Raw genomic sequence first — 55,304 nt, forward strand, 5'->3', positions numbered from 1 at the left:
CGCCTGCACGCAAGGCGGCGGCATGGAAGGCGACGACACTCTGCCTCGTCGGCGCGGCAAAGCAGAAATGCAGACCGGACTTCTCGTCCGATGGCACTGGCCGCTCCGCGTCGTTCACCCACAGCGCGACGGCTTGCGCACCATAACCCAGTGAGCCTGGCGACTGGCTGAGGCAGGAATAACCGAGCGGCTTTAGCGCGGCATCGTAGAAGGGCTTCGAAACGTTGGTGTCGCGGACGCCGATCGAGACATGGCCAAGCATGCTTTTGGTCACCTTTTTGCAATATGTTGCGTCATCAGTCGTGGGCGACGCGGCGCGCCAGGAACTCGACTTCGAGACGCCATGTCTTGCCATCGTCGTGCGAACGCTCGCCGAGCCAGCGGAAGCTGTCTTTGGTGATGCGCGAAAAGCTCCAGCGGACCGAGGAACCAGTGCCGTCGGCGCCGACCTGCACAATCGTGTCGCCTTCGGCGCGACCAAGCTGGCGGCTGTAGTATTGGTTGCGCGGGTCGCTCCAGAAGATGTGCCAGGCATCCGAGCCGGGATCATAGGCCCGCAGCGTTGTGCCATAGAAAGTCCATTTGCCGAGAGAAGGCGAGGGGCCGGCATCCCGCGCGGGCAGGATCCATACATCCTGGATCGCCCTGCCTTCCAGGACCCAGCCGAAATGCACCTCGCCGCGTCCGGTGAGAACCGTGCCGTCCTCGAGATGGCGCGTGGCATCGAATGTCCAGGCGCCGACGAAGCGGCCGTAGAGATCAAGCTTGTCAGCCAGACCGGGGTTGGGGCCGTCGCTGTGGAGCGCTTCGGCAAAGGAGGATGTACCGATCATACTTGCTGCCTTCGTTGTGTCAGGAGGCTGCAAGCGATAGGCCCCGGCAGGGTGTCGCGCTTGGGAAAAATTGCTATCTTTCAAGCCATGACGACGAGCGAACAAAACCTGGCATCGGGGCAGGGCTGGCATGTGTCCGACGTGCTGTGCACGGCCGGCGCCGGCGACCGCCCGTTCGAGGAGGCGCACGACACCTTCTGCGTTGCCGCTGTCACCAGCGGCACCTTCCGCTACCGCACCAGGCAAGGCGCCGCCATGCTGGCGCCGGGCGCAATCCTGCTCGGCAATGTCGGCGCCTGCTATGAATGCGGGCATGAGCATGGCGCCGGCGACCGTTGCCTGTCCTTCCACTTCGCTCCGGCCTATCTCGACCGCATCGCCAGCGACGTGCCCGGCGCGAGCAAGCTCGCCTTCGGCGTGCCGCATATGCCGCCCTTGCCGGCGCTCGCATCGCTGCTGGCCGAGGCGGAAGCGGCGCGCGAGATGGTCGACATCGACGCCTTTGAAGAGCTTGGCCTGCGAATTGCCGGCGCAGCACTGGCAGTTGCCGGCGCAGCACTGCCCGTCGCCAGCGATGCGGTGCCTGGCGTTCGACCGCCGAGCCGCCGCGACCAGAAACGGGTTGCCGAGGCGGTGCGGCAGATCGAGCTCAATGCCGACAGGCCGGTCTCGCTTTCCGAGCTTGCCTGCGCGACGGCGACCAGCCCGTATCATTTCCTGCGCACCTTCCGGCAGGTCGCCGGCATGACGCCCTATCAGTTTCTGCTGAGAACCCGGCTGCACCGCGCGGCGGTGCGGCTGCGCATGTCAGGCGATGCCATCTCGGCAATCGCCTTCGAGGCCGGTTTCAACGATTTGTCGACGTTCAACCGCCGTTTCCGGCGCGTCATGGGTGAGACGCCTGGCCACTATCGCGCCCGGCGGGTGGCTACCCGCTAATGCGTCCGCCTGCCTCCTGATACGTTCTTGGCTTGGAAAACGGTCCATCGCAGGCTTTTGCCCTGGCGGCGGCGAAATGCGTTATGGCCAAATCGTCGCAATCAGCTTTATCCATTTGAAATTACCACTGAAATCGTCATTGGAAAAGCACCACGAATATTGGAGTTTCGGCCGTGCTTCCTATATAAGCGGTCAGTGATTCCTGATTAGATTGTGATCCGATTTGACCGACCAAAAACCCCCGCGCGGCGCCGACGGCGGCCCTACCGGCATCGAGCCCATCTCCATCATCGAGGAGATGCAGAGCTCCTACCTCTCTTATGCCATGAGCGTGATCGTCAGCCGTGCGCTGCCCGATGTGCGCGACGGCCTGAAGCCGGTGCACCGCCGCATTCTCTATGCGGCGCATGAGAGCGGCTACCACTGGAACCGCAAATATGTGAAATCGGCCCGCCCGGTCGCGGACGTGATGGGTAAATACCATCCGCATGGCGACGCCTCGATCTACGACGCCTTGGTGCGCATGGCGCAGGACTGGTCTCTGCGCGTGCCGCTGATCGACGGGCAGGGTAATTTCGGCTCCATCGACGGCGATCCGCCGGCGGCGATGCGCTACACCGAATCGCGGCTGACCAAGGTCGCACATGAGCTGCTGGAGGACATCGACAAGGAAACCGTCGATTTCCAGGAGACTTATGACGCCTCCGACACCGAGCCGAAGGTGCTGCCGGCGCGCTTCCCCAACCTTCTGGTCAACGGTTCCGGGGGCATTGCCGTCGGCATGGCCACCAACATTCCGCCGCATAATCTGGCCGAGATCTGCAACGGCGCGATCGCCATCATCGACAATCCGGCAATCGACTTGCCGGCGCTGATGGAGATCATTCCGGGTCCCGATTTCCCGACCGGCGGCATTGTGCTCGGCCGTTCCGGCATCTACAGCGCCTATGCGACTGGCCGTGGCTCCATCGTCATGCGCGGCAAGGTCAATGTCGAACAGCGCGGAAACGACCGTGAATCGATCATCATCACGGAAGTCCCGTACCAGGTGAACAAGGCCTCGATGATCGAGAAAATGGCCGAGCTGGTGCGCGACAAGCGCATCGAAGGCATTTCCGACATTCGCGACGAAAGCGACCGCCAGGGCTACCGCGTCGTCATCGAGCTGAAGCGCGACGCTGTCGCCGACGTCATTCTCAACCAGCTTTACCGCTTCACGCCGCTGCAGACCTCCTTCGGCGCCAATATGGTGGCGCTGAACGGCGGCAAGCCGGAAGTGATGAACCTGACCGACATGCTGAAGGCGTTTGTCAGCTTCCGCGAAGAGGTGATTAGCCGGCGCACGAAATTCCTGCTGCGCAAGGCGCGCGACCGCGCCCACGTGCTGGTCGGCCTCGCCATCGCCGTCGCCAACATCGACGAAGTGATCAAGCTGATCCGCACCGCGCCCGATCCGCAGACGGCGCGCGAGCAGTTGATGGAGCGGCGCTGGCCCTCCGGGGACGTGGAGTCATTGATTCTGCTGATCGACGATCCGCGCCATCGCATCAATGAGGATGGCACCTACAACCTCTCCGAGGAACAGGCGCGCGCAATCCTCGAACTGCGCCTGCAGCGCCTGACCGCGCTCGGCCGTGACGAAATCGCCGACGAGCTGAACACCATCGGCGACGAGATCAAGGATTACCTCGATATTCTGTCGTCCCGCGCCCGCATCCAGCAGATCGTCAAGGACGAGCTTGCCGCCGTGCGCGACGAGTTCGGCACGCCGCGCCGCACCGAGCTCACCGACGGCGGCGCCGACATGGAAGACGAGGACCTGATCCAGCGCGAGGACATGGTCGTCACCGTCAGCCATTCCGGCTACATCAAGCGCGTGCCGCTGTCGCTCTACCGGGCGCAACGCCGCGGCGGCAAGGGCCGCTCCGGTATGTCGACCAAGGAAGAGGATTTCGTCACCCGGCTGTTTGTGGCCAACACGCATACGCCGGTGCTGTTCTTCTCCTCGCGCGGCATCGTCTACAAGGAAAAGGTCTGGCGGCTGCCAATCGGCAATCCGCAGTCGCGCGGCAAGGCGCTGATCAACATGCTGCCGCTGGAGCAGGGCGAGCGCATCACCACCATCATGCCGCTGCCCGAGGACGAGACCAGCTGGGGCGAACTCGACGTCATGTTCGCCACCACGCGCGGCACCGTTCGCCGCAACAAGCTGTCCGAATTCGTCCAGGTCAACCGCAATGGCAAGATCGCCATGAAGCTGGAGGAGGAGGGCGACGAGATTCTCGGCGTCGAGACCTGCACAGACAATGACGATGTGCTTTTGACCGCCAGCTCCGGCCAGTGCATCCGCTTCCGCGTTGGCGATGTGCGCGTCTTCCAGAGCCGCAATTCGGTCGGCGTGCGCGGCATAAGCATGGCCGAGACCGACCGCATCATCTCCATGTCGGTGATCGAGCATGTCGATGCTTCACCGGCGGAACGCTCCGCCTACCTCAAGCGGGCAGCACTGGAGCGGCGGCTTGCCGCCGAGGTGACCGGCGAGGAAGAAGAGATTGCACTCACCAATGAGGAGATTGGCGAGGAGACCGAGCTTTCCGACAGCCGTTACGAAGAGCTCAAGGCGCATGAGCAGTATGTGCTGACGGTGACCGAATATGGCTACGGCAAGCGCTCGTCATCCTACGATTTCCGCCTGACCGGACGCGGCGGCAAAGGCATCCGAGCCACCGACGTGTCGAAGGTGGCCGAGATCGGCCAGCTGGTGGCGACTTTCCCGGTCGGCAATGACGACCAGATCATGTTGGTTTCGGATGGCGGCACGGTCATCCGGGTGCCGGTCAACGGTATCCGTTTCGCCAGCCGCGCCACCAAGGGCGTGACCATCTTCAACACCGCCGAAGGCGAGAAGGTCGTTTCGGTCGAACGGATTTCGGAGCCGCAGGCCGACGAGGATGTCGAAGAGGGTGTCATTGAGGCCGGCGCCGGAGATGCCGTACCGGACAGCACCGAATAGGTTTGAGCAACAACGCCGGCCCGATGGGCCGGCGCAAACAAGAAACTAGCAATAAATCAGGGGCGACGGTGGGGCCAGCGAGCGCCGAAACCTTCGAACCGCTTTGTGCGGACACGGACGCGCTCTGCCTCGCTATGCAATCCGAATGCGGTGGCGATCAGCATGGCGACGGTCATTGCGGTGGCGAGCATGTAGATCAGCATGTGCGTGTTCTCCTGCGCCTATCCAACGGTTAGATCGGGTTTTGGTTTCATCTTCCGAAGTGCAAACTAGCGAACGCGGCGTGAAGTCTTCGTGATCAAGGCATTCATCTGTCGTTCATGTCTGCGAAAAGGTTCACGCAGATGTTCCCAATCGCATTTGCCTTCCGCCCAATGCCCCGCTAGAAGCACCTCCCATGACCGATCGCATCGCCCTTTATGCCGGCTCCTTCGACCCGCTGACCAACGGCCATCTCGATGTGCTGAAGGCATCGCTGGCTGTCGCCGACACGGTATATGCGGCGATCGGCACCCATCCCGGCAAGACGCCGCTGTTTTCCTTCGACGAACGGGTGAAGCTAATCGAGGCCGCGACGAACGCCGAATTCGGCCGCGACGGAGCCCGCATTAGGGTTGTCGCCTTTGACGGGCTGGTCATCGACGCGGCCCGCAAGCATGGCGCCTCGATCATGATCCGAGGCCTGCGCGACGGCACCGATCTCGATTACGAGATGCAGATGGCTGGCATGAACGAGACCATGGCGCCGGAACTGCAGACGGTTTTTCTGCCCGCCAGCCCATCGGTACGCACCATTACCGCCACACTTGTGCGCCAGATAGCCTCGATGGGCGGAGACATCCGTCCCTTCGTACCGGCCGCCGTTGCCGGTGCGCTCACCGCCAAATTCGCGAAATAGTGCATGTCGCCCCAAAGTGGATGCCGGTTTTTGGGGCAACGACATGCACCCTAACAAAGACCTTCGGAGATCCCTTATGCAGCTGAAAAAGCTCGCCTCGTTCCTCGTCGTGCTTGCCGGTCTCGTGACCTCATCCGTTTCGGCCTTCGCCGCCGAACCGGAAAACACCATGGTCATCACCTTGAAGAACGGCGACGTCACCATCGCGCTACGCCCCGACCTGGCACCCAAGCATGTCGCGCAGATCAAGAAGCTGGTGCGTGAAGGCGCTTATAACGATGTCGCATTCCACCGGGTCATCAACGGCTTTATGGCGCAGACCGGCGACGTCAAGTTCGGCAACATGAAGAAGGGGTTCAGCCCCGAGGCCGTCGGCACCGGCGGTTCAGACCTGCCCGACCTGCCGGCCGAATTCTCGCAAAGCGAACATTTCAAGCGCGGCACGCTCGGCATGGCCCGCTCGCAGGACCCGAACTCCGCCAATTCGCAGTTCTTCATCATGTTCGCGCCGGCGCCGAACCTCGATGGCCAGTACACCATCGTTGGCAGTGTCGTCAGCGGCATGGAGATGGTGGACAAGATCAAGAAGGGCGACGAGGCCGACAACGGCACGGTCAGCGAGCCCGACCGCATGATCAAGGTACGCATCGCCGCCGACAAGTAAACCAATCAAATCAATCTGTTTTCTGAGATAAAGGATATACGACATGGCTGAGATCAAGGACCGCGAGAACGCGCTCATCCTGGAAACGACCAAGGGCAAGGTCGTCATCGAACTGTTCCCCGATTTGGCTCCCGGCCACGTCGCCCGCATCAAGGAACTGGCCCGCGAAGGCGCCTATGACGGCGTGGTCTTCCACCGCGTCATCGAAGGCTTCATGGCGCAGACCGGCGACGTGAAGTTCGGCAATTCGTCGAAGCCGACCTTCGCGCCTTCGCGTGCGGGCATGGGCGGCTCGGAAAAGCCGGACCTGAAGGCTGAGTTCTCCAACGCCAACCATGGTCGCGGCACCTGCTCGATGGCCCGTTCGCAGAACCCGAACTCGGCCAATTCGCAGTTCTTCATCTGCTTCGACGATGCCGCTTTCCTCAACCGCCAGTACACGGTCTGGGGCCAGGTCATCGAAGGCATGGACAATGTCGACAAGATCAAGCGCGGTGAGCCGGTGGTCGATCCCGACAAGATCGTGTCGCTGAAGGTCGCGGCCGACGTCAAGTAAGGACAAACGAAGATGATGGGCGTGGTCTGGTCGCTGCTCGGCATCCTGTCAGGCGCCTTCATCGCCGTCCAGGCGCCGATCAACTCGCAGCTGGCGCGCGGCCTGGGGCTCCCGGTCGCGGCTGCTGCGTTTTCGTTCCTGTCGGGCGCGATCGTGCTTGGTATCATCTCCATTGCCGTTGTGCGGCTGCAGGACATCTCGCTCGACTGGAAGGCGCCGGCGCCTTGGCTGTTCATCGCCGGCGGCATGCTCGGCGGTTTCTATGTTACCCTGTCAACCATTCTTACGCCGCGCATTGGTGCAGCCGCGTTGATGGCGTTCCTGGTTGCCGGCCAGTTGCTGGCCGGCATGCTGATCGATCGCGTCGGCTTTCTCGGCGTGGCGGCGCGCGAGATTTCGCTCGGCCGCATCGCCGGCGCGGTGCTGCTGTTGGCCGGAGCGCTGCTCGTCCGGCTCTACTGATGCGCGTCGACCTCTTCGACTTCGACCTGCCTGAGGAGCGCATCGCGCTTCGCCCGGCCGAGCCGCGCGACAGCGCCAGAATGCTGGTGGTCAGGCCGGGCGAGGGTCTTTCGGATCGCACGGTTGGCGACCTTCCGTCCTTGCTCAGGGCTGGCGATGTTCTGGTCTTCAACGACACCAAGGTCATTCCTGCCCAGTTAAGAGGCATCAGGCGGCGCGGCGAAGCGCAGGCGCAGGTGGACGCCACGCTGCATATGCGCATGGCGCCGGACCGCTGGCTGGCCTTCATGCGGCCTGGCAAGCGCATCGCCGCCGGCGACCGCATCCATTTCGGCCATGACGGCAATTCCTGTTTTCTCGGCCAACTCGACGCCACGGTGATCGAGAAGGGCGAGGCGGGCGAGGTGCTGCTCGGCTTCGACCTCTCCGGCCCGTTTCTCGACGAAGCGCTGCGCGCCGTCGGCCACATCCCGCTGCCGCCCTATATCGCCTCCAAGCGCAACGACGACGCGCGCGACCTGACGGATTACCAGACCATCTATGCCAAGGAGGAGGGCGCAGTCGCTGCCCCCACCGCAGGCCTGCATTTCACGCCGGAGCTGTTTGCCGCGCTCGACGCCAAAGGCATCGAACGCCGCTTCGTCACCTTGCATGTCGGCGCCGGCACCTTCCTGCCGGTCAAGGCGGACGATACCGCTGACCACAAGATGCATGCCGAGACCGGCTCGGTCAGCGAAGCAACAGCCGACGCTCTGAATGGCGCCAAGGCGCGGGGCGGGCGCATCATCGCTGTCGGCACGACCTCGCTGCGCCTGCTGGAGAGCGCGGCACGGCCTGATGGCTCGCTGACCGCCTGGTCCGGCCCGACCGACATCTTCATCACGCCGGGCTATCGGTTCAAGACCGCCGACCTGCTGATGACCAATTTCCATCTGCCGCGTTCGACGCTGTTCATGCTGGTTACGGCCTTCAGCGGCCTCGATACAATGCGCGCGGCCTATGCGCATGCCATCGGGAACGATTACAGATTCTACTCCTACGGAGACGCAAGCCTGCTTTATCGAGCGGAGATGAGCGATGGACGATGACCTGCAAGCTTTTGATCGCGAGAGCCTGATCGCCGAAGTGAAGAAATTGCGTGCCGGCATTCGCCAGCATCGCGATGCCACCGGCCACGATTTGCTGGCATCACCCCAACCTGTGGGATCTGCTGCCGGAAAGGACCGATCCATCGATTGCCGTGCCGCCCTGGCCGAGATTTATGCGCGGCTGCATCCACTACCGGCAGTCGCTCGACAGGCAGGCGCCAGGCGCGCCTGTCCATGACAAGGAATTCAATGGCTGAGACATTCACCTTCAAGATCCTCGCCACTGACGGCAAGGCGCGGCGCGGTTCCATCACCATGCCGCGCGGCGAAATCCGCACGCCGGCCTTCATGCCGGTCGGCACCGGCGGCACGGTCAAGGCCATGTATATGGACCAGGTGCGCGGCGTCGGCGCCGACATCATCCTGGGCAACACCTATCATCTGATGCTGCGGCCCGGCGCCGAGCGCGTGGCGCGGCTTGGTGGCTTGCATGAATTCGCCCGCTGGCCGCAGCCGATCCTGACCGACAGTGGCGGTTTTCAGGTCATGTCGCTGTCGAAGCTCAGAAAATTGACCGAGAAGGGCGTCACCTTTCGCTCGCACATTGACGGCGCTGCCTACGAGATGTCGCCGGAGCGCTCGATCGAGATCCAGGGCCTGCTCGATTCCGACATCCAGATGCAGCTCGACGAATGCACAGCGCTGCCGGCCGACCTCAAGCAGATCGAGCGCGCGATGGAGCTGTCGCTGCGCTGGGCCGAGCGCTGCAAGACAGCGTTCGGCGACCAGCCCGGCAAGGCCATGTTCGGCATCGTCCAGGGTGGCGACAACGCAGCACTCAGGGTGCGCTCGGCGCAGGCGCTGAGCGCGATGGAGCTGAAGGGCTATGCCGTCGGCGGCCTGGCCGTCGGCGAGCCGCAAGCGGTGATGCTGGATATGCTGGAGATCACCTGTCCGGAATTGCCTGACAACAAGCCTCGATATCTCATGGGCGTCGGCACGCCGGACGACATCGTGAAATCGGTGGCGCGCGGCATCGACATGTTCGACTGCGTGATGCCGACCCGCGCCGGCCGCCATGGCCTGGCCTATACCAGGCGCGGCAAGGTCAATCTCAGGAATGCCCGCCATGCGGACGATCCGCGGCCGCTGGACGAGGAGAGTGACTGCCCGGCGGCACGCGACTATTCACGCGCCTATCTGCATCATCTCGTGCGCTCGCAGGAGGCGCTGGGCGCGATGCTTCTGACCTGGAACAACCTGTCTTACTATCAGAAGCTGATGCAGGACATTCGCGCCGCGATCGAGGCAAAGGCCTTCGAGGCGCACACATCAGACATTTCAGAGGGATGGGCGAGGGGCGATATTCCGGTGCTATAAGCACATCTAGGTGCTGAGCGAATTCGCTGCGCGCAAGCTGCAGCCGGTGATTTGAAAGCTGCCGTCGGGCTGCTGTTCCAGCGTGTAGACCGCCTCATAGTCCTTGCCGTCGGGCCCAACGATCAGCACTTGCTGGATTAGCGAAGTTGGCCCCATCTGCTCGACCTTGCCGAAGGAATAGCTCTGCGGCTGGCGCACCGGCGGATAGCCGTTGGTCACCATGTTCATGAAGGTGTCGACGGTCGGAAAGATGCGCTTCACATTTGGAGCGGCGAAACTGTACGCCTTGGCGCCATCATTGGCGATGAGCGCCTTCAACTGACCATCGATGACGGCCTGGCCGGCCTTGACTTCGGCGTCGCCGGCAAGGGCTGCCGACACGAACAACGCGAACAGCAATGAAACAACTGCGAATGCGGTGCGGCGCATGGCCTGTCTCCATTGTCCCCCAACAAAACCTGTCCCGGGACGCATCATACCATACGGTTTGCGGAGCCTCACGGTTTCAGCAACCGCAATATTCGCCACGCAAGTGCCACATGATCATGCTTAAGCCTCCTTTAACGCGGGGCGCGCATCGTAGGGACGGGTGGGGACCCGTTCGCGCAACCAGGGGACGACCATGTTCAAGCAGCCGATCGACCGGCGCCTTTTGCTGAAGGGCGCGGCAAGCCTCGCAGTTTTGGCTCCCTTGCCCGCCTGGGCAAGCACCGGGCCGACTGTCACGGAAGTCGCCTTCGATCCCGCCATTCCAGCGCTCGGCAACCCCGATGGCGACGTCACCATCGCCGAATTCGTCGACTATCAATGCCCGATCTGCAAGCTCGTCTTCGTCGAACTGAAGAAGTTGATGGAAGAGGACAACGGCGTCCGGCTTGTGATGAAGGACTGGCCGATCTTCGGCGACGTGTCGCGCGACGCGGCGCGGGTGACGCTGCTGAGCGGCGAACACTATGGCGCGGCGGTCGATGCGCTGATGACCAACCAGCGCGGCCTTTCGGAACGCCGCACCAACGACATCCTTTCTTCCGTCGGTGTCGATGTGGCGATGGTGCGTGCCGACCTCGCCATCCGTGAACCCGACATCGACGCTGCCCTTGTCCGCACCGAAGCCCAGGCGACGGCTTTCAAGCTGCGCGGCACGCCAGCCCTGGTCATCGGCGGCAACCTGTACCGGCGCGGCATGCCCGTGTCCGAACTGAGACAAGCCGTCGCCAAGGCCCGCTCCGCCTGATGCTTGAAAGCCGGGCGGCAGTCTGCCACAAGGGCCGCTTGAGTGCTGAAGCTTGATCGGGACCGGCAATGAAGACGTTTTTCATGCAGATAAAGTGCGATCTGGGCAAGTCCTATGAGGTCGCCAGCGCGCTCGCCGATGCCGAAATCGCCTCGGAGATCTACTCGACCGCCGGCAATTACGACTTGCTTGCCAAATTCTACGTCGACGACGAGGAAGATGTCGGCCACTTCGTCAACGAGAAAGTGCAGATTATTCCCGGAATCAAGGACACCTTCACGGTCGTCACTTTCCGCGCATTCTAAAGCAATTCCAGGAAAAGTGTGAAGCGGTTTTCCGTCCGGAATTGCGGCAAAGCAAAAAGCCATGGCAGGTCGCCGTTTCCATGAAACGGTGAACTGCTATGGCCGCATCAGGCACTTGCCCGGCGACAAGGCAGAGCCTGATTAAGGTCCTGTTCCGACTGCCCGAATTTTGGGCAGTCGGAACATACTGATCGCCGATATCCTCCAAATCACCGATTGCGCTTGATTTTCTCCCGCGACGCCAGTGAAATGGCGTCACAGGGGAGTATGCGATTGGCAGCGTTCGATGAAATGCTTCCGGAAGTTTCCGGGCTTAGACAACCGTATACGGCTTACGACCGCTGGCTGAAGGAGCAGGACCCGGCCAGGCTTACCGAAAAGATGCAGGACGCCGAGCGCGTCTTCCGCAAGACCGGCATTACCTTCGCCGTCTATGGCGAGCAGGAAGCCTCCGAGCGGCTGATCCCCTTCGACATCGTGCCGCGCATCATCTCCGGCAATGAATGGCGAAGGCTGACGCAAGGCATCGAGCAGCGCGTGCAGGCGCTGAACGCTTTCCTCGACGACATTTACCACCGCCAGGAAATCCTGCGCGCCGGCCGCGTGCCGAGGGAGCTGATCGCCAGGAACGAGGCGTTCCTGCCGGAAATGATCGGAGTGCGGCCACCGGCCGGCGTCTACACCCACATTATCGGCGTCGATATCGTCCGCATCTCCGAGAACGAGTTCTACGTGCTGGAGGACAATGCGCGCACGCCGTCGGGCGTCTCCTACATGCTGGAGAACCGCGAGACGATGATGCAGCTCTTTCCCGAGCTGTTCCAGCAGATCAAGGTGCGGCCGGTGGAGAATTATCCGCAATTGCTGCGCCAGTCGCTGGCGGCAGTGCGGCCGCAAAGCACCAAGGGTGCACCGACCATTGCCGTGCTGACACCGGGCAGCTTCAACTCCGCCTATTTCGAACATGCCTTCCTCGCCGACCAGATGGGCGTGCAACTGGTCGAAGGCCAGGATCTGCGCGTTGTAGACGGCCACGTCGCTATGCGCACGACCGAAGGCTACAAGCAGATCGACGTGCTTTACCGGCGCGTCGACGATTCCTTCCTCGATCCGCTGACCTTCCGGCCGGACTCGGCCCTTGGCGTGCCCGGCATCATGGACGTCTACCGCGCCGGCAACATCACCATCGCCAACGCGCCGGGAACCGGCATCGCCGACGACAAGGCGATTTATTCCTACATGCCCGACATCGTCGAGTTCTACACCGGCCGCAAAGCCATCCTCGGCAACATCCCGACCTGGCGCTGCTCGGAGCCCCACAGCCTGAAATACGTGCTCGAACACATCCATGAGCTGGTCATCAAGGAAGTGCACGGCTCCGGCGGCTACGGCATGCTGGTCGGCCCGGCTGCGACCAAGAAGGAATGCCAGGATTTCGCCAAGAAGCTGCAGGCGAAGCCCTCCAACTACATCGCCCAGCCGACGCTGGCGCTGTCGACTTGCCCGATCCTGACCGAAAAAGGCCTGTCGCCGCGCCATGTCGATCTCAGGCCCTATGTTCTGGTCTCCGACCGAATCCAGATCGTTCCCGGCGGCTTGACGCGGGTGGCGCTGAAGGAGGGGTCGTTGGTCGTGAATTCCTCGCAAGGCGGCGGGACGAAGGATACGTGGGTGTTGGACGATTAGGTAGACAGTAGGCAGTAGGCAGTAGGCAGTAGGCAGTAGGCAGTAGAGGGACAAGAAATGCCATATTCCACAGAGAATCAAATGCTTACTAATCCCTACTCACTATTCCCTACTCACTAGTCCGAAGGGTCTTGCCATGCTTCTCGGTCGCACCGCCAACGGGCTCTACTGGATGAACCGTTATATCGAGCGGGCGGAAAACATGGCGCGTCTGGTCGATGCCGGCCTTCGCATGGCGCTGACCCGCACCCAGAGCGCGTCGGAAGAGTGGAATTCGGTGCTGCTCAGCGCCGGCTCCGACGTCACCTTCACGCAGAAATACAAGGACTACACCGCCGCCAATGTCGCCGACTTCCTGCTGCGCGACACCTCGAACCCGTCGAGCACGATGTCGGCGATCGAGACCGCTCGCAACAATGCCCGCATGGTGCGCACCGCGCTGACGCGCGAGACCTGGGAGAGCATCAACGAAGCCTGGATGGCCCTGAAGCGCATGCTGGCAAAGCCGATCGACGAGCGCGACCTGCCGAGTGTGCTCGACGCCATCAAACGCGAGACGGCGCTGATCCGCGGCTCGTTCTACGGCACGATGCTGCGCAACGAGATCTTCGACTTCTCACAACTCGGCACCTATGTCGAGCGGGCCGACAACACGGCACGCATCCTCGACGTGAAATACTACGTGCTGCTGCCGTCGATCTCCTGGGTCGGCTCGAGCCTCGACAACTACCAATGGGAATCGATCCTGCGCTCGGTGTCGGCGCACCGTTCCTATCGCTGGGTCTATGAGGCCGACTACAAACCGACCAATATTGCCGACTATCTGATCCTCAATGTGCGCATGCCGCGTTCGCTGACCTTCTGTTATCGTTTTCTCGCCGAGCATCTGAAGTTCCTGGGCGACGACTATGGCGACCGTCATGCCTGCCACGCCACCGTCGACAGGACACAGGCGATGCTGCAGGCAGGGTCGATCAAGGACATATTCGACGCCGGCCTGCACGAATTTCTGGCCAGGTTCATTCAAGACAACACCAAGCTTGGCGAAGAGATCGCACAAGATTACCGGTTCAATTGAGCATGATCGCGAACCGGAGGGCCGCGCTAGCGACAAGTGGGACCCGGTTTTCGGATAAGATCATGCTTACAAACGGAAAATAGGCATGCGGCTCAAGATCACCCACCGTACCGAATACCGCTACGACGCGCCGGTGCACTATCTGTTGCAGCGGCTACGCCTGTTACCGGTCAGCGGACCGACGCAGACCGTCTTGTCCTGGGCGCTGAAGATCGAGGGCGCGCGAGAGGAAGTCCGCTTTAACGACCATTTCGGCAACGATAACAGGCTGTTGAGCGTCGAGGGCGAGCGCGACTTCATCACCGTCGAGGCCTCCGGCGAGGTTGTCACGCGCGACACAGCGGGCGTCTCGGGTCCGCATCACGGCTTTGCGCCACTGTGGCTGTTCAGCCAGGAGACAGCTTTGACCATCCCCGGCGAGGGCATAAGCGAGCTTGCCGCGGCGGTCGGCAAAGGTACCGACATCGAAAGGCTGCATCGGCTGATGGCGCTGATCGTCGAGCGCGTCGCCTACACGCCGGGCACCACCAGCGTGACGACCCCGGCGGAAGAGGCATTGGCGCTGAAGACCGGCGTTTGCCAGGATCACAGCCACATCTTTGTCACCGCAGCCCGCGTCATGGGTTTTCCGGCCCGCTATGTCAGTGGCTATCTGATGATGGATGCGGCCATCGAGCAGGCGGCAAGCCATGCCTGGGCCGAAGCCCATGTTCAGGGTCTCGGCTGGGTCGCCTTCGACGCCGCCAACGGCATTTCCCCCGATGAACGCTATGTCAGGGTAGCCACCGGCCGTGATTATCGCGACGCCTCGCCGGTGTCGGGAATTCGACTGGGACAGGCGGAGGAACAGCTTGCAGTCACCGTCACGGTAGAGCAGTAGTCTCCGGCAAGATTGCTGCCTGAAGAGATTCCATGACTTATTGCGTCGGCCTCAAGATCGATCGTGGGCTCGTGTTCATGTCGGACACGCGCACCAATGCAGGGATGGATTCGATCTCCACTTTCAAGAAGATGCATGTCTGGGAAGAGCCAGGCGAGCGCGTCATCGTACTGATGTCGGCCGGCAATCTGGCTACGACGCAGGCCGTGGTCAGCCTGCTCGACGAGCGCACCAAGGCGGTGGCGGAACGCCACGCGACGCTGCTCGAGACCCCATCCATGTACCAGACGGTGCGGCTGGTCGGCGACACCGTCAAGGAAGTCATCGCCAGCTCGTCGCCTGCCGGCGAAAAGGCGGATTCCTATTTCAACGCCTCCTTCATCCTCGGCGGCCAGATCAAGGGCAGCCCGCCACGGCTGTTCATGATCTATCCCGAGGGCAATTTCATTGAATCGACCGACGACACGCCGTTCTTCCAGATCGGCGAGACCAAATACGGCAAGCCGATCATCATCCGTGCCTATGAAAGGACGATGAGCCTGGCTGAAACGGTCAAGCTCTTGCTGGTATCGTTCGATTCGACGCTGAAATCGAACCTGTCCGTCGGCCTGCCTCTCGACCTGCTGTTCCTGGAGGAGGACACGTTCACGGTGGGTTTGAAAAAGCGCATCGGCCAGGACGATCGATATTATCGTGCTATTTCCGAAGGCTGGTCGAACGCGTTGAAGACGGCCTTTGCCAGCCTGCCGGATTTTCCGGGGTAGCGCGGGACCTTCGTCGCGGTTGCCTGTCTCTATTTAACATGTTAATCAAAATTCAAACGGCTGGCTGATCGGCGTGTCGGGAGGATCCATGGACAACGAGCAATTCCGCGACTGGTCGAGGCGCGCCGCCGACTGGGGCGCTGATTACCGCGCCGGCCTTCGCGATCGGCCCGTGCGACCTGCCATAGCGCCGGGCGAGATCTTCAGGAGCATCGAAGCTTCTCCGCCGGAGGCCGCGGAATCGATGGAGACGATCTTCGCCGATTTCGAAGCCAAGATCGTGCCCGGCATGACGCATTGGCAGCATCCGCGTTTCTTTGCTTATTTCCCGGCCAATGCAGCACCCGTCTCGGTGGTGGCCGAATATCTGGTCTCTGCGATGGCCGCGCAGTGCATGCTGTGGCAGACTTCGCCGGCGGCGACAGAGCTTGAGACGCGCATCGTCGACTGGATGCGCCAGGCGCTCGGCCTGCCCGAAGGCTTTTCCGGCGTGATCCAGGACTCCGCATCATCGGCGACGCTGGCCGCCGTGTTGACCATGCGCGAGCGCACGCTCGACTGGCAGGGCAACAAGAAGGGTCTTTCCGGGCAGGGCAGGCTGCGCGTCTATTCCTCCGACCAGGTGCACACCTCGATCGACCGCGCCATCTGGGTCGCCGGCATTGGCGAGGAAAACCTCGTCCGCATTCCCGTCGCTGGCACCTACCGCGCCATGGATACCGCGGCTTTGGAAGCGGCGATTGTTGCCGACCGCGCCGCCGGCCTATTGCCGGCCGGCATCATCGCGTGCGTCGGCGGCACCAGCACCGGCGGCACCGACGACATCGCTGAAGTGGCCGCGGTGGCCAAACGCCAGGGGCTCTATCTGCATATCGACGCCGCCTGGGCCGGATCGGCGATGATCTGTCCGGAATACCGGCATTTCTGGACCGGTGTCGAGGGCGCGGACTCGATCGTCTTCAACCCGCACAAATGGCTGGGCGCGCAATTCGACTGCTCGATCCAGTTCGTCCGTCAGCCGGAGGATCTCGTGCGCACGCTGGCGATCAAGCCGGACTATCTGAAAACTCGCGGCCATGACGGCATCATCAACTACTCCGAATGGTCGGTGCCTCTCGGCCGTCGCTTCCGGGCGCTGAAGCTGTGGTTCCTGCTGCGCGCCCATGGCCTCGAGGCGCTGCGCACCATGATTCGCAATCACGTCGCCTGGAGCGAAGGCATAGCAGCGCGCCTGGCCGAGGAGGAGGATTTCGAGCTCGCCAGCCAGCCGATGCTGTCGCTGTTCTCGTTCCGGCATCGCGCCGCATCCGGCGCTGACTGCGACGAGCACAATCTGCGTCTGGTCGACGCCATCAACAATGACGGCCGTATCTACCTGACGCAGACGCGTGTCGATGGGCGGGTCGCCATCCGCTTCCAGGCAGGCCAGTTCGAGACAACCGCGGCCGATGTCGATACCGCCTTCACTGTCATCTGCGAGTGTGCAAGATCGCTGAGGGACTGACAGGGTAACAGGCCAGTCAGGTCCCAAACCGCGGTCGGGTTCGGACGCAGCTTCATGCTCGCCCGGCAAACTCGCCGCTGTTGCACCCGCAACGTTGCCCGGCCAGCGTTACCCGCCCGCATCGATTTCGCCTTTGCGATCATCGGCATTTCATTAGCCGGCGTCTCCCTTTTCATCGCTTTCGTTTTCAGCTACAAACAAGAAAAACGAAAACGGGAGGTTCTCAGTGTATTTGTCGCCGCGCCATGCCGAAATCATCCAGATGGCGAAGGACCATGGCCGTGTGCTGGTCGATGACCTCGCCACGCATTTCAACGTGACGCCACAGACCATCCGCAAGGACCTCAACGATCTCTGCGATCAGCGGCTGCTGACGCGCATCCATGGCGGGGCCCTGTTCCCGTCCGGCATCGAGAACATGGAGTATGAGGCGCGCCGCAAGATTGCCGCCGACGAGAAGGAGGCCATCGGCCGCGCGGCGGCCAGGCTGATACCCGACAACGCCTCCCTGTTCATCAATATCGGCACCACGACCGAGTCGGTCAGCAAGGCGCTGCTCGACCATACCGGGCTGATGGTCATCACCAATAATATCAATGTTGCCAACAGGATGCGCATCTATCCTTCGATCGAGGTGGTAATCGCCGGCGGCGTCGTGCGTGGCTCCGACGGCGGCGTTGTCGGCGAGGCCGCGGTCGATTTCATCAGGCAGTTCAAGGTCGACTATGCGGTGATCGGCGCCTCGGCCATCGACCATGACGGCGCGTTGCTCGATTTCGACTTTCGCGAAGTGAAAGTGGCGCAAGCCATCATCGCCAATGCCAGGCATGTCATCCTGGTGTCCGACCAGACCAAGTTCGAACGCACCGCGCCGGTTCGCATCGGCCATCTCTCGCAGGTAAACACCTTCATCACCGACCGTTGCGACATCCCGTCGGTGCGCCGGATCTGCGAAGAGGCCGAGGTGCAATTGATTGAAACGTCGCTCGGATAGCGGCGCTATCACAGCCCCGTGATATTTCGTTTGACATTCGTTCTTATTTCGAAATAATCCCGCTACGGTTTCGTAAAAACCTAAAAATGCTGCAATGCGAAATCGCGGGAGGGCTTTGTGGACGCAGTCCGTGACATCTTCGTCATCGGTGGCGGCATCAATGGCTGCGGCATCGCCCGCGACGCCGTTGGGCGGGGCTTTTCGGTATTTCTCGCCGAGATGAACGATCTTGCCAGCGGAACCTCCTCCGGCTCGACCAAGCTGATCCACGGCGGTCTTCGCTACCTCGAATTCTACGAGTTCCGGCTGGTGCGCGAGGCGCTGATGGAGCGCGAGGTTCTGTGGAAGAACGCGCCGCACATCATCTGGCCGATGCGCTTCGTGCTGCCCTATGCCAAGGGCCTGCGCCCGGCCTGGCTGATCCGGCTCGGCCTGTTCCTCTACGATCATATTGGTGGCCGCAAATTGCTGCCGGCGACCCGGACACTGGACATGTCCAAGGATCCAGCCGGCAAGCCGCTGAAGCCGCTGTTTCACAAGGCCTTCGAGTACTCGGACGGCTGGGTCAACGATGCCCGGTTGGTGGTGTTGAATGCGCGTGACGCCGCCGACCGCGGCGCCACCATCCGCACCCGCACGAAAGTCGTCGGGGCGCGGCGCGAAGGCGATCTGTGGGCGATCCGCGTGGAAGACGTGCAGACGGGAGAGGCCGAGGAGGTCAAGGCCCGGCTGCTGGTCAATGCCGCCGGTCCATGGGTCGACCACGTCCTGTCGACCACCGTGGACCAGAACGACGTGCACAATGTGCGCCTGGTGCAGGGCAGTCATATCGTCATCAAAAAGAAGTTCGATGATCCGCGCGCCTATTTCTTCCAGAACAAGGACGGGCGCATCATCTTCGCCATCCCTTACGAGGAAGAATTTACGCTGATCGGCACCACCGATCGCGACTATCCCGGCGATCCGCATGACGTGAAGATCAGCGACACCGAGATAGACTATCTCTGCGCGGCGGCGAGCGAATATTTTGCTGAAGCCGTGACGCGCCCCGACATCGTCTGGACCTATTCGGCCGTGCGCCCGCTCTACGACGACGGCGCTTCGAAGGCGCAGGAAGCGACCCGCGACTATGTGCTGAAAGCCGATGGCGGCGGGGGCAAGGCGCCGATCGTCAACGCTTTCGGCGGCAAGATCACCACCTACCGCCGGTTGTCGGAATCGATGCTGGAAAAGGTCGAAGGTTTTCTCGGCAAGCGCGGCAAGCCGTGGACGGCGAACGCGCCCTTGCCGGGCGGCGATTTCCCGGCCACCGGTTTCGACGTCCAGGTGGCGAAGCTGAAGAGCGCCTTTCCTTTCATCGACCAGCGCCTGGCGCGTCGGTTGACCCGGCTTTACGGCACGCGCGCGCAAGTGCTGCTCGGCCTCGCCAAGTCGAACGCCGATCTCGGCCGCAATTTCGGCGCTGATCTCTATGAGGCCGAGGTACGCTACCTCAGCGAAAACGAATGGGCGCTGACCGCCGAAGATGTATTGTGGCGTCGCACCAAGCGCGGTCTGCATCTCAGCCGCGAACAGGCCTCGGCGCTTGACGAATTCATGCGCGGCATCAGCCGGCGCCATGTCGCGGCAGCGGAATAGGGAAGGCGATTGATGCACAAAGCCTGGGAGGAGGCATCATGCTGGAACTGAGAAACGTGACGAAGATGGTCGGCGCGGTGGAGCATATCCGCGACGTGTCGCTGACGCTTCAGCACGGCTCGCTCAACGTTTTGCTCGGGCCGACACTGTCGGGCAAGACCAGCCTGATGCGGCTGATGGCCGGGCTCGACGTGCCGACCACCGGTTCGGTCTGGTTCGACGGCCAGAATGTCACCGGCATGCCGGTGCAGCAGCGCAAGATCGCCATGGTCTATCAGCAGTTCATCAACTACCCCGCGATGACCGTCTACGAGAACATCGCCTCGCCATTGCGCGTCGCCGGCACCGACCAGGCCAAGATCGACAAGGAAGTCCGCAACGCGGCAGGGCTTTTGAAGCTCACACCCTATCTCGACCGCACGCCGCTCAGCCTGTCCGGCGGCCAGCAGCAGCGTACGGCGCTGGCTCGCGCCATCGTCAAGAATGCCAGCCTGGTGCTGCTCGACGAGCCGCTCGCCAATCTCGACTACAAATTGCGCGAGGAGCTGCGCGCCGAACTGCCCAAGATATTTGCCGCCGCCGGCACTATTTTCGTCTACGCCACGACCGAGCCGCATGAAGCCTTGCTGCTCGGCGGCAATACGGCGACGCTGTCCGAGGGGCGGATCACCCAATTCGGGCCGACCATCGACGTCTTCCGCAAGCCGATCGACCTGGTGACGGCGAAAACCTTTGCCGATCCGCCGCTCAACACCATCGTGCTGGCCAAGAAGGGCCCGGATTTCCTGCTCGAGGGCGGCGTCAAGCTGCCGGTGCCGGCCGAACTCGCCGGCATTGCCGACGCCAATTACACGATCGGCTTTCAGCCGCATCATCTGTCGCTCGAGCGGCCCAACGCTGCCGCGGTGCCGGTGCGCGCCAAGGTGACGATCACCGAGATCACCGGCTCGGAAAGCTTCATCCACCTCGATTTTGCCGATGCGCGTTGGGTCATGCTGACCCACGGCATCCGCGATTTCGAGCCGGACGCCGAGATCGAGGTGTTTATCGATCCGCGCCACATCATGGTCTTCGACAGCAACGGCAGCGCCGTCGCCGCGCCGAAGCTTGCGGCCTGAGGAGGGAAGAGATGGCGCGCATCGACGTCAACCATGTCAGGCACTCCTACCTGCCCAACCCGCAGAAGGATGCCGATTTTGCGCTGAGGGAAGTGCACCACACATTCGAGGATGGCGGCGCCTACGCGCTGCTGGGGCCTTCGGGTTGCGGCAAGACCACGCTGCTCAACATCATTTCGGGACTTCTGCACCCCTCGCACGGTGAGTTGCTGTTCAACGGCAAGGACGTCACCAATCTGTCGACGCAGGAGCGCAACATCGCGCAGGTGTTCCAGTTCCCGGTCATCTACGACACCATGACCGTTTACGACAATCTTGCCTTCCCGCTGCGCAATCGCGGCGTGCCGGAGGCCGATGTCGACCGTAAGGTGCGCGAGACGCTGGAGATGATCGACCTGGCGTCGTGGGCGAAGAAGAAGGCGAGGGGCCTGACCGCCGACCAGAAGCAGAAGATCTCGCTCGGCCGCGGCCTGGTGCGCTCGGATGTCAATGCCATCCTGTTCGACGAACCGCTGACGGTTATCGATCCGCACATGAAGTGGGTGCTGCGCTCGCAATTGAAGCAACTGCACCGCCGCTTCGGCTACACGATGGTCTATGTGACCCATGACCAGACCGAGGCGCTGACTTTCGCCGACCAGGTCGTCGTCATGTATGATGGCGGTATCGTCCAGATCGGCACGCCGGCCGAATTGTTCGAACGCCCGCGCCACACATTCGTCGGTTACTTCATCGGCTCGCCCGGCATGAACGTCATGCCGGTGGCGATCGACGGCAAGACCGCGACCATTGGCAGCCAGCGCATCGAGCTGCCCGGCGCGCCAAAGACCGCCGCTGGGAGCTCCGGCGCCATCGAACTCGGCATCCGCCCCGAATATGTCAGGCTCGGCCGTGACGGCATGGCGGTTAAAATCAGCAAGGTCGAGGATCTCGGCCGCCACAAGGTGGTGCGCGCCAGCCTCGAAGGCCGCGAGATCGCTGCCGTCATCGGCGAGGACGAGAGCGTGCCGGCCGACCCAAAGGTTCGCTTCGATCCGGCCGGCATCAACATCTATGCCGATTCCTGGCTGGTTGAGATGGGGCGTGTCGAGATGGGGGCATAGATGGAAAAGACCTGGAACAACAAGGCCTGGTTCCTGGTGCTGCCGGTGCTGGTGCTGGTGGCGTTCTCGGCCGTCATTCCGCTGATGACGGTCGTCAACTATTCGGTGCAGGACACCTTCGGCAACAACGTCTTCTTCTGGGCAGGCACCCAGTGGTTCGAGGAACTGCTGTCGTCCAGCCGCTTCTGGGAAGCGATGGTGCGCAACCTGATCTTCTCCTTCATCATTCTGGCCATCGAAGTGCCGCTCGGCATATTCATCGCGCTCAACATGCCGAAGAAGGGCTGGGGCGTGCCGGTCTGCCTGGTGCTTATGTCGTTGCCGCTGCTCATTCCGTGGAACGTCGTCGGCACCATCTGGCAGGTCTTCGGCCGCAACGACATCGGCCTGCTCGGCTACTACGTCAACGCGCTCGGCATCGACTACAATTACGTGCAGGATCCGTTCGACGCCTGGGTCACCATCATCATCATGGACGTCTGGCACTGGACCAGCCTTGTCGTGCTGCTCTGCTATGCCGGCCTGGTTTCGATCCCGGATGCCTTCTACCAGGCGGCCAAGATCGACGGCGCCTCGCGCTGGGCGGTGTTCCGCTACATCCAGCTGCCGAAGATGCAGCGTGTGCTTTTGATCGCCGTGCTATTGCGCTTCATGGATAGCTTCATGATCTACACCGAGCCCTTCGTCGTCACCGGCGGCGGCCCCGGCAACTCGACGACCTTCCTGTCCATCGACCTCGTCAAGACCGCGCTGGGCCAGTTCGACCTCGGTCCGGCGGCCGCCATGTCGCTGGTCTACTTCCTGATCATCCTGTTGTTGTCGTGGGTATTCTACACCGTGATGACCAACTACGACGCGGAGCGCTGAGATGGCCGGCGCCAACGAAAGAGCCGACAGAGTGAGCGAAACCACAGCTTCGGGAAAATTGGCGAGCACGCTTTCGCAGGATCAGGTCGCCCGGCTGATGCGCAAGCGCGGCGAGGAATCGCGCTGGTGGTGGATCGTGCCGACGATCTACATCATCGTGCTTCTGCTGCCGATCTACTGGCTCATCAACATGAGCTTCAAGACCAATGCCGAGATCGTCTCCTCGCTAACGCTCTATCCGCATCAGCCTACGATCGCCAACTACGTCACTATCTTCACCGATGCGTCCTGGTATTCGGGCTACATCAACTCGATCACCTATGTTGTCATGAACATGGTGATTTCCGTGGCTGCGGCGCTGCCGGCGGCCTACGCCTTTTCGCGCTACCGCTTCCTCGGCGACAAGCATCTGTTCTTTTGGCTGCTGACCAACCGCATGGCGCCGCCGGCGGTGTTCGCGCTGCCGTTCTTCCAGCTCTATTCGGCCTTCGGCCTGATCGACACCCACATCGCGGTGGCGCTGGCGCACTGCCTGTTCAACGTGCCGCTGGCGGTGTGGATCCTCGAAGGCTTCATGTCGGGCGTGCCCAAAGAGATCGACGAAACAGCCTATATCGACGGCTACTCCTTCCCGCGCTTCTTCGTCAGGATTTTCATGCCGCTGATCGCCAGCGGCATCGGTGTCGCGTGCTTCTTCTGCTTCATGTTCTCATGGGTCGAGCTTTTGATCGCTCGCACGCTGACGACCACCGATGCCAAGCCCATCGCCGCCACCATGACCCGCACCGTCTCGGCCGCCGGCATGGACTGGGGCCTGCTTGCCGCCGCCGGCGTGCTGACGCTGATCCCCGGCGCGCTCGTCATCTGGTTTGTCCGCAACTACATCGCCAAGGGCTTCGCCCTGGGGAGGGTGTGATGAAACAAAAGCACGGGTTCATCCTCACCACCACCGCCAAGGGCTTTGCCCTGGGGAGGGTGTCACCATGAATCTCGACCTCACCTGGATGGCGTGGACGTGGCCGACGGCGGCGTTCTTCGGCACCATTCTCCTGCTGCTGTGCGGCATGGCGTTTTGGGAATATGCCTCGCCGGGCGGCAATCCGCGCGTCGGCATCCTGCGCTTCGAGACGACGCGCGGCGACCGTCTTTTTCTGTCGCTGCTTGGCAGCGCCTTTATCCATCTCGCTTGGCTGGGTCTTGTCGGATCCAACCTGTGGTGGGCTCTCGCTCTCTCCGTGGTCTACGCCGTCGGCGTGTTCCGCTACGTATAGAGGGGGAAACTGTTGGATCGACCGCGTGCCGGCGGCCGTTCCAGATCGCACTTGAAACCTAAATGTGGAGGAAACCTATGCGACGGCAATTTTTAACATCAACAACTGCCCTTGTCCTGTTGCTCGGGGTAGGCAACGCCTACGCCGGAATGGATGAGGCCAAGGCGTTTCTGGACAAGGAAATCGGCCCGCTGTCGACGCTCGACCGCGCCGGCCAGGAAGCAGAAATGCAGTGGTTCATCGATGCCGCGAAGCCTTTCGCCGGCATGGACATCAAGGTCGTGTCCGAAACCATCGCCACCCACCAGTATGAATCGCAGGTGCTGGCGCCCGCCTTTACCGCCATCACCGGCATCAAGATCACGCATGACGTCATCCAGGAAGGCGACGTCGTCGAGAAGATCCAGACCCAGATGCAGACCGGCCAGAACCTCTATGACGGCTGGGTCAACGATTCCGACCTGATCGGCACCCACTGGCGCTACCAGCAGGTCCGCAACCTGACCGACTGGATGGCGGGCGAGGGCAAGGACGTTACCAATCCGAACCTCGACCTGAAGGATTTTATCGGCACCTCCTTCACCACCGCGCCGGACAAGAAGCTCTATCAGCTGCCCGACCAGCAGTTCGCCAACCTCTACTGGTTCCGTTACGACTGGTTCAACGACGAGAAGAACAAGGCCGACTTCAAGGCGAAATACGGCTACGACCTCGGCGTTCCCGTCAACTGGTCGGCCTATGAGGACATCGCCGAGTTCTTCACCGGCCGCGAGATCGACGGCAAGAAGGTCTATGGCCACATGGACTACGGCAAGAAGGACCCGTCGCTCGGCTGGCGGTTCACTGATGCCTGGCTGTCGATGGCCGGCAACGGCGACAAGGGTCTGCCGAACGGCCTGCCGGTCGACGAATGGGGCATCAAGGTCAACGAGAAATCACAGCCGGTCGGCTCCTGCACGGCGCGCGGCGGCGACACCAACGGCCCGGCTGCCGTCTACTCGATCCAGAAATACCTCGACTGGCTGAAGGCCTACGCTCCGGCCGAAGCCCAAGGCATGACCTTCTCCGAATCCGGCCCGGTGCCGGCACAGGGTGCGGTCGCGCAGCAGATATTCTGGTACACCGCCTTCACCGCTTCGATGGTCGACGCCGGCGCCAAGGCGGTGCTGAACGACGACGGAACGCCGAAGTGGCGCATGGCCCCGTCGCCGCATGGCGTCTACTGGAAGGACGGCATGAAGCTCGGCTATCAGGACGTGGGTTCCTGGACGCTGATGAAGTCGACGCCGACCGACCGCGCCAAGGCCGCCTGGCTCTACGCGCAGTTCGTGACCTCGAAGACGGTCGACGTGAAGAAGAGCCATGTCGGCTTGACCTTCATCCGCGAAAGCACGATCCACGACAAGAGCTTCACCGAACGTGCGCCGAAGCTCGGTGGTCTGATCGAGTTCTACCGCTCGCCGGCCCGCGTTCAGTGGTCGCCGACCGGCACCAACGTGCCCGATTATCCGAAGCTGGCACAGCTCTGGTGGCAGGCGATCGGCGATGCCTCGTCCGGCGCCAAGACGGCGCAGGAAGCCATGGACTCGCTCTGCGCCGAGCAGGAAAAAGTCATGACCCGCATCGAGAAGTCGGGCGTCCAGGGCGATATCGGCCCGAAGATGGCCGAAGAGCATGACCTCGCCTACTGGAACGCCGACGCGGTCAAGAACGGCAATCTCGCGCCTCAGCTGAAGATCGAGAACGAGAAGGAAAAGCCGATCACCATCAACTACGACGAACTGGTGAAGAGCTGGCAGAAGTAATCTTGGCGTACGCGCCAGGATCATAGTGAACGGGGAGGCGGCATCTTGCCGTCTCCCCTGTTTGTATAGGCGAGCTACCGGGAGGACTAATGACCGGATACATCCTTGCAATCGACCAGGGTACGACATCGACCAGGGCGATCCTGTTCGACGGCGCGATGAAGGTCGCCGGCAGCAAGCAGCAGGAATTCACGCAGCATTATCCTGCCTCCGGCTGGGTGGAGCATGATCCGGAAGAGATCTGGGCAAGCGTCGTCGCGACGGTCAAAGGCGCGCTGAAGGCCGCCGGCCGCGAGGCCTCGGATGTGGCGGCGATCGGCATCACCAACCAGCGCGAAACCGTCGTCATCTGGGACAAGGCGACCGGCAAGCCGATCCACAATGCCATCGTCTGGCAGGACCGCCGCACCGCGCCGCTGTGCCAGAAGCTGAAAAAACACGGCCTGGAGAAAAAGTTCACCAAAAAGACCGGCCTGCTGCTCGATCCCTATTTCTCCGGCACCAAGATCGCCTGGATGCTGGACAAGGTAAACGGTGCGAGAAAGCGCGCCGAAAAGGGCGAACTGCTCGCCGGCACTATCGACAGTTTTTTGATCTGGCGGCTGACCGGCGGCAAGGTGCATGCGACGGATGCCACCAACGCCTCGCGCACGCTGGTCTATAACATCGAGAAAAATGTCTGGGACGACGAGCTGCTCTCCATCCTGCGCATCCCGGTGGCGATGCTGCCTGAGGTCAAGGATTGCGCCGACGACTACGGCGTGACGGAAAAAAGCCTGTTTGGCGCCGAAATCAAAATCCTTGGCGTGGCCGGCGATCAGCACGCAGCGACCATCGGCCAGGCCTGTTTCGAGCCAGGCATGATGAAATCGACCTATGGCACCGGCTGCTTTGCGCTGCTCAACACCGGCGCCGATCTGGTGCGCTCGAAGAACCGGCTGTTGACCACCATCGCCTATCGGCTGAACGGCAAGACCACCTATGCCTTGGAAGGCTCGATCTTCATCGCCGGTGCCGCCGTGCAATGGCTGCGCGACGGCATCAAGGTGATCGGCAAGGCCGAGCATAGCGGCGTTTTGGCTGCAACCGCCGACCCCACGCAGAACGTCTATCTGGTGCCGGCTTTCGTCGGTCTCGGCGCGCCGCATTGGGACGCCGAAGCGCGTGGCGCGATCTTCGGGCTGACGCGCAACTCAGGCCCGGCGGAGTTTGCCCGCGCGGCGCTTGAATCCGTCGCCTACCAGACGCGCGATCTCCTCGACGCCATGCGCAAGGACTGGAAGGGGGCATCGGCCAAAACCGTGCTTCGCGTCGACGGCGGCATGGTGGCCTCCGACTGGACCATGCAGCGGCTGGCCGATATCCTCGATGCCCCGGTCGATCGCCCGACCATTCTGGAGACGACGGCGCTGGGCGCAGCGTGGCTTGCCGGCTCGAAGGCGGGTGTGTTGCCGAAGGCGAAGGATTTTGCCAGGAGTTGGGCGCTCGAGCGCCGCTTCAAGCCGGACATGGATGCCACGGTGCGTTCGGCAAAACTGGCCGGCTGGCGCGATGCGGTGCGCCGGACGCTGAGCGCGTCCTGATTTCGCACTTAAGACCAAGTCCGCGAAAAGACGAAGCCCGCGCCCGTTGCCGGCGCAGGCTCCGTCCTACCCTAACTTCGCGCTAAACACATCAATAGGGCGAATTACACTGCCGCCGAGGGCCGTAGTTGGGCTGGAATGTGTTGTCCGAGGCGCGGTAGGAGCGATAGCGGTCGTAGCACCACTGCACATGCGCATCGCCGCCGTAAACGCGGTTGTTCTCGCTGTTGACGATCGCACCGGTGATCAAAGCGCCGGTGGCGAAGGCAGCCAGCGGGAACCAGTAGTCGCCGTGACGGCGATAGCCGCGGTGATATTCGCGATAGCCGCGATGGCCATTCCAATAGCTGCCGCCATCATTGTTGCGCGAGAACTGGCGGCCTACGCGGAAATCGCGATTGCCGGAATTGCGATTGCCATGGCGCATCCACCGCCAGTTGTCATGACGAGAATCGCCCACATTCACGATGTCGGACGAAGTTGCTGATGACTGGGGCACGAACATCTGGGTGGCATTGGCCGGCATAGCGGCGGCCGCAGCAAACGAAATTGACAGGGTGGTCGCCAGTAGACCCGTTGCGATCTTGTTCATGATCTTCTCCTTGAAGGGTGGTTGACGTCCCTTGTGAGACGAAAACGGCCCGCTCGTGCGATGGTTCCCACCAAAACAGTAAGTTGCTGATTTGTAATGTTTCTCGAATGTGGCGCGTGAGAAAAGGCGCGTCTCGCGCGCCAACAGATCGACGCGGCGACCACGTTGCGGGAGCGGCTCACCGGACTGGTGACGACGCAATTTGCGGCGCGTCGGGCGATGGCTAAAACCCCGGTGGAACGGCCATCTTTTTCCGGTTGACCGGTCGCGGCACTCTCCCTATGTTCCGCGCAATTTCGAGGGCGGCCTTTAGAGCCCGCGGGAGCGCGTAGCTCAGCCGGTAGAGCAACTGACTTTTAATCAGTAGGTCTCGGGTTCGAACCCCGACGCGCTCACCAGAAATATTTCGTGCGGAAGTTGCTCGCTGTCAGCAGCCCCCATCGCCGCCTACAATCGCCGCCCGGTCTTGACGTCGAACAGATGAGCGCAGGCGCGGTCGATCTCGATGCGCATCTGCTCGCCCTGTTTCAGTGCCAGCCGCTCGCGGAAAAGGCAGGAGATTTCTTCTCCGGCGCAGTCGACCCGGGCAAAGATTTCCGAACCCGTTGCTTCCAGAAGCACGATCGTGCCGGGGATTCCTTTGGCGGTCGTCGCACGGATATGTTCGGGGCGAATGCCGTAGATGAGGTCGCGGCCGGGTATGTTTGCCAGGTCGCTGCCTTCCGGCAACGGCAAGATCAGTCCACCGGCGCTGCGGAAAACACCTTCCTCGACATGGCCGCGAATGAAATTCATCGCCGGCGAGCCGATGAAGCCGGCAACGAAGAGGTCGGCCGGGCGATCGTAGAGATCGAGCGGCGCGCCGATCTGCTCGACAAGGCCGTCATGCAGCACGACGATCTTGTCGGCCATGGTCATGGCCTCGATCTGGTCGTGGGTGACGTAGATGGTGGTGGTTCCCAGCCGCTGGTGCAGCGCCTTGATCTCGCCGCGCATCTGCACTCGCAATTTGGCGTCGAGATTGGACAGCGGCTCGTCGAACAGGAACACCTGCGGGTCGCGCACGATGGCGCGGCCCATGGCGACGCGCTGGCGCTGGCCGCCGGAAAGCTGACGCGGATAGCGGTCGAGCAGCTTGTCCAGGCCGAGAATGCTGGCGGCCCTGCCGACGCGGCCGGCGGTGTCGGCCGGATCGGCTTTCTTGATCTTCAGGGCAAAGCCCATATTGTCGGCCACCGTCATATGCGGATAGAGCGCGTAGTTCTGGAACACCATGGCGATGTTTCGGTCGCGCGCCCTGAGATTGTTGACGACGCGATCGCCGATGGCGATCCTGCCGCCCGAGATCGTTTCCAGTCCGGCAATCATGCGCAGCAGCGTCGACTTTCCGCAGCCCGACGGCCCGACCAGGATGACGAATTCGCCATCGGCGATGTCGACGCTGACATCGTGGATGATCTTGGCGGCTCCGAAAGCCTTCTGAACGTTGTTGATTGTTACCGATGCCATTGGATTTCTCCCGGAAATGAGTGATGTCGGGGCCGTGCCTCAGCCGCCCTTGACGGCGCCTGCGGTCAGCCCGGCGACGATCTGCCTTTGCGCGAACAGGGTCAGCACCAGCACCGGCAGCGTCACCACAAGTGCTGCGGCGGCGAGCGGACCCCAGCTCACCTGCTCGTAGGAAAGCATGTTGTAGACGGCGACCGGCAGCGTGCGGGTCTCGCGGCTGGCGAGCACAATACCGAAGACGAAATTGTTCCATGAGAAGATGATCGACAGGATGAAGGCGACGACAATGCCCGGCTTGGCGATGGGCAAGGCGACCAGCCGGAACACCTGCCAGGAACTGGCGCCATCGATGTTGGCCGCTTCTTCCAGCTCCATCGGCGTGGTCTCGAAATAGCCGATCATCACCCAGACCACGATCGGCACCGTCACCACCAGATGGATGATGATCTGCGGCCACAGCGTGCCGAGAATGCCGACCCACTGGAACAGCAGGAACAGCGGAATGAGATAGGAAAGCCCCGGCGTCATGCGGGCGATCATGATGACCACCGCCGAGCGTTCGGCCTTGAGCCGCGCGATGCCATAGCCCGCCGGCACGCCGATCAGCAGCGCCAGCAACGTTGCCGTGCCCGTCACCAGAACCGAATTCCAGAAATAGAGCAGGAAATTGTTCTCCTCGAATACCTTCACATAGTTCGACCAGGCGAGATGTTCCGGGATCAGGATCGGCGGGTAGGCACCGTTGTCGATCTCGAACTTCAGCGACAGCGAGATCATCCAGAGGAAGAACAGGATCGCCGGCGAGACGAAGACCAGAGCCGCGAAAAACAGCCCGATCCGGTTGAGCAGCCGTGAACTCATCTATTTGCCCTCCACCCCGATCCATTGGGAGCGCTGGCGCAGCATCAGCAGGATGAAGGACAGCGCGACGATGACGATGAAGAACACCACGGCCATGGCCGAGCCATAGCCGATGTCGTAGTAGGAGAAGGCGGTGTTGTAGAGATAGATGTTGATGGTTTCCGAGGCCGTGCCCGGTCCGCCCTGGGTCATCGCGTAGATGATGTCAAAACTCTTCAGCGCATCGATGGTGCGGATGATCATGGCGATCATCAGGAACGGCGCGATCATCGGCAAGGTGAGATAGCGGAACTGCTGCCAGGCGTTGGCGCCGTCGATCTCGGCGCTCTCGAAGGGCTCGCGCGGCACGGAGGCCAAGCCGCCCAGCACGATCAGCATCACCAGCGGCGTCCACTGCCAGGTCTCGACCGCAACCAGGGACGGGATGACCGTCCTGGCGTTAAAGATCCATTCCTGCGCCGGAATGCCGACCAGCGACAACAGATAGTTGAGCACGCCAAGCTGGGGATGGAACATCATCGTCCAGACCAGCGCCACGGCGACTGGCGTTGCCATCATCGGCATGACGAAGACGCCGCGCAACAGGCCGCGCAGCGGAAATTTGGCGTCGAAGATCAGCGCCGCGACAGTGCCAAGGAACATCGGCGCCGCGACCGAAAGCGCCGTGTAGGTCAGCGTATGGAAAAGCGATTCCCAGAAGCGTTGGTCGACTGCCAGCCGCAGGTAATTTTCCATCCCGGCAAAGCTTCGCGCCTGTCCGAGGGTCCAGCGGTTGACGCTCATCCACAGCGTGAAGGCCCAGGGAAAGACGATCACGGCGCCGACGACGACGAGCGCCGGGACGACGAAAGGCCAGTAGTTGGGAGCCAGACGGATGGTCTGGCCCCCTTCGATGGCTTGCGTCGTCACCCCGGTGCGTTCTGGGGTGATGGCGGACATCAGCCTTGCTCGCTCCGGTCGAGCACCGGCTGGAACTGCTCGGTGGCCTTCTTTAGTTCCTCCGCCGGATCGGCGCCGGCGATCAGATTGGTCAGCGCCACGCCATAGATGTCGCGGAACTCGGTGACCGGAATGATGACCGGCAGCGACAGCCGGCTGACATTGCCCGAGCCGACCACGGCATCGAGCCAACTCGCCGGCATGGTGACGCCTTCGCGCACCTTGGGATTTTCCAGCACCGACTTGCGGAACGGCACGCCGGCACCCGCCTGCAGCAGGCGCGCGCCCATGGCGGGCGAAATCGCCCACTGGCAGAAGAGGTAGGCGGCCTCCTTCTTCTCGCTGGTGGCCGTCACGCCGAGGCCGTCGCCAAAGGTGCCGGCGGCATGCGCCTTGGGCCCCTTCGGCATGACGCCGTAGCCAACCTTGCCGACCACTCGTGACTTTTCCGGATTTTCCATTGGCGGGGCAAAGCCGACGCCATCGAACCACATCCCGATCTTGCCTTGCAGGAAGGCGGACTGGGCTTCGGCCCAGTTGAATCCGGTGACGCCTGGAGGCGCCGACTTGGTCATCAGCCGCTGGTAGAGGCTGGCTGCCTCGACCGCCTCGGGCGAGGTCGTGCGCAGCTTGCCCTTGTCGTCGAGCGGCGTCATGTCGTAGCCGAGCATAAGCGACGTCCACACCGGCGTGTTGGCGTTCTTGAGGCCGCGGCCGACAAATCCATAGGTGTTGGTCGACGGGTCGGTCAGCGCTTCGGCCGCCGCCACCAATTGCTCGAAGGTTTCAGGGTATTTGAGGCCCTTGGCCTCGAACAATTCCTTGTTCCAGTAGACGATCCAGTAGTCGACTGAGAACGGTAGCGAGCGCAGCACGCCCTGGCCGTCCTTGGCAAACAGCATGCCGGCATCGGCGAAATCGGTTTCCACCAGCGCAGGATCGGTCAGGGTCGGGTCAGCGAGATAGCCTGATATGTCGGCCAGCCAGTCGCCCTTTTCGAACTGGCGCTTCTGCACGTGGTAGCTCAGATGCACGACGTCGAAGCTCGGTTTGCCGGAGCTCAGTTCGATCACCGTCTTCTGGCGCTGCTGCTGTTCCGGCGTCGCTTCGGCATTGACCTTGATCCCGGTCAGTTCCTCGAACTCGGCGATGTATTTTATCAGCGTGTCGCTGCGCGGGCTTTTCACCAGATTGACGTCAAGCGTCGTTCCCGCAAAGCGCTTCCAGTCGACGCCGGCGGCAAAGCTTGGGCGAACGCCCGCAAAGCTGGCGGCGGCAAGCGCCGCGGTTCCCTGGAGGAGTTGCCTCCTGGTTGGGTTGAACAGATTGGATGACATTTTCTTCCTCCCGGTGTTGTCGTTGTTGATTGCGCCACAGCGACCGCGGCGCGGCTCATGCTTCCTCAGATTTGTAGCGCCAGCCGGCGCGCCTTTTCGATATGCTGGCTGATGGCCTCGACCGCCTTCCCAGGATCGCGGCTCTGCATCGCATCGATCACCGCCAGGTGCTCGCGCATGACCGGCACGACGCGCCCGTCGATACGGAACCGCTCCTGGTGGATCAGGCGGATCTTCACCGAATTCACCAGATAGGCCTTGGCGATGATCTCGTTGCCCAGCGCATCGATGAACGTGTCGTGCATGGCCCAGTCGATGGTCTGCGCCTTGGCCTCCATCTCCGGCGTCGGGGTTTGCGCCAGCGCCTGGGCAAGCATGTCCTCATGCTCGCGCCGCAAGCGGGCAAGCTCGGCATCGGAGGCGCTTACCGTAAACAGCGCTACCGCTTCACGCTCCATGAACAGGCGGAACTGAAAGGCCTCGCGGATCAGGCTGATGTCTATATGGGCGATCTGCATGCCGCGCTGCGGGATGGTCGTCAGCAGTCCTTCCGCCTCGAGACGCGGCACGATCTCGCGAATGGCGCCGAGCGGCAGTCCGGTGAAGGCAACCAGCTCACGTTGCGACACGAACTGGCCCGGCTTGAAGTCGCGCGCCAGCAAATGCCGCGTGAAGCTGGCATAGGCCTTCTCCCTGAGGGTGGTCGGTTCGTTGCCGTCTTCCATTTCGGCGCGCTTCCCTTTGCCGGTCAGGCCGGTTCCCTGGCAAACAGGCTGTCATAGGCTGCGGCAAGCTGCTGCTGCCCTTGCAACGCAATCGGCTCCAGCGGCGGACGGACCGCCAGCCACCGCTCGTCGCCGGTCTTGCGCGCCACCATGACCTTTACCGCGGGGGTGACCGGATATTTCAGCAATTCGAGCACAAAACTTTCGACGCGAGGATCGTCGCGCCCGTCCTCGGCCATGGCGCGGATTTCGCCCGGGACGAAATTGGCCATGCCCGAGATTGCACCTTGAGCACCCAGTCGCACCGCACGCGCCAGATGCCTTTCATCGCCGATCAGGATCACCAGATCGCCATGGGCGGCAAGCAGCGCCTCGCTGTAGCTCCAATTTCCACCGGAATCCTTCACCCCGGCGACCACGTCGGGAAAAGCAGTGCGCAACCGGCCGATCAGGCCAAGCGAAAGCTGCACCATGGTAACCGAAGGGATGTTGTAGAGCAGCACGTCACGGGCGAGGGGGCCAAGCGCGGCAAAGACGGCGGAAAACCAGCCGAAAAGGCCATCGTCGCCGACATTCTTGAAGTAGCTTGGCGGGGCCAGCAGAATGTTTCGGGCGCCGCGCTGCAAGGCATGCTGTGCCTGTTCGGCGGCGTCTTCGGCGGCGTCGACCAGCACGCCGGCAACGAGTTGATGCGGCAAGATTCCAGCAGCCAGCATGGCTTCGGTCACCGACCGCCGCTCCGTCGTGCCCACCGACGCGCCTTCCCCTGTGGTGCCGAAAAGCGTCACGCTGCCGCAACCCTGCGCCAGGCAACTTTTGGCCTGAGCGATCATGGGGGCGGTGGCGATCTGCCCGCGGGCATCGAAAGGCGTGGCGAGAGCGGCCGAAAGGCCAAAGCGTGATGTCACCGGAGGTCTCCGAAGTAGGTGTATATGCCGTGTTAGCACACTAACATGTTAGTCGTAAATTGGGGTGGTGCGCTTTTTTAACAGCGGAGGGCCTTATCGAGCGGTTCACGGGTTCGAAGCTCATGGCGGATCGAGACCATTGGCGAAACAGCAGGATGGCCCAGTGTTCGGGCGCGGAGCGGCAGCTCCAACCTTGTCCCCATCCCAGTCGATGGCTAAACTCAGCCTTTCCCAGGGGAGGGTTCTGACATGACACTTCAGCTTTCGGCGGATGCTGTCGCTCCTAAGGCGGCGGCGCCTCAAAAGTACCTCTTCGGCCCGGTCGCCGATTTCCTCATGCTGGGCGGCAGCGCCTTTCTCATCCTGCCGGTGCTGTTTCTCGTTCCGCTCGAATATGAAGGTCCGGTGGCCGCAACGATGGTCTTCGTGGCCTATCTCGTGAACTATCCCCACTTCGCCCACTCCTACCAGCTCTTCTACCGCAATTTCGGGCGCAAGGTGACGGGCGACGGCTACGACAGGAGCTTGCAGCTCCGCTACATCTTCGCGGGCATTGTCGTGCCCCTGGTCATGGCCGGGTTCTTTGCCTATGGCGCCGCGGCGGCGAACACGCGCCTGCTCGGCTATGCCACCAACGCCATGTTCTTTTTTGTCGGTTGGCACTACGTCAAGCAGGGCTACGGCATGCTGATGGTGGATGCGGTGCTGAAGCGCAAATTCTTCGACGACCGCGACAAGAAGGTGCTGCTGGTCAACTCCTATGCCGTGTGGATTCTGGCATGGCTGCAGACGAATACGGCGGTCACCCAGGGCAAATATTATGGCCTGGACTATTACACATTCGCGGCCCCTTCCTGGATTACCGACATCGCCATGCTGGCGGCCGTTGCGTCGACGACGGCCACGCTCTTGATGCTGGTCAATCGTTGGCGGAAGAACGGCGGCGGCCTGCCCTATAACGGTTTGGTGGCCTATGTGGCGTCGCTCTATCTCTGGATCTTGATCGCGCGCGTAAACCCGCTTTGGCTGCTGATCGTGCCCGCGCTCCACTCGCTGCAGTATCTCGCCGTGGTCTGGCGCTACCAGACGAACGTCGAGCGAGACAGTTCCGATGCCGAAGGCGATCCGCAGCCGAAAATCCTGTCCTTTCTTGGCCCCCTCTACAGGTTTCGGCTCCTCGGCTTCATCGTCGGCGGCACGGCCCTTGGCTATCTCGGCTTCTGGCTGATCCCATCCGCGCTGACGGCTTTGATTCCCTATGACAGGCAAGTGCTGGGGTCATCGCTGTTCTTCTTCATCGTGCTCATCTTCATCAATGTGCACCATTATTTTCTCGACAATGTGATGTGGCGCCGTGGCAATCCGGAGGTATCGAAGTATCTGTTCCGCTGACTGATGCGCAGACTGTCGAGCCCGGTTTTCGTCAGCTGTCGAGTATGCCATTGCGAGCGTGATCGTCAGTGCAACGGAGAGCCCTGGAATGGCGGAGTGCTTTTCCGAGAGCCGCCTGGAAAAATACCCTGCGGTGGATCTGTACCGGCGTTGGCGCCGCCGGCGTGACCCTCGACGCGTGAGTTGCGGCCGACGTGCGGCGGGATCGGGTGGAACGTCACGAAACCAGTGAGACATTGCCGCCGGCATGGCGCTCGATGCGGCCGGCAAGGTCGAGTTCCAGCAGCACCATGGAGACTTGCGCGGCGTTGAGGCCGGTGTGGCGGATGATCTCGTCCACGCCCACCGGCGTTGGGCCCAGCACTTCGAGCACGCCGCTGCGTTCGTCCTCACCGGGCGGGGGAGTTGCCGAAAAATCGGGTGCCTTTTCTGGCGGCGCAATGCTTCGCGTTCGCGTGCCCGCCAAGGGTGCGATCGCACCGGAAACATCGGCCGCCTCGGTGACCAGGGTGGCGCCATCCTTGAGCAGCCCGTTGGAGCCGGCGCAGCGCGGATCGAGCGGCGAACCCGGTACGGCAAAGACCAGCCGGCCCATCTCGCCGGCCAGGCGCGCGCTGATCAGCGAGCCGGAGCGTTGCGCCGCTTCGATCACCACCAGTCCGAGGGCGGCGCCCGCGACAAGCCGGTTGCGGCGCGGAAAATCCTGCGCCCGCGGCCGCCAGCCGAACGGCATTTCCGAAATGACGGCGCCGCCACGCTCGGCAATGTCGTCGCACAAGCCGATATTTTCGGGCGGGTAGGGGACATCGAGCCCACCGGCCAGCACACCCACTGTACCAGTCGAGAGACTGCCCTGGTGTGCTGCCGTGTCGATGCCGCGCGCCAGGCCGGAAACGATGACGTAGCCGTCGCGGCCAAGATCCGCCGCCAGCATGCGCGCCATCTTGATGCCGGCGAGCGACGCGTTGCGGGCGCCGACGATGGCCACCGCCGGCAGGCGAAAGACGGCTGCCTCGCCCTTCACGGCAATCAGTGGCGGCGGATTGTCCATGTTTTTCAGCATCGGCGGGTAGTCGGCCTCGCCGATGCCGACGAGGCCGGCGCCGTTTTCACTGGCTGCGTCGAGTTCCGCTTCGGCTTCCTCCACGGAAGGAATGCGCATGATCCTTTTGGCTCCGCCCGAAATAATCAGCTCGGGCAGCATCTCCAACGCCGCCTCCGCCGAACCAAAGCGGTTGATCAATTCGCGAAACGAGGCCGGGCCGACATTTTGTGTGCGGATCAGCCGTAGCCAGCTCAGCCGCTGCCGGTCGCTGAGGCGCGGCCCGGCGGCGGGCTTGCTCAACCCTTGGCTCCGATCTTGCCTTCGGTGCCGGCAAGAAGGCGCGAAATGTTGGCGCGATGTTTGAAGATGACGATCAGGCTCATCACCAGGAACAGCCCGGCGGTCTCAGGTGTGCTCCAGAAATAAAGCGCGATCGGCACGATGACCGCCGCCGTCAGCGCTGCCAGCGAGGAATAGCGAAACAGAAAAGCCATCGCCAGCCAGACGACGATAAAAATCAGCGCCACATGCCAGCCGAGCGCGATCAGCACGCCGAGATAGGTCGCCACGCCCTTGCCGCCCTTGAAACCGAGCCAGACCGGAAACAGATGGCCAAGGAAGGCGCCAAGGCCCGCCCAGAGTCCAAGGCCGGCCCACAGTCCGTAGTCGTGTCCAAAATGGCGCGCGATCATCACCGCCGCCGTACCCTTCAACGCGTCGAGCACCAGCGTCGCGGCGGCGAGGCCCTTGTTGCCGGTGCGCAGAACGTTGGTGGCGCCGATATTGCCGGAGCCGATTTTGCGCACATCGCCGAGGCCGGCCGCGCGGGTGATCAAGAGGCCGAAGGGAATCGAGCCGAGGAGATAGCCGAACAGCAATGCCAGGATAACGTTATAACTCATTGTTTGCCCCCGCATTTCCCCAGCAACATATCGGTCTGCGACGTGGCGCGCTCGCTCTAGCTCGAAAACACTGTGCGGCCCGCCACCAGCGTTTGCAAGACCATGCCTTGCAGCCGCGCACCTTCGAAGCAGGTGTTTTTCGAGCGCGAGCGGATGCCGCTTTCACTCACGATCCAGGGTTCTTCAAGGTCGATCAGCGCAAGATCGGCCGGCGCTCCCGGCTTCAGCGTGCCGCCCGGCAGGCCGAACAGCCTTGCTGGTGCGGTGGACAGTGTTTCGACCAGCCGAAGTAGCGGCACGTCCCCATTGTGGTAGAGCCGAAGCGCTGCTCCAAGCAGCGTCTCCAACCCGATCGCGCCGGCAGCTGCATCGGCGAAGGGAAGGCGCTTGGTGTCGACATCCTGCGGGTCGTGCGAGGAGACGATGATGTCGATCGTGCCGTCCTTGACCGCCTCGATCATGGCCAGCCGGTCTTCCTCCGCGCGCAAAGGCGGCGTCAGCCGGAAGAAGGTGCGGTATTCCCCGACATCGTTCTCGTTCAGCGACAGATTGTGGATCGCCACGCCCGCCGTGACATTGGCCTTGTCGGCTTTCGCGCGCGTCATCGCTTGCGCTGCCATCGCCGTCGAGATCTTGGCCGCGTGGTAGGCGCCGCGCGTCAGCCGTGCCAGCGCCAGGTCGCGCTCCAGCGGGATGGACTCGGCCTCGCGCGGAATGCCGGCAAGGCCGAGCCAGCTGGCATACAGGCCTTCATTCATCACGCCTGCCGAAGCGAGGTCGCCATCCTGTGTCTCATGTGCGATGACGCCACCGAAATCGCGGGCATAGGTGAGAGCCCGGCGCATCACCAGTGCGCTGGATATTGTGTGCCGCCCATCGGTGAAGGCGACCGCACCGGCCTCGCGCAACAGGCCGAATTCGGTCATCTCGCGACCGGCGAGGCCTTTGGTGATCGCCGCCGCCGGAAAGATGTTGACGCTTGCCGTGTCCCGGGCGGTGCGCAGCACGAATTCGACCAGCGCGACATTGTCGATCACCGGGTCCGTGTCGGGCATCATAACGACGGAGGTAACGCCGCCGGCCGCCGCCGCAACGCTGGCCGAAGCGATGGTCTCGCGATGTTCGCCGCCCGGTTCGCCGATGAAGACGCGCGCGTCGATCAGGCCGGGAATGATTGCCTTGCCGGCGCAGTCGACCACGGTGGCTCCCGCCGGCAGGCCCTGGTTCAGGGCAGCCTTGCCGGCGGCAACGATCTTTTTCCCCTCGACGATCACGGTGCCGACCTCGTCGAAGCCGCGTGACGGGTCGACGATGCGGGCGCGCTCAAAGACCGTCGTGCTCATGCGCTCCGGCCCTCGTTGCGGCGCGGGTCGAGCAGCGCTTCCATCACCGCCATGCGCACGGCGACACCCATCTCGACCTGTTCCTGGATGACGCTTTGCGGACCGTCGGCGATTTCGGACGCAATCTCGACGCCGCGGTTCATCGGACCGGGATGCATCACCAGCGCGCCGTCCTTGGCGGCCTTCAGCTTTTCGGCATCGAGGCCGAAATAGCGGAAATATTCGCGTACCGAAGGCACGAAGGCGCCTTCCATCCGCTCGCGCTGCAGGCGCAGCATCATCACCACGTCCGCGCCCTTGAGGCCCTCTGCCATCGAGCGCGAGACGATGACGCCCATTTTATCGATGCCGGACGGCAGCAGGGTCGACGGCGCCACCACACGCACCTGCGCACCAAGCGCGTTCAACAGCATGATGTTGGAACGCGCCACGCGAGAATGCAGGATGTCGCCGCAGATCGCTACGATCAGTTTCGACAGCGGCCCCTTGGCGCGGCGGATGGTCAGCGCGTCGAGCAGCGCCTGCGTTGGGTGTTCATGCGCGCCGTCGCCGGCATTGACCACCGAGCAGCCGACCTTCTGCGCCAAAAGGGCGGCGGCGCCCGCAGACTGGTGGCGGATGATCAGGATGTCGGGGCGCATGGCGTTCAGCGTCATCGCCGTGTCGATCAGCGTCTCGCCCTTCTTCACCGAAGAGCTCGCCACCGACATGTTCATGACGTCGGCGCCGAGCCGTTTCCCGGCCAGTTCGAACGACGACTGCGTGCGCGTCGAGGCTTCGTAGAAGAGGTTGATCTGGGTGCGGCCGCGCAGCGTCGAGGTCTTCTTTTCGGACTGCCGCGAAATGGCGACGGCGCGATCGGCCCGGTCGAGCAGGAGCTCGATATCACCGGGGGAAAGATCGCGGATGCCCAGAAGATGGCGGTGAGGATAAAGCGGCAGGGACGAAGCGTCGGTCATCTCAAGGCGCTGCTATAGGGGGGAGAATTCCTTGCCGCAAGCGCCAGCTTGGGATTGCGGCCTTTCTCCCCGGTATTTTCGTCGCGCGCGCCGCCTGGCTTGGGCTATATCTAGCCGATTGCTTCGGATTCGAAGCCTTGTGATGATAAGGCCTTTCTACCGTTAGAAGGCCCTTCTACTTTCAGAAGGATTGGGCGTGACCGACGACGTGACCAACCAGCCGCCGCCGCTGACGGGCGGCAACGCCTGGCGGGGCGATCCGTTGCTGATCCAGCTTGCCGAGCGTTTTTCCGATCCGGTGCGCAAGGACCTCGACGGGCTTGGCCGGTTCGTCCTGACGCAGGAGGCGCAGGAGCTGGCGCGCCTCGCCAATGTCGAGACGCCGAAGCTCCGCACGCATGACCGTCAGGGCCGGCGCATCGACCTCGTCGAATTCCATCCGGCCTATCATGCGCTGATGCGCCGCTCGGTTGCCGGCGGCCTGCATTCCTCGATCTGGGAAAACGGCGATAGCGAGATCGGCCGTCGCCATCAGGTGCGCGCCGCGCGTTTCTACCTGACCGCCGAACTCGAGACCGGGCATCTCTGCCCCATCACCATGACCAGCGCTTCGCTGGCCGCCCTGATGGCCAGCCCAAAGCTGTTTCGCGAATGGGCGCCGCGCGTGACGACGCGCAAATACGACCAGAGTCAGAAGCCGCCGGTCGACAAGACCGGGCTGACGCTCGGCATGGGCATGACCGAAAAGCAGGGCGGCACCGACGTGCGCGCCAACACCACACGGGCCGAACGCGCCGGCAGCGGCTTTTATCGCCTCACCGGCCACAAATGGTTCATGTCGGCGCCGATGTCGGACGCTTTTCTCGTGCTTGGACAGGCGCCGGAAGGGCTTTCCTGTTTTCTCGTCCCGCGCATCCTCGGCGACGGTTCCGGCAACGGCTTCCGCTTCCAGCGGCTGAAGGACAAGCTCGGCAACCGCTCCAACGCCTCGTCGGAGGTAGAGTTCGTCAACGCCATCGGCGAGATGGTCGGCGAGCCCGGCGCCGGCATAAAGACGATCATGGACATGGTCACGCTGACCCGGCTCGACTGCGCCGTCGCCTCGTCGGCAATCATGCGAGCGGGGCTGGCTGAGGCCGTGCATCACGCCCGTCACCGCCAGGTGGCCGGCTCGACGCTGATCGAACAGCCGCTTATGCAGCGCGTGCTGGCGGACATGGCGCTCGATGTCGCCGCCGCCACGGCACTCTCGTTCCGACTGGCGCGCTCCTTCGACGAGGCTGCCGGCGACCGCGGCGAGGCTGCTTTTGCCCGCGCCATGACCCCGGTGGTCAAATACTGGGTCTGCAAGATCGCGCCGCCACTGCTCTATGAGGCGATGGAGTGCCTCGGCGGCAATGGCTATGTCGAGGAAGCGCCGCTCGCCCGCTACTACCGCGAAGCCCCGGTCAATGCGATCTGGGAGGGCTCAGGCAATGTCATGGCGCTCGACGTGCTGCGCGTGCTCGGCCGCGCGCCCGGCCTGTTCGAGGAGGTGCTGGCCGGCATCGACCGCGATCTCGGCGCCGGCGGACGCGGAACCATTGGCGTGCTCAAGGCGGCCATGCAGGTCGCCGGCACCGATGAGGGGTCGGCCCGCCTGCTGACCGAACAGCTGGCGCTGTCGGCGGCAGCTGCGGAATTGCGCCGGCTGGGGGCAGGGCGGATTGCGGACGCCTTCGTCGAGACGCGGCTCGCCGGCCAGTGGCGCAACACCTATGGCATGCTCGATTCGCGCCACGATGCGCGCATGATCATCGACACGCTCTATCCGCCGGTGAATTGAGGGCCTTCCGCCAGGCCGTGAACGAATTTGCCTGCCTGTGGACAGCCGTTAACCTTAACGAATGGTTTCCGTTGCAGCCGCAGGCCGCAGACCCCACTGTCTTTGTCACCAAAGCAGGAATGCCATGCGGCACATTTTGACGTCCTTTCTGGCCTTGCACTGGGCGCTGGTTTTCGCCCTGCTGGCGTTCATCTGTGTCGATGGAAACCGCGGCGTTGCGGGCGCTCTGGGCGTGCTCGGCGTCGTCGTGGAAAACACTCGTCTGGCCGATCTCGACAATGCTGCCGTCGTGGCGCCGCTGGCCATCGCCTTGCTGGTCGTGGCGGTGCTGTTTTGCTGGGTCTTCGTCGAGAGCCTGGTTAACGTCGCAGCGAGCCCGGACGGAGCCGACAGTGTGGCGCGGACCGCCTTCATTTCGGCATCCGCGGTGTTGTCGCTCATCCTGATCGGCGGCGCAGCGCGAGGCATCAACGGCCTGTTTTTGGTTGTCGCCGTGCAATTGGCGGCACTTCTGGCCTCCTATGTCGCCATGCTGGCCGAGCGGAGGTCGGTCTTCGCTGTCATGGTTTCTCGGGAGGCAGAGAGCCGCGCCACCGCCCATGCCATGGCCAAGGGTGCCGCGCACGGCTCCTTGCTGTCGCGCATTTCCGGCCGTCCGGACATTGGTCCCAGCGGTCCCAGAGGCGGCTCCAGCCGCAGGGACGGTCACTGATGCGCACGCTGTTCGCATTGTGGGCCGCGCCACTCGCTCTGTTCTGGGGCTGGTTCTTCCTGTCGCTCAACGACATCAATTTCGGCTACGTCATGCTCAGCCGGCAGCTGCATGATTTCGTGTTCCAGCTCTACGGGCAGATGCTGGGCATCGATCCGGCGATCATTCCGGGCATGGTGGCAAGGGCCTGCGTCTTTGACGGCTTCCTGCTGATGGCATTGTGGGCGTTTCGCCGCCGCCGCAACATCACGGCCTGGGTCAGGCGGCAGGCGGGGAATCCGGTTCCGTCCGATCGCGTGGGTCAAGCGACTGGAGCCGGTCCAGAACTCCCTGCAGAATAAAGGCCGCAGCCGCCGAATCGATCTTGCCGGCGCGCTTTCGGCGCGAGAAATCCATCTCGATCAGCGTCCGCTCCGCCGCCACCGTCGACAGCCGCTCGTCCCACAGCACGAAGGGCAGGTCGGTTATACCTGCCATGTTGCGCACGAAGGCGCGCGACTTCTGGGCGCGGGGACCTTCCGAACCGTCCATGTTGATGGGGAGACCGAGTACAAACGCGCCGACATTGTCCTTCTGCAGCTGGGCGAGCAGCGCTGCCGCATCCAGCGAAAACTTTTTACGCAGGATGACAGGGCGCGGATGGGCAAAGGACAGGCCGCGGTCGGAAACGGCGACACCGATCGTCCTGTCGCCGAGGTCGAGCCCGGCCAGCGTCCTGCCGCCCTCCAGGCGTGTCGGCAGATCCTCGATTGCTATGATGCCCAACGGCTTTCCCCAACCAGCGTTACCGTGACTCAGTCTATTGCGACCCAGACTTGCCGTCACAAAGAGCGCGACACGTTCTTTTGAAGCGCGAGCACACTATGTCACTTTAATTTTGCTGCCGGCGTTCTATCTTCCGGCGCAACCAAAATCGAGGAACACGATCGATGAAATTGACCTGGTACGGACATTCCGCCTTCCGCGTCGAGACATCAGGCGCGACCATCCTGATCGATCCCTATCTCGTCGGCAACCCATCATGGACGAGCGGCTGGGAGGGGCCGGCGGAAGGCGTCACCCATGTGCTTCTGACCCACGGCCACAGTGATCATGTCAGCGGCGCGGTGGAGGTGCTGAAGAAGAGCGGCGCCCAGCTGGTCGCCAATTACGAGATCTGCATGTACCTGGTCGGCAAGGGCGTCGACGGCAAGAAGATCAATCCCGGCAATCATGGCGGCACCGTCGATTGCGGTGCCTTCACCACCACATTCGTGCAGGCACTGCATTCCTCGTCGTTTGGGCTCGATGGCGGCCAGAACGTCTACCTCGGCAATCCCAACGGGCTGGTCCTGCATTTCCCGGAGGACAAGACGCTCTACCATATGGGCGACACCGACATCTTCTCCGATATGGCGCTGATCGAGGAATTGCATGAGCCGAAGATCGGCCTCGTGCCGGTCGGCGACCGCTTCACCATGGGCGGCGCGGTGGCGGCCCTGGCCTGCCGGCGCTTCTTCCACTTCGACACCGTCGTGCCATGCCACTTCGGCACCTTCCCGATCATCGACGCGACGGCGGAGAAGTTCGTGGCCGGCCTCGAAGGATCAGGTGTCGACGTAGCCTTGCCAGCCATCGGCCAAACGATCACACTATAGAGCGATCGTTGAAACGATCCCTTGTCGCAAAGGGGAATTAAACCATGGGTTTGAGAGAGACTCTTTGCGTTTCGATGCTGGTCGCTGCGTCGCCCGCATCCGCCGCCGAGGACTTCATCAAGGGCGTTTACCTCCAGACCCAGGAGCTTTGCGCGCAAGCCAAAAAGGACACGCTGCAGACGCTGATCGACACCGGCAATGTCATCTTGTCGGCGGACGGCCTGCAAAGCGTCGAGTATAATTGCGAGTTCGTCCAGGTCACCAAGGCGACGCGCTCGCCGAGCTGGGCGGTCACTGCCATCTGCCAGGAGCCGGGCTTTCTCTTTCCCGATATACTGTCGATCACGCAGATGAACGCGACCCAAATCGACATCGTCTCGGTGCGCCCGACCGCCGACGAAGGCGAGCAGGCCGGCAATGGCGGCAGCTATTATCTGTGCGAGGGTGTATCGCTGCCCTAGGCTGAAATGCCGCCCTGGCATGAACGGGCTCTATCCCCAAGCACGATCGATGTTGCGCGGCACGCGCCACGCCGCTATAGCGCCATCTGGTTTTCCCAAAGGCTAAAGACATGTCCGTTGATCTGCAAACTGTGAAGCGCGTCGCGCGTCTCGCCCGCATTGCGGTGAGCGAGGAGGATGCCGAGCGCATGACCGGCGAGCTGAACGCCATTCTGGGCTTTGTCGAGCAGCTGAACGAGGTCGATGTCTCCGGCGTCGAACCGATGACATCGGTGACGCCGATGGAGATGAAGAAGCGCCAAGACATCGTCACCGACGGCAACAAGGCTGCCGATATCGTCGCCAACGCGCCGGCCACTGACGAGAATTTCTTCCTCGTGCCGAAGGTCGTGGAGTAGCTGGCCGATGGCAATCGAGATCGCCATCGAAACGCCGCTGCAGGACGATGTCCGCGCTTTGGTCGAGGAGCTCAACGCGACGCTGCTCGAACTGACGCCGCCGGAGCATTGCTACCATCTGACGGTCGAGCAGATGGCTGGCGACGACACCACCGTGTTCATCGCCCGCGACGACGGGCAAGCCATCGGTTGCGGCGCGCTGAAGCGCCATGACGCCCGCGTCGGTGAGGTCAAGCGCATGTACACGCGGCCCTCGCATCGCGGCAGGAAGATCGGCGCCAAGATCGTCGAGCATGTCGAAACGCTGGCGCGCAGCGAAGGGCTGAAGCGCCTGGTGCTTGAAACCGGCGACCGCCATCCCGCCGCCTGGACCATCTACGAACGGGCCGGCTTCTCGCGCTGCGGGCCGGTGCTGGATTATCCCGATTCCGAGTGGTCGGTGTTTTACGAAAAGAGCCTTTGATGAGCGAACTGACCCATCTGACAATTTCGCAGGCGCGCGCCAAGCTGCGCGCCAAGGAGATTTCGGCCGTCGAAATCACCGAGGCCTATCTCGGTGCCATCGAGCGCGCCAATCCGGTGCTCAATGCCTACATCGTCGTCACCGGCGACAAGGCGCGCGATATGGCCAAAGCTTCCGACGCCAGGCTCGCCAAGGGCCAGGGCGGTGCGCTGGAGGGCATCCCGCTCGGCATCAAGGACCTGTTCGGCACCGAAGGTGTCCACACCCAGGCCTGCAGCCATGTGCTCGACGGCTTCAAGCCGCGCTACGAATCGACAGTCACCGCCAATTTGTGGGCAGACGGCGCCGTCATGCTGGGCAAGCTCAACATGGACGAGTTCGCCATGGGCTCGTCCAACGAGACCTCCTATTACGGCCCTGTCGTCAATCCGTGGCGGCGTTCGCGCCTCGACACGGTGGTGATGCCGACCACGCATCAGGGCGATGGCGGTTTCGTTTCGGCCGGCGGCACGAAGACCGCGCGCACGCTGGACAATGCCCAACTGGTGCCGGGGGGCTCGTCGGGGGGCTCGGCTTCCGCCGTCTCGGCTTTCCTGTGCGCCGGCGCCACCGCCACCGACACCGGCGGCTCGATCCGCCAGCCAGCCGCCTTCACCGGCACCGTCGGCATCAAGCCGACCTATGGCCGCTGCTCGCGCTGGGGCATCGTCGCCTTCGCTTCGTCGCTCGATCAGGCGGGCCCGATCGCCCGGGACGTGCGCGATGCCGCGATCATGCTGAAGTCCATGGCCTCGGTCGACGCCAAGGACACCACTTCCGTCGACCGGCCGGTGCCGGATTACGAGGCGGCGATCGGCAAACCGATCAGGGGCATGAAGGTCGGCATTCCCCGGGAATACCGCGTCGACGGCATGCCGGAAGAGATCGAGGCGCTGTGGCAGAAGGGCATTGCCTGGCTCAGGGATGCCGGCGCCGAGATCGTCGACATTTCGCTGCCGCACACCAAGTATGCTTTGCCGGCTTATTATATCGTAGCGCCTGCCGAAGCATCGTCCAATCTGGCGCGCTATGACGGCGTCCGCTATGGCTTGCGCGTGCCAGGCCAGGACATTGTCGACATGTACGAAAAGACCCGAGCCGCCGGGTTCGGTCAAGAGGTCAAGCGTCGCATCATGATCGGCACCTATGTGCTGTCGGCAGGCTATTACGATGCCTACTATCTGCAGGCGCAGAAGGTGCGCAATTTGATCAAGCGCGACTTCGAGACGGTTTTTGCCGACGGCGTCGACGTCATCCTGACGCCGGCGACGCCGTCGGCCGCCTTCGGCATCGCCGACGAGGACATGGCCGCCGATCCGGTAAAAATGTACCTCAACGACATTTTCACGGTGACCGTGAACATGGCCGGACTGCCGGGCATTGCCGTGCCTGCCGGCCTCGATGCCAAGGGCCTGCCGCTCGGCCTGCAGCTGATTGGCCGTCCCTTCGACGAGGAAACCCTGTTCCAGACAGCCGCCGTCATCGAGCAGGCGGCGGGAACCTTCCAGCCGGAGAAGTGGTGGTAGCATGCCGCCTCCGTCTCGCATTTCCATCGTCGAGACGGGAAACGAACTGCTGATCACGAACCCGCCACGCACCTCGGATTTCAGGACAGTCTTTGTCCTGATCGGGGCCGCGATCGTCGCCTACACCGGCTACATGGGATTGACGGATATGTCGTCCGCAACGCTCACCAGCGGCACGCTCGGCCTGCTGTCCTTCGTGGCGGTCATTGCCCTCTTCACCTATTTCCTGGGCAAGGATTTCATCTGGCGGGTGTTCGGCAGGGAAACCCTGCGGCTGACCGACACCGCAGCCGTGCGCTCGGTGAGGGGTTCTTTGCGAAATCGGTGGTCACTGCCTTTGAAAGGGCATCTTAGGGTCGAAATCCTCGACCATACCTATCCCACGGACGAAGTGGGACTGTCGGAAGTCATCAGCTTGACCAACGCGAACGGCGTCCTTGTTTTCGGCAGGGAGTTAAGCCGCCTCGAAGCGGAAGCGGTAGCGAGTGCGGTCGAGCACTTCACCGGCCGTCACAATTTGAGCTGGAGATAGGCAGGCAATGTTCTTCTATCTCTCCAAGGTATTCTGGTTCTTCGTCCAACCACTCAACCTGGCGATCTTCCTGCTGCTTGCCGGCTTGCTCGCGGCGCTGATCGGCCGCCGGCGATTGGCGGCGACGGGCAGTGTGTTCGCCTTCCTGATTCTGGCGCTGTCGGCCTGGACGTCGCTTGGCGCCATGATGCTCAATCCGCTCGAAGAGCGCTTCCCAAAGCCGCCGCTGCCGCGGAAGGTCGACGGCATTGTCGTGCTCGGCGGCGGCTTCGAGGGCGCCATCAACTTGGCGCGCGGCGGCTCTGAATTCCGGCGGCGACCGCATGGTCGAGGCGGCGATCCTTGCCCGGCGCTTTCCCGAGGCGAAAGTGGTTATCTCGGGCGGCACCGGTGAACTGTTCATCGATGGCGAGGGGGATGCGGCCACCGCGCCGCGGCTGCTCGGTGCGCTTGGCGTCGACGCCGATCGCCTGATGCTCGAGAGCAAATCCCGCAACACCTATGAGAATGCCGTCTTCACCAAGGAACTGGTAACGCCGAAATCGGGCGAAACCTGGCTGCTGGTGACCTCCGCCTTCCACATGCCGCGCGCCAAGGCGCTGTTCGACAAGGCCGGCTTTCACACGGTCCCGTGGCCGGTCGACTATCGCACCTCGGGCAAGGAAGGCTTTGGCCTGTTTCGCGACAACGCACCCGATTCGCTGCAGACCACGACCGTGGCGATCCGCGAGTGGATCGGGCTCGCCGCCTATTGGCTGTCGGGCCGGATCGACCAGCTTTTCCCCGGCCCGGGCGGCTGACCGATCACGGCTTGCCTTGCGGCGGAAAAGAACTGACGCCGCACCAGCACTGCCAGTAGCAGCAGCGTCGACAGCACGAACACGATCGGGTCGACGAACCAGCCGAGATAGCCGATCGAGAAGAACACCGCGCGCAGGCCTGAATTGAAATGCTTGCCGGCCAGCATGTTCATGCGCGCCGCGCGCCACACCGCCGTTTCGCTGACCGGGTTGCGTGACGCCTCGCCATAGGGGATCGGCACCGCGCCGATCAGGATCGTGCAGTAGTTGAAGAGACGGTAGGCCCAGCCGAACTTGAAGAAGGCGAAGGCCAGGATCAGCACCAGGCCAAAGACCTTGATCTGAAAGGCGGAGCGCGATGAGGTCGCGTTCAACGGCAGGTCGTTCAGCACGGCAAGGACCTGATCCGAGGCGCCAAGCAGCGCGAAACAGCCACCGAGCGCAATCAGCGAACTGGAGGCGAAAAAGGCGGTGCCTTGCTGCAGGCCGCTCATGATGGCGGTGTCGACGATGCGGATTTCGCGCTCGGCCATGGTGCGCATCCAGGCCTCGCGCTGCACGTTCATGGCCATCGTCAACGACACCCGGCTGACCAGTCTGCCGTCGGACGCCAGCGTATGCAGCAACCATGCGAGCAGGAAGAAAGCCAGCGCCGCCAGATCAGCCGTCGACAGATGGAAGGAATCGCCCATGCCGCCTTTTACCACAGGCAAAGCGGTCAGTTCGATGCTCCAATGCATGCGCCCAGAGGTGAGCTGCGGTTCTGGGACAACGACATGCATTGAAACAAGAACTTAAAGCGCGTCGCATGAATCCGTTTCAGCGCGACGCGCTTTCAGCCGGTGATGTCGCTGCCGGAGCAAACAAGGTCGGCAGGTGCAGCGCCGCAATCCGCAAAACAGCACAAACATCATGGAAAGTCCTATATGTAGGTCTTGATCCCATTCCCGGAGACGGCGCAGCGTGTTTCTTTCGGTTTTCGACCTGTTCAAGATCGGCGTCGGACCGTCGAGTTCGCACACGATGGGACCGATGACAGCGGCGCGGCGGTTTCTCGACGAGATCGCCGGAGACGACTGGCCGCGCCCGGCCGGCGCGAAAGTTGATCGTCTGGGCGCCAGCCTGCACGGTTCGCTCGCCTATACCGGTATCGGCCATGGCTCGGATCGCGCCGTTGTCCTCGGCCTTGCTGGCCTGACACCGCAGACGGTCGATCCCGATCAGGCCGAAGGCATCGCCACGCGCATCGCCGCCGAGAAGCGGATATCGCCACACGGCCATCCCTCCTATCGCTTCGACCCGGCGACGGATCTGGTGCTCGACCGCAAGACGCCGCTCACCGGCCACGCCAACGGCATGGCTTTCTACGCTTACGATGCCGGCGACCGGCTGCTGCTCAAGCGCATCTATTATTCCATCGGCGGCGGCTTCGTGGTGTCCGAGGAAGAGCTGCAGCGGATGAAGGTCAAGGGCTCGGTGACCACAGAAGGCAAGAAGGTGCCCTATCCCTTCAAGAACGCCGTCGAGATGCTGAAGATGGCAGGCAAAAGCGGCCTGTCTATCGCCGACATGAAGCGCGTCAATGAAGAGACGCATATGTCGCGCGAGGAGCTCGACAGCGGCCTTGATGCGATCTGGGGCGCCATGAAGGGCTGCATCGACCGCGGCCTGTCGCAGGACGGCATCATGCCGGGCGGGCTGAAAGTGCGCCGTCGTGCCCGCATGCTGCACGACAAGCTGCAGGAGCAATGGCAGCAGAACAAGCCCAACCCTTTGCTGGCCAATGACTGGCTGTCGATCTACGCCATGGCGGTGAACGAAGAGAACGCGGCCGGTGGACGCGTCGTCACCGCGCCCACCAATGGCGCGGCCGGCACATTGCCGGCGGTGCTGCGTTACTGGCTGCATTTCCACCCCGAGGCTGACCAGCCGAGCATCCGCGACTTCCTGCTCACGGCCGCCGCCGTCGGCGGCATCATCAAGACCAATGCCTCGATCTCCGGCGCCGAAGTCGGCTGCCAGGGCGAGGTCGGCTCGGCCTCGGCGATGGCTGCCGCGGGTCTCTGCGCCGTCATGGGCGGCACGCCCGAGCAGGTCGAGAACGCCGCCGAAATCGCGCTCGAACATCATCTCGGCATGACTTGCGATCCAGTCGGCGGTCTGGTCCAAGTGCCTTGCATCGAGCGCAACGCGCTCGGCGCCGTCAAGGCGGTCACCGCCGCCTCTCTGGCGATCAAAGGCGACGGCGTCCATTTCGTGCCGCTCGACGCCGCGATCGAAACAATGCGCCAGACGGGCCTCGACATGAACGAGAAGTACAAGGAAACCAGCCTTGGCGGGCTCGCCGTCAATGTCGTGGAATGCTGACCGCGCAACGCCACTGGCACTGTGGAGAAGTCGGGCAGGGCCGTTGACGCAATCGCGCGCCGGACTAAACCTTAAGCGATGGCACTCAATCTCCTAAAACTGTGCGTCGGTTGCGACAGCGTCGAGGACCTCGAAGAATGGATCGCCTTTCGCGTCGATGAGCGCCGCCGCGCCGGCGAACCCGCCGAGCACTGGCACACCACCCGCATGGTGCCGGCGCGCGGCGCCGAGGTGACCGATGGCGGTTCGCTTTATTGGGTGATCAAGGGCAGCGTGCAATGCCGCCAGCTGATCACTGATATCAGGCCCTTCACCGACGACGAAGGCATCGGCCGTTGCCGCCTGATGCTCGACCTCGACGTCGTGCGCACCGACTGGCAGCCGCGCCGCGCCTTCCAGGGCTGGCGTTATCTCAAACCTTCGGATGCGCCCGCAGATATCGGCAAGGGCAAGGCCGGAATGGTCGAGATGCCGCCGAAACTGAAGCGCGAGCTCGCCGATCTGGGCTTGCTGTAGAGCCAAGGGCGCGGCCGCTTCTCCCAGAGCGTCGAGCGCTGGCCCTTCATCTTGTCCAAGGCTGGACTTGCAAGGGAGCCGACAACGCCACATCTTGCTTCTTATGAGCGACAAGAAGCAGCGCGTGCCCGCAAGGGCCGATCCTGCGCCGGTCAAGCCTCAATCCAATGCCGGCGAGATCGACGCCTTCATCCGTCAGGCCCGGACGCTTGTCGCGACCGGCACGGGCCGGCTGATCCTTGCCCTCGACGCAACGATGAGCCGCCAGCCGACCTGGGATCTCGCCATCAAGCTGCAGGGCGAAATGTTCGACGCCGTCGGCAAGGCCGGCACCCTCAGCGTCCAACTGGCCTATTTTCGCGGGTTGGGCGAGTGCCGCTCGTCGGCTTTTGTCGCCGACACCAATGCCCTGAAGCAGCTGATGACGCGGATCGACTGCCGTGCCGGCCACACCCAGATCGGCAAGGTGCTGGCGCATGCGCTGAAGGAAACGGCGGCGGCCAAGGTCAATGCTCTGGTCTATATCGGCGACGCCATGGAAGAGGATATCGACGACCTGGCGCAGAAGGCCGGCAGCCTCGGTCTGCACGGCGTTCCCGTCTTCGTCTTCCAGGAAGGCCATGATCCCGGCGCAGAAAAGGCGTTCAAGGAGATTGCGCGGCTGTCCAAAGGGGCTTGGTTCCGATTTGATCGGCGGGCTGCCGCGACCTTGGCCGGGCTGCTTTCGGCGGTTGCCGTCTATGCGACGGGTGGATTGAAGGCGCTCGAGGCAAGGGACAGGCCGGGAGACCGGCTGCTGATCGAGCATCTCAGGGGCGGCGGGAATTGATGGGCGCTATCATTGCACTTGTTGCACTGTTTCTGGTGCTGCTCGGCGCGGCGACGATCTTTGTCCGCGCCGATGCGCAAAAACTGGCAAGCGGCATGCGCACGCTCGGGCCGGTGCTTCTGGCGCTGGTCGGGCTCGCCGTGCTGGTGGTCGGGCGCGAAGGCATTGCCGGCCTCATTCTGGCCGCGGCCCTTGCCTGGTACGGTTCGATGCGAATGAAGCGGCCGTCGGTCGGGCCGGCGCCCGGCAAGCGCTCGACGGTGCGGACCGCCGCACTGGAAATGGAGCTTGATCACGATACGGGCGGGCTTGAAGGCCTGGTTCTGGCCGGCCGCCATGAAGGCAAGATGCTGGGCGCGATGGGCCTGGCCGAGCTGCAGCAGCTTTACCGCGAACTCCCCGGCGACCCGGAGAGCCGCCAGCTCCTAGAGACGTATCTTGACGGCCGTTTTCCCGTCTGGCGCAAAGACGCTGAGGCGAACGGTGGCGAAGGGCTGGGTGTTGCGCCAGGTGCGGGCGCCATGACTAAGGAGGAGGCCTACAAGATCCTTGGTCTTGAAGCGGGGGCCGCCGCGGCGGATGTCCGCAAGGCGCACCGCCGCCTGATGCAGCGCCTGCACCCCGACATCGGCGGCACGTCTTTCCTGGCGGCGCGGATCAACGAAGCCAAGGACGTCTTGCTCTCCAATCACAACTAGTCTCCTTCGACGCAGTAAATTTCCGGGAGATGGTTCCGACGCCGCCCTACTGTTGGACGGCGTAGCAGGCGATTTTCTTTTTCTTCAGGGCATTGCAGGCATTCCAGGCCGCGTCCTTCGAGCGGAAGCCGCCGAACCGGGCGCGGTAATAGGTCTCGCCATCCTTTTCGAAGGCGACGGTGAAACCGGAAGCAGCCCCAAGAACTTTGGGCGCCAGCTTGGCGGTCTTGTCGAGGAAAGCCTGGGCTTCGGACTGCTTGGGCGACGACGCCACCTGCACCGCCCAACCAGCCGGCACCGAGGCCGTGTTGACCGGGTCGACCGCCTGTGGGGATACAGGCGTGGGTTCGGCATAGGCAGCCACAATCTGCGCAGTTTCGACCTTCGGCGCCGTCACGATGACGGTCTTGACCTTCCTGGTCTTGACGACGGGGGCGGGCTCTTCGACCGCGGCCACCGTCTGTTCGTCGGCAGACTGGCCTTCAGCAGACTGCTCGTCAGCGGATGTCGGATCGTCATTGGACGCTACGGGATCGTCTTCAACGATCGGCTTGCCATCCGGCGTCGGCGCGTCATGCTTGGGCAGGAAGACCTTGGCCAGCGCCTTGACCGGATTGTCACCGCCGGCCTTGGCGACCAGGGCGCCGCCGCCGCGGGTCGATGCGCGCGGCATGTAGGCGTTGATCAGGCCGGCCATCTGGTTGTCGCGGCTGCGCCCCGAAGTGCCGCCCATGACGACGGCGACGAGGCGGCGGTTGCCATCCGAAACCGACGAGACGAGGTTGAAGCCGGAGGCGCGGGTATAGCCGGTCTTGATGCCGTCGACGCCCTTGATGCGGCCGAGCAGACGGTTGTGGCCATTGATGCGCTGGCGGCCGTAAAGGAAGGAGCGCTGCGAGAAATAGCCGTAATACTGCGGAAAATGTTCCCTGAGCGCTATGCCGAGCATCGCCATGTCGTGGGCGGTTGTGAACTGGCCGGGATCGGGCAGGCCGTTGGCATTGCGAAACACGGTGCCGTCCATGCCGAGCGCGCGCGCCTTGGCGGTCATCATGCGGGCGAAATTGCTTTCGCTGCCGCCAAGCAGTTCGCCGAGCGCGGTCGCCGAATCATTGGCCGACTTGGTCACCATCGACAGGATGGCGGTCTCGACCGAAACCGCTCCGCCCGCCTTGACGCCGAGCTTGGTCGGCGGTTCGGCCGCCGCTTTGGCCGAGAACGGCACGGGCGTGTTCCTGCTGATCCGGCCCTTCGCCATGGCCTCGAAGGTCAGATAGAGCGTCATCATCTTGGTCAGCGACGCCGGGTAGCGCCGGCCGTTGGCATCGGACGAATAAAGCACCGCGCCGGTCTTGGCGTCGACGACGATCGCCGAAGACCTGGCGGCCATCGAGGACGCGGCATCCGCAACGACAAATGACATCGCCAAAGCGAGGATCATGATCGTTTTGAGGGAAGATGCGGATTTTGAACCGAAGACCGACAACGCCTGACGCACTGATAGTTCCTTTGAAACTCATTGCCCTGGAGGCGGCAAAGGGATCCGACCTCACTTGTCGTCAAACTATCGCAGCCAGCGTTACCAATCCGTTTATGGTAACCGGCGCGTTCACCATTTTACTCGGGCTTGAGTCTTTCTTTATTCGAATTTGAGCTGTTGCCGGCGCAGCGCGGCCTGATGCCGCTGAAATCTTGACTTTTGTGCAGCGCACAATATATTCTCGTGCATTGCACAACCGCGCTCAGGCAAGGGCGCTTCAAAACGCCAAGGGAAACGTCAAATGACCCAGACCTACGAGGACTTCTCGAAATACGGCAAGGAGTTTGCCGATACCGGATTGAAGAGCTTCACCTCGCTCTCCAAGGGCGCGCAAGCGATCGCCACTGAAGCTGGCGAATACACCAAGAAGAGCTTCGAAGCCGGCAGCGCCGCGGTCGAAAAGCTGTTCTCCGCCAAGTCGCTGGAAAAGGCGGTCGAGATCCAGTCCGACTTCGCCAAGCAGAGCTATGAGAGCTTCGTTGCCGAGGCGACCAAGTTCGGCGATCTCTATGCCGATCTCGCCAAGGAGGCTTACAAGCCCTTCGAATCGATTGTCGCCAAGGCGAAGTAATTTCGCTCGAGAATACCAGGCACGGCCTTTCGGGCTTGCAAAACAGACCCGGTCGCGGATGCGCGGCCGGGTTTTTTCATGCCGGTTCAATTCCGGGGCTTTGGCGGTTCACGATTTTGAAAATCGCCTCGGTTTGCCCACCTAGCCATATTGTCAGCTAACAAGAAGGGCTTAAAATCGTCCATCGAACACCTACATATCGAACTCGCCATGGG

The 55,304-nt window shown here is 62.7% G+C and carries 57 protein-coding genes, 1 tRNA gene and 2 pseudogenes (1 of these 60 running past the window's edge); 42 read left to right on the forward strand and 18 right to left on the reverse strand.

Annotated features, from left to right (window positions below):
* Positions 1-262, reverse strand: the 5' portion of a protein-coding gene (locus tag NKI96_RS02260) for a VOC family protein (protein WP_352802758.1). The gene continues 116 nt to the left of window position 1, outside the view; only the first 262 of its 378 coding nucleotides appear in the window; its start codon is at positions 260-262; the stop codon falls past the left edge of the window.
* Between the two features lie 34 nt (positions 263-296).
* The gene (locus NKI96_RS02265; protein WP_023706193.1) at positions 297-833 is read right to left on the reverse strand and encodes a hypothetical protein; all 537 of its coding nucleotides are present in this window, start codon (positions 831-833) and stop codon (positions 297-299) included.
* 87 nt (positions 834-920) lie between these two features.
* On the opposite strand from NKI96_RS02265, the gene NKI96_RS02270 reads away from it, so the two are divergent.
* Both NKI96_RS02270 and gyrA read left to right on the forward strand, forming a co-directional pair.
* On the forward strand, positions 921-1,772 hold the full coding sequence (locus NKI96_RS02270; protein ID WP_352802760.1) for a helix-turn-helix transcriptional regulator: 852 nt from the start codon (positions 921-923) through the stop codon (positions 1,770-1,772).
* 223 nt (positions 1,773-1,995) lie between these two features.
* Positions 1,996-4,785 carry a DNA gyrase subunit A gene (gene gyrA / locus NKI96_RS02275; protein ID WP_023696506.1) on the forward strand — a complete coding sequence of 930 codons (2,790 nt, stop codon included), beginning with the start codon at positions 1,996-1,998 and terminating at the stop codon, positions 4,783-4,785.
* 56 nt (positions 4,786-4,841) lie between these two features.
* Here gyrA and NKI96_RS02280 read toward each other — a convergent pair whose 3' ends face one another.
* Entirely contained in the window at positions 4,842-4,988 is a 147-nt protein-coding gene (locus NKI96_RS02280; protein ID WP_023670953.1) for a hypothetical protein, read from the reverse strand.
* 194 nt (positions 4,989-5,182) lie between these two features.
* On the opposite strand from NKI96_RS02280, the gene coaD reads away from it, so the two are divergent.
* The 7 genes and pseudogenes from coaD to tgt all read left to right on the forward strand — a co-directional run bounded on the left by coaD (position 5,183) and on the right by tgt (position 9,833).
* Positions 5,183-5,683 (forward strand): pantetheine-phosphate adenylyltransferase, encoded by a 501-nt coding sequence (coaD, locus tag NKI96_RS02285; protein ID WP_023726681.1) that lies wholly within the window; start codon positions 5,183-5,185, stop codon positions 5,681-5,683.
* Positions 5,684-5,852: 169 nt separating this feature from the next.
* Positions 5,853-6,347, forward strand: a complete 495-nt coding sequence (locus NKI96_RS02290; protein WP_245260645.1) for a peptidylprolyl isomerase — start codon at positions 5,853-5,855, stop codon at positions 6,345-6,347.
* A 43-nt stretch (positions 6,348-6,390) separates the two neighbouring features.
* Entirely contained in the window at positions 6,391-6,903 is a 513-nt protein-coding gene (locus tag NKI96_RS02295; RefSeq protein WP_023696509.1) for a peptidylprolyl isomerase, read from the forward strand.
* Positions 6,904-6,915: 12 nt separating this feature from the next.
* Positions 6,916-7,365, forward strand: coding sequence for a DMT family transporter (locus NKI96_RS02300; RefSeq protein WP_023822231.1), 450 nt, complete (start codon positions 6,916-6,918; stop codon positions 7,363-7,365).
* Entirely contained in the window at positions 7,365-8,453 is a 1,089-nt protein-coding gene (gene queA, locus NKI96_RS02305) for a tRNA preQ1(34) S-adenosylmethionine ribosyltransferase-isomerase QueA (RefSeq protein WP_023822230.1), read from the forward strand. The genes NKI96_RS02300 and queA overlap by 1 nt, the downstream gene beginning before the upstream one ends.
* Positions 8,443-8,710 (forward strand): annotated as a pseudogene (locus NKI96_RS02310) (hypothetical protein). Before queA ends, NKI96_RS02310 begins: the two are co-directional and overlap by 11 nt.
* Complete coding sequence (tgt, locus tag NKI96_RS02315; protein WP_023684642.1) at positions 8,703-9,833, forward strand: tRNA guanosine(34) transglycosylase Tgt; 1,131 nt, start codon at positions 8,703-8,705, stop codon at positions 9,831-9,833. Before NKI96_RS02310 ends, tgt begins: the two are co-directional and overlap by 8 nt.
* 6 nt (positions 9,834-9,839) lie before the next feature.
* Here the strand turns inward: tgt and NKI96_RS02320 are convergent, their stop codons facing one another.
* On the reverse strand, positions 9,840-10,262 hold the full coding sequence (locus tag NKI96_RS02320; RefSeq protein ID WP_023684643.1) for a DUF4864 domain-containing protein: 423 nt from the start codon (positions 10,260-10,262) through the stop codon (positions 9,840-9,842).
* 193 nt (positions 10,263-10,455) lie between these two features.
* On the opposite strand from NKI96_RS02320, the gene NKI96_RS02325 reads away from it, so the two are divergent.
* The 16 genes from NKI96_RS02325 to glpK all read left to right on the forward strand — a co-directional run bounded on the left by NKI96_RS02325 (position 10,456) and on the right by glpK (position 27,663).
* Complete coding sequence (locus NKI96_RS02325; RefSeq protein ID WP_023693402.1) at positions 10,456-11,067, forward strand: DsbA family protein; 612 nt, start codon at positions 10,456-10,458, stop codon at positions 11,065-11,067.
* Between the two features lie 68 nt (positions 11,068-11,135).
* Positions 11,136-11,372 carry an Lrp/AsnC family transcriptional regulator gene (locus NKI96_RS02330; protein ID WP_023670963.1) on the forward strand — a complete coding sequence of 79 codons (237 nt, stop codon included), beginning with the start codon at positions 11,136-11,138 and terminating at the stop codon, positions 11,370-11,372.
* 273 nt (positions 11,373-11,645) lie between these two features.
* On the forward strand, positions 11,646-13,058 hold the full coding sequence (locus NKI96_RS02335; RefSeq protein ID WP_352802763.1) for a circularly permuted type 2 ATP-grasp protein: 1,413 nt from the start codon (positions 11,646-11,648) through the stop codon (positions 13,056-13,058).
* A gap of 136 nt (positions 13,059-13,194) precedes the next feature.
* On the forward strand, positions 13,195-14,136 hold the full coding sequence (locus NKI96_RS02340) for an alpha-E domain-containing protein (RefSeq protein ID WP_023693403.1): 942 nt from the start codon (positions 13,195-13,197) through the stop codon (positions 14,134-14,136).
* A gap of 85 nt (positions 14,137-14,221) precedes the next feature.
* Positions 14,222-15,016 carry a transglutaminase family protein gene (locus NKI96_RS02345; protein WP_023670966.1) on the forward strand — a complete coding sequence of 265 codons (795 nt, stop codon included), beginning with the start codon at positions 14,222-14,224 and terminating at the stop codon, positions 15,014-15,016.
* Positions 15,017-15,048: 32 nt separating this feature from the next.
* Positions 15,049-15,780: a proteasome-type protease gene (locus tag NKI96_RS02350; protein ID WP_023684646.1), complete on the forward strand. Its 732-nt coding sequence runs from the start codon at positions 15,049-15,051 to the stop codon at positions 15,778-15,780.
* 88 nt (positions 15,781-15,868) lie between these two features.
* The gene (locus NKI96_RS02355; RefSeq protein ID WP_023819859.1) at positions 15,869-17,284 is read left to right on the forward strand and encodes a pyridoxal phosphate-dependent decarboxylase family protein; all 1,416 of its coding nucleotides are present in this window, start codon (positions 15,869-15,871) and stop codon (positions 17,282-17,284) included.
* A gap of 226 nt (positions 17,285-17,510) precedes the next feature.
* Positions 17,511-18,278 (forward strand): DeoR/GlpR family DNA-binding transcription regulator, encoded by a 768-nt coding sequence (locus NKI96_RS02360; protein WP_023742487.1) that lies wholly within the window; start codon positions 17,511-17,513, stop codon positions 18,276-18,278.
* 117 nt (positions 18,279-18,395) lie between these two features.
* Entirely contained in the window at positions 18,396-19,916 is a 1,521-nt protein-coding gene (gene glpD / locus NKI96_RS02365; RefSeq protein WP_023754894.1) for a glycerol-3-phosphate dehydrogenase, read from the forward strand.
* Positions 19,917-19,954: 38 nt separating this feature from the next.
* Positions 19,955-21,034: an ABC transporter ATP-binding protein gene (locus tag NKI96_RS02370; RefSeq protein ID WP_023684650.1), complete on the forward strand. Its 1,080-nt coding sequence runs from the start codon at positions 19,955-19,957 to the stop codon at positions 21,032-21,034.
* A gap of 11 nt (positions 21,035-21,045) precedes the next feature.
* The gene (locus NKI96_RS02375) at positions 21,046-22,137 is read left to right on the forward strand and encodes an ABC transporter ATP-binding protein (protein ID WP_023730147.1); all 1,092 of its coding nucleotides are present in this window, start codon (positions 21,046-21,048) and stop codon (positions 22,135-22,137) included.
* A complete protein-coding gene (locus NKI96_RS02380; RefSeq protein WP_023670975.1) occupies positions 22,138-23,004 on the forward strand; it encodes a carbohydrate ABC transporter permease in 867 nt (288 codons plus the stop codon).
* A gap of 1 nt (position 23,005) precedes the next feature.
* Positions 23,006-23,920, forward strand: a complete 915-nt coding sequence (locus tag NKI96_RS02385; RefSeq protein ID WP_023754893.1) for a carbohydrate ABC transporter permease — start codon at positions 23,006-23,008, stop codon at positions 23,918-23,920.
* Between the two features lie 67 nt (positions 23,921-23,987).
* Positions 23,988-24,275, forward strand: a complete 288-nt coding sequence (locus NKI96_RS02390) for a DUF2160 domain-containing protein (RefSeq protein WP_023754892.1) — start codon at positions 23,988-23,990, stop codon at positions 24,273-24,275.
* Between the two features lie 77 nt (positions 24,276-24,352).
* Entirely contained in the window at positions 24,353-26,080 is a 1,728-nt protein-coding gene (locus NKI96_RS02395; RefSeq protein WP_023670978.1) for an ABC transporter substrate-binding protein, read from the forward strand.
* A gap of 89 nt (positions 26,081-26,169) precedes the next feature.
* The gene (gene glpK / locus NKI96_RS02400; RefSeq protein ID WP_023696520.1) at positions 26,170-27,663 is read left to right on the forward strand and encodes a glycerol kinase GlpK; all 1,494 of its coding nucleotides are present in this window, start codon (positions 26,170-26,172) and stop codon (positions 27,661-27,663) included.
* Positions 27,664-27,754: 91 nt separating this feature from the next.
* Here glpK and NKI96_RS02405 read toward each other — a convergent pair whose 3' ends face one another.
* Positions 27,755-28,255 carry a BA14K family protein gene (locus NKI96_RS02405; RefSeq protein ID WP_023736568.1) on the reverse strand — a complete coding sequence of 167 codons (501 nt, stop codon included), beginning with the start codon at positions 28,253-28,255 and terminating at the stop codon, positions 27,755-27,757.
* Between the two features lie 322 nt (positions 28,256-28,577).
* Between NKI96_RS02405 and NKI96_RS02410 the strand changes: the two genes are divergently transcribed.
* A tRNA-Lys gene (locus NKI96_RS02410) sits at positions 28,578-28,653 on the forward strand.
* A 49-nt stretch (positions 28,654-28,702) separates the two neighbouring features.
* Here the strand turns inward: NKI96_RS02410 and NKI96_RS02415 are convergent.
* The 6 genes from NKI96_RS02415 to NKI96_RS02440 all read right to left on the reverse strand — a co-directional run bounded on the left by NKI96_RS02415 (position 28,703) and on the right by NKI96_RS02440 (position 34,534).
* Entirely contained in the window at positions 28,703-29,764 is a 1,062-nt protein-coding gene (locus NKI96_RS02415; RefSeq protein WP_023736569.1) for an ABC transporter ATP-binding protein, read from the reverse strand.
* A 39-nt stretch (positions 29,765-29,803) separates the two neighbouring features.
* On the reverse strand, positions 29,804-30,625 hold the full coding sequence (locus tag NKI96_RS02420; protein ID WP_023700756.1) for a carbohydrate ABC transporter permease: 822 nt from the start codon (positions 30,623-30,625) through the stop codon (positions 29,804-29,806).
* Positions 30,626-31,564 (reverse strand): carbohydrate ABC transporter permease, encoded by a 939-nt coding sequence (locus tag NKI96_RS02425; RefSeq protein WP_023670984.1) that lies wholly within the window; start codon positions 31,562-31,564, stop codon positions 30,626-30,628.
* Entirely contained in the window at positions 31,564-32,901 is a 1,338-nt protein-coding gene (locus NKI96_RS02430; RefSeq protein WP_023822219.1) for an ABC transporter substrate-binding protein, read from the reverse strand. Before NKI96_RS02430 ends, NKI96_RS02425 begins: the two co-directional genes overlap by 1 nt.
* Positions 32,902-32,966: 65 nt before the next feature.
* Positions 32,967-33,626 (reverse strand): GntR family transcriptional regulator, encoded by a 660-nt coding sequence (locus tag NKI96_RS02435; protein ID WP_023688610.1) that lies wholly within the window; start codon positions 33,624-33,626, stop codon positions 32,967-32,969.
* Positions 33,627-33,649: 23 nt separating this feature from the next.
* Positions 33,650-34,534: a dihydrodipicolinate synthase family protein gene (locus NKI96_RS02440; RefSeq protein ID WP_023822218.1), complete on the reverse strand. Its 885-nt coding sequence runs from the start codon at positions 34,532-34,534 to the stop codon at positions 33,650-33,652.
* A gap of 249 nt (positions 34,535-34,783) precedes the next feature.
* Between NKI96_RS02440 and NKI96_RS02445 the strand changes: the two genes are divergently transcribed.
* Positions 34,784-35,926, forward strand: a complete 1,143-nt coding sequence (locus NKI96_RS02445) for a hypothetical protein (RefSeq protein ID WP_023822217.1) — start codon at positions 34,784-34,786, stop codon at positions 35,924-35,926.
* A gap of 217 nt (positions 35,927-36,143) precedes the next feature.
* Here the strand turns inward: NKI96_RS02445 and dprA are convergent, their stop codons facing one another.
* From dprA to NKI96_RS02465, 4 genes are read right to left on the reverse strand one after another with little or no spacing between them, the layout of a single operon-like run.
* The gene (dprA, locus tag NKI96_RS02450) at positions 36,144-37,271 is read right to left on the reverse strand and encodes a DNA-processing protein DprA (protein WP_352802769.1); all 1,128 of its coding nucleotides are present in this window, start codon (positions 37,269-37,271) and stop codon (positions 36,144-36,146) included.
* Positions 37,268-37,873 (reverse strand): glycerol-3-phosphate 1-O-acyltransferase PlsY, encoded by a 606-nt coding sequence (gene plsY / locus NKI96_RS02455; protein ID WP_023696534.1) that lies wholly within the window; start codon positions 37,871-37,873, stop codon positions 37,268-37,270. The genes dprA and plsY overlap by 4 nt, the downstream gene beginning before the upstream one ends.
* 56 nt (positions 37,874-37,929) lie before the next feature.
* Positions 37,930-39,216 (reverse strand): dihydroorotase, encoded by a 1,287-nt coding sequence (locus tag NKI96_RS02460; RefSeq protein WP_023734344.1) that lies wholly within the window; start codon positions 39,214-39,216, stop codon positions 37,930-37,932.
* A complete protein-coding gene (locus tag NKI96_RS02465; protein WP_352802773.1) occupies positions 39,213-40,175 on the reverse strand; it encodes an aspartate carbamoyltransferase catalytic subunit in 963 nt (320 codons plus the stop codon). Before NKI96_RS02465 ends, NKI96_RS02460 begins: the two co-directional genes overlap by 4 nt.
* A 196-nt stretch (positions 40,176-40,371) precedes the next feature.
* Between NKI96_RS02465 and NKI96_RS02470 the strand changes: the two genes are divergently transcribed.
* The 3 genes from NKI96_RS02470 to NKI96_RS02480 all read left to right on the forward strand — a co-directional run bounded on the left by NKI96_RS02470 (position 40,372) and on the right by NKI96_RS02480 (position 43,053).
* The gene (locus NKI96_RS02470) at positions 40,372-42,000 is read left to right on the forward strand and encodes a DNA alkylation response protein (RefSeq protein ID WP_023700749.1); all 1,629 of its coding nucleotides are present in this window, start codon (positions 40,372-40,374) and stop codon (positions 41,998-42,000) included.
* A gap of 124 nt (positions 42,001-42,124) precedes the next feature.
* Entirely contained in the window at positions 42,125-42,712 is a 588-nt protein-coding gene (locus tag NKI96_RS02475) for a hypothetical protein (RefSeq protein ID WP_023712362.1), read from the forward strand.
* The gene (locus tag NKI96_RS02480) at positions 42,712-43,053 is read left to right on the forward strand and encodes a DUF6105 family protein (protein ID WP_023693426.1); all 342 of its coding nucleotides are present in this window, start codon (positions 42,712-42,714) and stop codon (positions 43,051-43,053) included. The genes NKI96_RS02475 and NKI96_RS02480 overlap by 1 nt, the downstream gene beginning before the upstream one ends.
* Here the strand turns inward: NKI96_RS02480 and ruvX are convergent.
* Positions 42,971-43,477: a Holliday junction resolvase RuvX gene (ruvX, locus tag NKI96_RS02485; RefSeq protein ID WP_023693427.1), complete on the reverse strand. Its 507-nt coding sequence runs from the start codon at positions 43,475-43,477 to the stop codon at positions 42,971-42,973. The two genes, NKI96_RS02480 and ruvX, sit on opposite strands and share 83 nt — an antisense overlap.
* A 164-nt stretch (positions 43,478-43,641) precedes the next feature.
* Here ruvX and NKI96_RS02490 point away from each other — a divergent pair, with 164 nt between their 5' ends.
* The 7 genes and pseudogenes from NKI96_RS02490 (at position 43,642) to NKI96_RS02520 (ending at position 48,568) form a co-directional block, all read left to right on the forward strand.
* Positions 43,642-44,349 (forward strand): metal-dependent hydrolase, encoded by a 708-nt coding sequence (locus NKI96_RS02490; RefSeq protein WP_023684673.1) that lies wholly within the window; start codon positions 43,642-43,644, stop codon positions 44,347-44,349.
* A gap of 44 nt (positions 44,350-44,393) precedes the next feature.
* A complete protein-coding gene (locus NKI96_RS02495) occupies positions 44,394-44,810 on the forward strand; it encodes a hypothetical protein (protein WP_023670998.1) in 417 nt (138 codons plus the stop codon).
* Positions 44,811-44,920: 110 nt separating this feature from the next.
* Positions 44,921-45,208 (forward strand): Asp-tRNA(Asn)/Glu-tRNA(Gln) amidotransferase subunit GatC, encoded by a 288-nt coding sequence (gene gatC, locus NKI96_RS02500; protein ID WP_023670999.1) that lies wholly within the window; start codon positions 44,921-44,923, stop codon positions 45,206-45,208.
* A 7-nt stretch (positions 45,209-45,215) separates the two neighbouring features.
* Positions 45,216-45,671, forward strand: a complete 456-nt coding sequence (locus NKI96_RS02505) for a GNAT family N-acetyltransferase (protein ID WP_352802776.1) — start codon at positions 45,216-45,218, stop codon at positions 45,669-45,671.
* Positions 45,671-47,236 carry an amidase gene (locus NKI96_RS02510; RefSeq protein WP_023712361.1) on the forward strand — a complete coding sequence of 522 codons (1,566 nt, stop codon included), beginning with the start codon at positions 45,671-45,673 and terminating at the stop codon, positions 47,234-47,236. The genes NKI96_RS02505 and NKI96_RS02510 overlap by 1 nt, the downstream gene beginning before the upstream one ends.
* A 1-nt stretch (position 47,237) precedes the next feature.
* A complete protein-coding gene (locus NKI96_RS02515) occupies positions 47,238-47,768 on the forward strand; it encodes a hypothetical protein (protein ID WP_023671002.1) in 531 nt (176 codons plus the stop codon).
* Positions 47,769-47,775: 7 nt separating this feature from the next.
* A pseudogene (locus tag NKI96_RS02520) lies at positions 47,776-48,568 on the forward strand (YdcF family protein).
* Here NKI96_RS02520 and NKI96_RS02525 read toward each other — a convergent pair.
* A complete protein-coding gene (locus tag NKI96_RS02525; protein WP_023671004.1) occupies positions 48,517-49,260 on the reverse strand; it encodes a DUF599 domain-containing protein in 744 nt (247 codons plus the stop codon). The pseudogene NKI96_RS02520 and the gene NKI96_RS02525 overlap by 52 nt on opposite strands.
* 271 nt (positions 49,261-49,531) lie before the next feature.
* Between NKI96_RS02525 and NKI96_RS02530 the strand changes: the two genes are divergently transcribed.
* From NKI96_RS02530 to NKI96_RS02545, 4 genes are all read left to right on the forward strand, one after another.
* Positions 49,532-50,935 carry an L-serine ammonia-lyase gene (locus NKI96_RS02530; RefSeq protein ID WP_023671005.1) on the forward strand — a complete coding sequence of 468 codons (1,404 nt, stop codon included), beginning with the start codon at positions 49,532-49,534 and terminating at the stop codon, positions 50,933-50,935.
* A 78-nt stretch (positions 50,936-51,013) separates the two neighbouring features.
* Positions 51,014-51,451 carry a DUF1489 family protein gene (locus NKI96_RS02535; protein WP_023815779.1) on the forward strand — a complete coding sequence of 146 codons (438 nt, stop codon included), beginning with the start codon at positions 51,014-51,016 and terminating at the stop codon, positions 51,449-51,451.
* A 103-nt stretch (positions 51,452-51,554) separates the two neighbouring features.
* Entirely contained in the window at positions 51,555-52,280 is a 726-nt protein-coding gene (locus NKI96_RS02540) for a hypothetical protein (protein ID WP_023693433.1), read from the forward strand.
* Entirely contained in the window at positions 52,280-52,978 is a 699-nt protein-coding gene (locus NKI96_RS02545) for a DnaJ domain-containing protein (protein ID WP_023700739.1), read from the forward strand. The genes NKI96_RS02540 and NKI96_RS02545 overlap by 1 nt, the downstream gene beginning before the upstream one ends.
* 46 nt (positions 52,979-53,024) lie before the next feature.
* On the opposite strand, the gene NKI96_RS02550 is transcribed toward NKI96_RS02545, so the two are convergent.
* Positions 53,025-54,419, reverse strand: a complete 1,395-nt coding sequence (locus NKI96_RS02550; RefSeq protein WP_502900245.1) for an SPOR domain-containing protein — start codon at positions 54,417-54,419, stop codon at positions 53,025-53,027.
* 340 nt (positions 54,420-54,759) lie between these two features.
* On the opposite strand from NKI96_RS02550, the gene NKI96_RS02555 reads away from it, so the two are divergent.
* Positions 54,760-55,089 (forward strand): phasin family protein, encoded by a 330-nt coding sequence (locus NKI96_RS02555; protein WP_023671011.1) that lies wholly within the window; start codon positions 54,760-54,762, stop codon positions 55,087-55,089.
* The last annotated feature ends 215 nt before the right edge of the window (positions 55,090-55,304 follow it).

Source organism: Mesorhizobium sp. M0292 (assembly GCF_040321695.1).
In the GTDB taxonomy this organism is placed as follows: Bacteria; Pseudomonadota; Alphaproteobacteria; order Rhizobiales; family Rhizobiaceae; genus Mesorhizobium.

What these genes read in the sequence shown, in the direction of transcription:
- plsY (WP_023696534.1), bottom strand. Translation starts at nt 37,873, where the DNA reads ATGAGTTATAACGTTATCCTGGCATTGCTGTTCGGCTATCTCCTCGGC.
- NKI96_RS02540 (WP_023693433.1), top strand. Translation starts at nt 51,555, where the DNA reads ATGAGCGACAAGAAGCAGCGCGTGCCCGCAAGGGCCGATCCTGCGCCG.
- tgt (WP_023684642.1), top strand. Translation starts at nt 8,703, where the DNA reads ATGGCTGAGACATTCACCTTCAAGATCCTCGCCACTGACGGCAAGGCG.
- NKI96_RS02385 (WP_023754893.1), top strand. Translation starts at nt 23,006, where the DNA reads ATGGCCGGCGCCAACGAAAGAGCCGACAGAGTGAGCGAAACCACAGCT.
- NKI96_RS02525 (WP_023671004.1), bottom strand. Translation starts at nt 49,260, where the DNA reads ATGGGCGATTCCTTCCATCTGTCGACGGCTGATCTGGCGGCGCTGGCT.
- NKI96_RS02415 (WP_023736569.1), bottom strand. Translation starts at nt 29,764, where the DNA reads ATGGCATCGGTAACAATCAACAACGTTCAGAAGGCTTTCGGAGCCGCC.
- NKI96_RS02495 (WP_023670998.1), top strand. Translation starts at nt 44,394, where the DNA reads ATGGGTTTGAGAGAGACTCTTTGCGTTTCGATGCTGGTCGCTGCGTCG.
- NKI96_RS02545 (WP_023700739.1), top strand. Translation starts at nt 52,280, where the DNA reads ATGGGCGCTATCATTGCACTTGTTGCACTGTTTCTGGTGCTGCTCGGC.
- NKI96_RS02295 (WP_023696509.1), top strand. Translation starts at nt 6,391, where the DNA reads ATGGCTGAGATCAAGGACCGCGAGAACGCGCTCATCCTGGAAACGACC.
- NKI96_RS02290 (WP_245260645.1), top strand. Translation starts at nt 5,853, where the DNA reads ATGGTCATCACCTTGAAGAACGGCGACGTCACCATCGCGCTACGCCCC.
- queA (WP_023822230.1), top strand. Translation starts at nt 7,365, where the DNA reads ATGCGCGTCGACCTCTTCGACTTCGACCTGCCTGAGGAGCGCATCGCG.
- NKI96_RS02550 (WP_502900245.1), bottom strand. Translation starts at nt 54,419, where the DNA reads ATGATCCTCGCTTTGGCGATGTCATTTGTCGTTGCGGATGCCGCGTCC.
- NKI96_RS02460 (WP_023734344.1), bottom strand. Translation starts at nt 39,216, where the DNA reads ATGAGCACGACGGTCTTTGAGCGCGCCCGCATCGTCGACCCGTCACGC.
- NKI96_RS02395 (WP_023670978.1), top strand. Translation starts at nt 24,353, where the DNA reads ATGCGACGGCAATTTTTAACATCAACAACTGCCCTTGTCCTGTTGCTC.
- NKI96_RS02320 (WP_023684643.1), bottom strand. Translation starts at nt 10,262, where the DNA reads ATGCGCCGCACCGCATTCGCAGTTGTTTCATTGCTGTTCGCGTTGTTC.
- NKI96_RS02380 (WP_023670975.1), top strand. Translation starts at nt 22,138, where the DNA reads ATGGAAAAGACCTGGAACAACAAGGCCTGGTTCCTGGTGCTGCCGGTG.
- NKI96_RS02375 (WP_023730147.1), top strand. Translation starts at nt 21,046, where the DNA reads ATGGCGCGCATCGACGTCAACCATGTCAGGCACTCCTACCTGCCCAAC.
- NKI96_RS02555 (WP_023671011.1), top strand. Translation starts at nt 54,760, where the DNA reads ATGACCCAGACCTACGAGGACTTCTCGAAATACGGCAAGGAGTTTGCC.
- NKI96_RS02405 (WP_023736568.1), bottom strand. Translation starts at nt 28,255, where the DNA reads ATGAACAAGATCGCAACGGGTCTACTGGCGACCACCCTGTCAATTTCG.
- NKI96_RS02425 (WP_023670984.1), bottom strand. Translation starts at nt 31,564, where the DNA reads ATGTCCGCCATCACCCCAGAACGCACCGGGGTGACGACGCAAGCCATC.
- NKI96_RS02480 (WP_023693426.1), top strand. Translation starts at nt 42,712, where the DNA reads ATGCGCACGCTGTTCGCATTGTGGGCCGCGCCACTCGCTCTGTTCTGG.
- NKI96_RS02390 (WP_023754892.1), top strand. Translation starts at nt 23,988, where the DNA reads ATGAATCTCGACCTCACCTGGATGGCGTGGACGTGGCCGACGGCGGCG.
- NKI96_RS02355 (WP_023819859.1), top strand. Translation starts at nt 15,869, where the DNA reads ATGGACAACGAGCAATTCCGCGACTGGTCGAGGCGCGCCGCCGACTGG.
- NKI96_RS02325 (WP_023693402.1), top strand. Translation starts at nt 10,456, where the DNA reads ATGTTCAAGCAGCCGATCGACCGGCGCCTTTTGCTGAAGGGCGCGGCA.
- NKI96_RS02300 (WP_023822231.1), top strand. Translation starts at nt 6,916, where the DNA reads ATGATGGGCGTGGTCTGGTCGCTGCTCGGCATCCTGTCAGGCGCCTTC.
- NKI96_RS02330 (WP_023670963.1), top strand. Translation starts at nt 11,136, where the DNA reads ATGAAGACGTTTTTCATGCAGATAAAGTGCGATCTGGGCAAGTCCTAT.
- NKI96_RS02535 (WP_023815779.1), top strand. Translation starts at nt 51,014, where the DNA reads ATGGCACTCAATCTCCTAAAACTGTGCGTCGGTTGCGACAGCGTCGAG.
- NKI96_RS02350 (WP_023684646.1), top strand. Translation starts at nt 15,049, where the DNA reads ATGACTTATTGCGTCGGCCTCAAGATCGATCGTGGGCTCGTGTTCATG.
- NKI96_RS02435 (WP_023688610.1), bottom strand. Translation starts at nt 33,626, where the DNA reads ATGGAAGACGGCAACGAACCGACCACCCTCAGGGAGAAGGCCTATGCC.
- coaD (WP_023726681.1), top strand. Translation starts at nt 5,183, where the DNA reads ATGACCGATCGCATCGCCCTTTATGCCGGCTCCTTCGACCCGCTGACC.
- NKI96_RS02265 (WP_023706193.1), bottom strand. Translation starts at nt 833, where the DNA reads ATGATCGGTACATCCTCCTTTGCCGAAGCGCTCCACAGCGACGGCCCC.
- NKI96_RS02475 (WP_023712362.1), top strand. Translation starts at nt 42,125, where the DNA reads ATGCGGCACATTTTGACGTCCTTTCTGGCCTTGCACTGGGCGCTGGTT.
- NKI96_RS02345 (WP_023670966.1), top strand. Translation starts at nt 14,222, where the DNA reads ATGCGGCTCAAGATCACCCACCGTACCGAATACCGCTACGACGCGCCG.
- NKI96_RS02490 (WP_023684673.1), top strand. Translation starts at nt 43,642, where the DNA reads ATGAAATTGACCTGGTACGGACATTCCGCCTTCCGCGTCGAGACATCA.
- NKI96_RS02420 (WP_023700756.1), bottom strand. Translation starts at nt 30,625, where the DNA reads ATGAGTTCACGGCTGCTCAACCGGATCGGGCTGTTTTTCGCGGCTCTG.
- NKI96_RS02270 (WP_352802760.1), top strand. Translation starts at nt 921, where the DNA reads ATGACGACGAGCGAACAAAACCTGGCATCGGGGCAGGGCTGGCATGTG.
- NKI96_RS02505 (WP_352802776.1), top strand. Translation starts at nt 45,216, where the DNA reads ATGGCAATCGAGATCGCCATCGAAACGCCGCTGCAGGACGATGTCCGC.
- NKI96_RS02510 (WP_023712361.1), top strand. Translation starts at nt 45,671, where the DNA reads ATGAGCGAACTGACCCATCTGACAATTTCGCAGGCGCGCGCCAAGCTG.
- NKI96_RS02280 (WP_023670953.1), bottom strand. Translation starts at nt 4,988, where the DNA reads ATGCTGATCTACATGCTCGCCACCGCAATGACCGTCGCCATGCTGATC.
- NKI96_RS02465 (WP_352802773.1), bottom strand. Translation starts at nt 40,175, where the DNA reads ATGACCGACGCTTCGTCCCTGCCGCTTTATCCTCACCGCCATCTTCTG.
- NKI96_RS02340 (WP_023693403.1), top strand. Translation starts at nt 13,195, where the DNA reads ATGCTTCTCGGTCGCACCGCCAACGGGCTCTACTGGATGAACCGTTAT.
- NKI96_RS02370 (WP_023684650.1), top strand. Translation starts at nt 19,955, where the DNA reads ATGCTGGAACTGAGAAACGTGACGAAGATGGTCGGCGCGGTGGAGCAT.
- NKI96_RS02445 (WP_023822217.1), top strand. Translation starts at nt 34,784, where the DNA reads ATGACACTTCAGCTTTCGGCGGATGCTGTCGCTCCTAAGGCGGCGGCG.
- glpK (WP_023696520.1), top strand. Translation starts at nt 26,170, where the DNA reads ATGACCGGATACATCCTTGCAATCGACCAGGGTACGACATCGACCAGG.
- gatC (WP_023670999.1), top strand. Translation starts at nt 44,921, where the DNA reads ATGTCCGTTGATCTGCAAACTGTGAAGCGCGTCGCGCGTCTCGCCCGC.
- NKI96_RS02515 (WP_023671002.1), top strand. Translation starts at nt 47,238, where the DNA reads ATGCCGCCTCCGTCTCGCATTTCCATCGTCGAGACGGGAAACGAACTG.
- NKI96_RS02430 (WP_023822219.1), bottom strand. Translation starts at nt 32,901, where the DNA reads ATGTCATCCAATCTGTTCAACCCAACCAGGAGGCAACTCCTCCAGGGA.